At 63.7% G+C, this 47,077-nt stretch carries 48 protein-coding genes and 1 pseudogene; 22 read left to right on the top strand and 27 right to left on the bottom strand.

Annotation, left to right across the window (positions count from 1 at the left end):
• Positions 1 to 202 precede the first annotated feature (202 nt).
• Complete coding sequence (locus tag ACK41X_RS06475; RefSeq protein ID WP_409720451.1) at positions 203 to 517, top strand: hypothetical protein; 315 nt, start codon at positions 203 to 205, stop codon at positions 515 to 517.
• A 3-nt stretch (positions 518 to 520) separates the two neighbouring features.
• On the opposite strand, the gene ACK41X_RS06480 is transcribed toward ACK41X_RS06475, so the two are convergent.
• The 4 genes from ACK41X_RS06480 to ACK41X_RS06495 all read right to left on the bottom strand — a co-directional run bounded on the left by ACK41X_RS06480 (position 521) and on the right by ACK41X_RS06495 (position 3,936).
• Complete coding sequence (locus ACK41X_RS06480) at positions 521 to 904, bottom strand: septal ring lytic transglycosylase RlpA family protein (protein WP_409720453.1); 384 nt, start codon at positions 902 to 904, stop codon at positions 521 to 523.
• Positions 905 to 1,120: 216 nt separating this feature from the next.
• Positions 1,121 to 2,128 carry a hypothetical protein gene (locus tag ACK41X_RS06485; RefSeq protein ID WP_409720455.1) on the bottom strand — a complete coding sequence of 336 codons (1,008 nt, stop codon included), beginning with the start codon at positions 2,126 to 2,128 and terminating at the stop codon, positions 1,121 to 1,123.
• 154 nt (positions 2,129 to 2,282) lie between these two features.
• Positions 2,283 to 2,867, bottom strand: a complete 585-nt coding sequence (locus tag ACK41X_RS06490; protein WP_409720457.1) for a protein-S-isoprenylcysteine O-methyltransferase — start codon at positions 2,865 to 2,867, stop codon at positions 2,283 to 2,285.
• A 7-nt stretch (positions 2,868 to 2,874) separates the two neighbouring features.
• Positions 2,875 to 3,936, bottom strand: coding sequence for a hypothetical protein (locus ACK41X_RS06495; protein ID WP_409720459.1), 1,062 nt, complete (start codon positions 3,934 to 3,936; stop codon positions 2,875 to 2,877).
• Between the two features lie 368 nt (positions 3,937 to 4,304).
• Here ACK41X_RS06495 and ACK41X_RS06500 point away from each other — a divergent pair, with 368 nt between their 5' ends.
• From ACK41X_RS06500 to ACK41X_RS06530, 7 genes are all read left to right on the top strand, one after another.
• Positions 4,305 to 4,589 (top strand): acyl carrier protein, encoded by a 285-nt coding sequence (locus ACK41X_RS06500; protein WP_409720460.1) that lies wholly within the window; start codon positions 4,305 to 4,307, stop codon positions 4,587 to 4,589.
• A gap of 63 nt (positions 4,590 to 4,652) precedes the next feature.
• Complete coding sequence (locus tag ACK41X_RS06505; protein WP_409720462.1) at positions 4,653 to 5,138, top strand: 3-hydroxyacyl-ACP dehydratase FabZ family protein; 486 nt, start codon at positions 4,653 to 4,655, stop codon at positions 5,136 to 5,138.
• A 4-nt stretch (positions 5,139 to 5,142) separates the two neighbouring features.
• On the top strand, positions 5,143 to 6,333 hold the full coding sequence (locus ACK41X_RS06510; RefSeq protein ID WP_409720464.1) for a beta-ketoacyl-ACP synthase: 1,191 nt from the start codon (positions 5,143 to 5,145) through the stop codon (positions 6,331 to 6,333).
• An 11-nt stretch (positions 6,334 to 6,344) separates the two neighbouring features.
• Positions 6,345 to 7,622, top strand: coding sequence for a beta-ketoacyl-ACP synthase (locus ACK41X_RS06515; protein ID WP_409720466.1), 1,278 nt, complete (start codon positions 6,345 to 6,347; stop codon positions 7,620 to 7,622).
• Between the two features lie 147 nt (positions 7,623 to 7,769).
• Positions 7,770 to 9,011: an MFS transporter gene (locus ACK41X_RS06520; RefSeq protein WP_409720468.1), complete on the top strand. Its 1,242-nt coding sequence runs from the start codon at positions 7,770 to 7,772 to the stop codon at positions 9,009 to 9,011.
• 71 nt (positions 9,012 to 9,082) lie between these two features.
• Positions 9,083 to 10,105 carry a zinc-binding dehydrogenase gene (locus ACK41X_RS06525; RefSeq protein WP_409720470.1) on the top strand — a complete coding sequence of 341 codons (1,023 nt, stop codon included), beginning with the start codon at positions 9,083 to 9,085 and terminating at the stop codon, positions 10,103 to 10,105.
• Between the two features lie 163 nt (positions 10,106 to 10,268).
• A complete protein-coding gene (locus ACK41X_RS06530; RefSeq protein ID WP_409720472.1) occupies positions 10,269 to 11,171 on the top strand; it encodes a lipid A biosynthesis lauroyl acyltransferase in 903 nt (300 codons plus the stop codon).
• 49 nt (positions 11,172 to 11,220) lie between these two features.
• On the opposite strand, the gene ACK41X_RS06535 is transcribed toward ACK41X_RS06530, so the two are convergent.
• The 5 genes from ACK41X_RS06535 to ACK41X_RS06555 all read right to left on the bottom strand — a co-directional run bounded on the left by ACK41X_RS06535 (position 11,221) and on the right by ACK41X_RS06555 (position 16,616).
• A complete protein-coding gene (locus ACK41X_RS06535; protein ID WP_409720474.1) occupies positions 11,221 to 12,333 on the bottom strand; it encodes a polyamine ABC transporter substrate-binding protein in 1,113 nt (370 codons plus the stop codon).
• 7 nt (positions 12,334 to 12,340) lie between these two features.
• Positions 12,341 to 12,682, bottom strand: a complete 342-nt coding sequence (locus ACK41X_RS06540; RefSeq protein ID WP_409720476.1) for a rhodanese-like domain-containing protein — start codon at positions 12,680 to 12,682, stop codon at positions 12,341 to 12,343.
• 223 nt (positions 12,683 to 12,905) lie between these two features.
• Entirely contained in the window at positions 12,906 to 14,858 is a 1,953-nt protein-coding gene (locus ACK41X_RS06545) for a potassium transporter Kup (RefSeq protein WP_409720478.1), read from the bottom strand.
• A 126-nt stretch (positions 14,859 to 14,984) separates the two neighbouring features.
• Entirely contained in the window at positions 14,985 to 15,815 is an 831-nt protein-coding gene (locus tag ACK41X_RS06550; RefSeq protein ID WP_409720480.1) for a flagellar motor protein MotB, read from the bottom strand.
• Positions 15,816 to 15,842: 27 nt separating this feature from the next.
• Positions 15,843 to 16,616 carry a motility protein A gene (locus tag ACK41X_RS06555; protein ID WP_409720482.1) on the bottom strand — a complete coding sequence of 258 codons (774 nt, stop codon included), beginning with the start codon at positions 16,614 to 16,616 and terminating at the stop codon, positions 15,843 to 15,845.
• Between the two features lie 226 nt (positions 16,617 to 16,842).
• On the opposite strand from ACK41X_RS06555, the gene ACK41X_RS06560 reads away from it, so the two are divergent.
• The 4 genes from ACK41X_RS06560 to ACK41X_RS06575 all read left to right on the top strand — a co-directional run bounded on the left by ACK41X_RS06560 (position 16,843) and on the right by ACK41X_RS06575 (position 19,782).
• On the top strand, positions 16,843 to 18,339 hold the full coding sequence (locus ACK41X_RS06560) for a CoA-acylating methylmalonate-semialdehyde dehydrogenase (RefSeq protein WP_409720484.1): 1,497 nt from the start codon (positions 16,843 to 16,845) through the stop codon (positions 18,337 to 18,339).
• Positions 18,340 to 18,431: 92 nt separating this feature from the next.
• Positions 18,432 to 19,073: a glutathione S-transferase family protein gene (locus ACK41X_RS06565; protein ID WP_409720486.1), complete on the top strand. Its 642-nt coding sequence runs from the start codon at positions 18,432 to 18,434 to the stop codon at positions 19,071 to 19,073.
• A 59-nt stretch (positions 19,074 to 19,132) separates the two neighbouring features.
• Positions 19,133 to 19,375, top strand: a complete 243-nt coding sequence (locus tag ACK41X_RS06570; RefSeq protein WP_409720488.1) for a FitA-like ribbon-helix-helix domain-containing protein — start codon at positions 19,133 to 19,135, stop codon at positions 19,373 to 19,375.
• Positions 19,372 to 19,782, top strand: coding sequence for a type II toxin-antitoxin system VapC family toxin (locus ACK41X_RS06575; protein ID WP_409720489.1), 411 nt, complete (start codon positions 19,372 to 19,374; stop codon positions 19,780 to 19,782). Before ACK41X_RS06570 ends, ACK41X_RS06575 begins: the two co-directional genes overlap by 4 nt.
• Before the next feature lie 8 nt (positions 19,783 to 19,790).
• On the opposite strand, the gene ACK41X_RS06580 is transcribed toward ACK41X_RS06575, so the two are convergent.
• Genes ACK41X_RS06580 through ACK41X_RS06600 form a run of 5 tightly spaced genes read right to left on the bottom strand, consistent with a single transcriptional unit; the run spans position 19,791 to position 24,995 of the window.
• The gene (locus tag ACK41X_RS06580) at positions 19,791 to 20,837 is read right to left on the bottom strand and encodes a TRAP transporter substrate-binding protein (protein ID WP_409720491.1); all 1,047 of its coding nucleotides are present in this window, start codon (positions 20,835 to 20,837) and stop codon (positions 19,791 to 19,793) included.
• 34 nt (positions 20,838 to 20,871) lie between these two features.
• Positions 20,872 to 21,327 carry an urease accessory protein UreE gene (locus tag ACK41X_RS06585; RefSeq protein ID WP_409720493.1) on the bottom strand — a complete coding sequence of 152 codons (456 nt, stop codon included), beginning with the start codon at positions 21,325 to 21,327 and terminating at the stop codon, positions 20,872 to 20,874.
• Positions 21,328 to 21,338: 11 nt separating this feature from the next.
• Positions 21,339 to 22,265, bottom strand: coding sequence for a CDP-diacylglycerol--serine O-phosphatidyltransferase (pssA, locus tag ACK41X_RS06590; RefSeq protein ID WP_409720495.1), 927 nt, complete (start codon positions 22,263 to 22,265; stop codon positions 21,339 to 21,341).
• Positions 22,266 to 22,319: 54 nt separating this feature from the next.
• Positions 22,320 to 23,018, bottom strand: a complete 699-nt coding sequence (locus tag ACK41X_RS06595; protein ID WP_409720497.1) for a phosphatidylserine decarboxylase — start codon at positions 23,016 to 23,018, stop codon at positions 22,320 to 22,322.
• Positions 23,019 to 23,021: 3 nt separating this feature from the next.
• Positions 23,022 to 24,995, bottom strand: coding sequence for an ABCB family ABC transporter ATP-binding protein/permease (locus tag ACK41X_RS06600; RefSeq protein ID WP_409720499.1), 1,974 nt, complete (start codon positions 24,993 to 24,995; stop codon positions 23,022 to 23,024).
• 153 nt (positions 24,996 to 25,148) lie between these two features.
• Here ACK41X_RS06600 and ACK41X_RS06605 point away from each other — a divergent pair, with 153 nt between their 5' ends.
• The gene (locus ACK41X_RS06605) at positions 25,149 to 25,754 is read left to right on the top strand and encodes a TIGR00730 family Rossman fold protein (RefSeq protein ID WP_409720501.1); all 606 of its coding nucleotides are present in this window, start codon (positions 25,149 to 25,151) and stop codon (positions 25,752 to 25,754) included.
• Positions 25,755 to 25,761: 7 nt separating this feature from the next.
• Here ACK41X_RS06605 and cimA read toward each other — a convergent pair whose 3' ends face one another.
• From cimA to cysS, 3 genes are all read right to left on the bottom strand, one after another.
• Positions 25,762 to 27,357: a citramalate synthase gene (gene cimA, locus ACK41X_RS06610; RefSeq protein ID WP_409720537.1), complete on the bottom strand. Its 1,596-nt coding sequence runs from the start codon at positions 27,355 to 27,357 to the stop codon at positions 25,762 to 25,764.
• 220 nt (positions 27,358 to 27,577) lie between these two features.
• The gene (locus ACK41X_RS06615) at positions 27,578 to 28,090 is read right to left on the bottom strand and encodes a GNAT family N-acetyltransferase (RefSeq protein ID WP_409720503.1); all 513 of its coding nucleotides are present in this window, start codon (positions 28,088 to 28,090) and stop codon (positions 27,578 to 27,580) included.
• Positions 28,087 to 29,439, bottom strand: a complete 1,353-nt coding sequence (cysS, locus tag ACK41X_RS06620; protein ID WP_409720505.1) for a cysteine--tRNA ligase — start codon at positions 29,437 to 29,439, stop codon at positions 28,087 to 28,089. The genes ACK41X_RS06615 and cysS overlap by 4 nt, the downstream gene beginning before the upstream one ends.
• A 257-nt stretch (positions 29,440 to 29,696) precedes the next feature.
• Between cysS and ACK41X_RS06625 the strand changes: the two genes are divergently transcribed.
• The gene (locus tag ACK41X_RS06625) at positions 29,697 to 30,005 is read left to right on the top strand and encodes a hypothetical protein (RefSeq protein WP_409720506.1); all 309 of its coding nucleotides are present in this window, start codon (positions 29,697 to 29,699) and stop codon (positions 30,003 to 30,005) included.
• A gap of 114 nt (positions 30,006 to 30,119) precedes the next feature.
• Positions 30,120 to 32,396, top strand: coding sequence for an ATP-binding protein (locus ACK41X_RS06630; protein WP_409720508.1), 2,277 nt, complete (start codon positions 30,120 to 30,122; stop codon positions 32,394 to 32,396).
• Between the two features lie 57 nt (positions 32,397 to 32,453).
• Here the strand turns inward: ACK41X_RS06630 and ACK41X_RS06635 are convergent, their stop codons facing one another.
• The 3 genes from ACK41X_RS06635 to ACK41X_RS06645 are packed head-to-tail and all read right to left on the bottom strand — an operon-like array spanning position 32,454 to position 34,838.
• On the bottom strand, positions 32,454 to 32,798 hold the full coding sequence (locus tag ACK41X_RS06635) for an ATPase inhibitor subunit zeta (RefSeq protein WP_409720510.1): 345 nt from the start codon (positions 32,796 to 32,798) through the stop codon (positions 32,454 to 32,456).
• Positions 32,795 to 33,859 carry a TerC family protein gene (locus tag ACK41X_RS06640; RefSeq protein ID WP_409720512.1) on the bottom strand — a complete coding sequence of 355 codons (1,065 nt, stop codon included), beginning with the start codon at positions 33,857 to 33,859 and terminating at the stop codon, positions 32,795 to 32,797. The genes ACK41X_RS06635 and ACK41X_RS06640 overlap by 4 nt, the downstream gene beginning before the upstream one ends.
• A gap of 49 nt (positions 33,860 to 33,908) precedes the next feature.
• A complete protein-coding gene (locus tag ACK41X_RS06645) occupies positions 33,909 to 34,838 on the bottom strand; it encodes a universal stress protein (RefSeq protein WP_409720514.1) in 930 nt (309 codons plus the stop codon).
• A 121-nt stretch (positions 34,839 to 34,959) separates the two neighbouring features.
• Between ACK41X_RS06645 and nhaR the strand changes: the two genes are divergently transcribed.
• The gene (nhaR, locus tag ACK41X_RS06650) at positions 34,960 to 35,874 is read left to right on the top strand and encodes a transcriptional activator NhaR (protein WP_409720516.1); all 915 of its coding nucleotides are present in this window, start codon (positions 34,960 to 34,962) and stop codon (positions 35,872 to 35,874) included.
• Positions 35,875 to 35,913: 39 nt separating this feature from the next.
• Here nhaR and ACK41X_RS06655 read toward each other — a convergent pair whose 3' ends face one another.
• The 6 genes from ACK41X_RS06655 to hmgA all read right to left on the bottom strand — a co-directional run bounded on the left by ACK41X_RS06655 (position 35,914) and on the right by hmgA (position 41,608).
• The gene (locus tag ACK41X_RS06655; RefSeq protein ID WP_409720518.1) at positions 35,914 to 36,114 is read right to left on the bottom strand and encodes a DUF2783 domain-containing protein; all 201 of its coding nucleotides are present in this window, start codon (positions 36,112 to 36,114) and stop codon (positions 35,914 to 35,916) included.
• A 123-nt stretch (positions 36,115 to 36,237) separates the two neighbouring features.
• Complete coding sequence (locus ACK41X_RS06660; RefSeq protein WP_409720520.1) at positions 36,238 to 36,624, bottom strand: hypothetical protein; 387 nt, start codon at positions 36,622 to 36,624, stop codon at positions 36,238 to 36,240.
• A 54-nt stretch (positions 36,625 to 36,678) separates the two neighbouring features.
• Positions 36,679 to 38,280 (bottom strand): FAD-dependent oxidoreductase, encoded by a 1,602-nt coding sequence (locus ACK41X_RS06665; protein ID WP_409720522.1) that lies wholly within the window; start codon positions 38,278 to 38,280, stop codon positions 36,679 to 36,681.
• A gap of 19 nt (positions 38,281 to 38,299) precedes the next feature.
• Positions 38,300 to 39,250: an MBL fold metallo-hydrolase gene (locus tag ACK41X_RS06670; RefSeq protein ID WP_409720524.1), complete on the bottom strand. Its 951-nt coding sequence runs from the start codon at positions 39,248 to 39,250 to the stop codon at positions 38,300 to 38,302.
• 41 nt (positions 39,251 to 39,291) lie between these two features.
• Positions 39,292 to 40,311, bottom strand: a complete 1,020-nt coding sequence (locus ACK41X_RS06675) for a fumarylacetoacetate hydrolase family protein (RefSeq protein ID WP_409720525.1) — start codon at positions 40,309 to 40,311, stop codon at positions 39,292 to 39,294.
• Position 40,312: 1 nt separating this feature from the next.
• Positions 40,313 to 41,608: a homogentisate 1,2-dioxygenase gene (hmgA, locus tag ACK41X_RS06680; RefSeq protein WP_409720539.1), complete on the bottom strand. Its 1,296-nt coding sequence runs from the start codon at positions 41,606 to 41,608 to the stop codon at positions 40,313 to 40,315.
• Between the two features lie 504 nt (positions 41,609 to 42,112).
• On the opposite strand from hmgA, the gene ACK41X_RS06685 reads away from it, so the two are divergent.
• Positions 42,113 to 43,588 (top strand): DEAD/DEAH box helicase, encoded by a 1,476-nt coding sequence (locus tag ACK41X_RS06685; RefSeq protein WP_409720527.1) that lies wholly within the window; start codon positions 42,113 to 42,115, stop codon positions 43,586 to 43,588.
• A 22-nt stretch (positions 43,589 to 43,610) separates the two neighbouring features.
• Positions 43,611 to 43,883 carry a translation initiation factor IF-1 gene (infA, locus tag ACK41X_RS06690; protein WP_325710017.1) on the top strand — a complete coding sequence of 91 codons (273 nt, stop codon included), beginning with the start codon at positions 43,611 to 43,613 and terminating at the stop codon, positions 43,881 to 43,883.
• Between the two features lie 9 nt (positions 43,884 to 43,892).
• Here the strand turns inward: infA and ACK41X_RS06695 are convergent, their stop codons facing one another.
• Entirely contained in the window at positions 43,893 to 44,162 is a 270-nt protein-coding gene (locus tag ACK41X_RS06695; protein WP_409720529.1) for a hypothetical protein, read from the bottom strand.
• 46 nt (positions 44,163 to 44,208) lie between these two features.
• Here ACK41X_RS06695 and ACK41X_RS06700 point away from each other — a divergent pair, with 46 nt between their 5' ends.
• From ACK41X_RS06700 to ACK41X_RS06715, 4 genes and pseudogenes are all read left to right on the top strand, one after another.
• A complete protein-coding gene (locus tag ACK41X_RS06700; protein WP_409720531.1) occupies positions 44,209 to 44,727 on the top strand; it encodes a MarR family winged helix-turn-helix transcriptional regulator in 519 nt (172 codons plus the stop codon).
• Positions 44,728 to 44,887: 160 nt separating this feature from the next.
• Positions 44,888 to 45,520: a maleylacetoacetate isomerase gene (gene maiA, locus ACK41X_RS06705; RefSeq protein WP_409720533.1), complete on the top strand. Its 633-nt coding sequence runs from the start codon at positions 44,888 to 44,890 to the stop codon at positions 45,518 to 45,520.
• Between the two features lie 36 nt (positions 45,521 to 45,556).
• On the top strand, positions 45,557 to 46,468 hold the full coding sequence (locus ACK41X_RS06710) for a DMT family transporter (RefSeq protein WP_409720535.1): 912 nt from the start codon (positions 45,557 to 45,559) through the stop codon (positions 46,466 to 46,468).
• A gap of 123 nt (positions 46,469 to 46,591) precedes the next feature.
• Positions 46,592 to 47,077, top strand: a pseudogene (locus ACK41X_RS06715) (hypothetical protein); the annotation flags it as partial.

The following is a 47,077-nucleotide window of genomic DNA, read 5'->3' on the forward strand; positions in this document are numbered from 1 at the left end:
AGTTTGTCGGCATCCTCGGCTATTACACGCTGGTCGCGATGACGCTGAATGTCTTCCGCGTACCGTTGCCGGACGGCGAGGTCTACCCCTTTTCGGAGCCGAAAACGGCCTGAGCCGACTCCATGCGGAACCCGCTGCAAACCACCGCGTTGGCCCGGGGCCCGCTGATCGTGCTAAAAGGTCTGGTGAACGAGAGCGCGTGATGCCGGATCACCCGTCATCCACAACAGACGGCCGGGTCGTCGATTTCCGCACCCGGCGCGCCTTCCGGCCCACCGGCGGCCGCCCCGAGGGCGTGCCTGCCGACGACCTCGATCGCTATGCGCGTGGCGGAGAGCCTGACGACTTCCGCCACCGCATGAAAGTGAACGCCGCAGCGTTCATATTCGTGGTGGCGCTTGTGCTTGCGGGCATCTGGCTGGCCGACACCATGGCCACCATGCGCAAGACCCAGGACTGTGTCCTGACGGGCCAGCGCGGTTGCGCGCCGGTCGAGGCGCCGGCGCCCGTGCGCTGAAGCTCAGTTTGAGGCGACGCGGTCGCCTTTTCCGACCAGAGACAGGGAAACCGGCGCGAGCCCGGAAAAGCCGAGCGCCGAAGCGGCCCTGGGGCTCAGATCGATGACCCTGCCGCGAATGAAGGGACCCCGGTCATTGATTCGTACCACCACCGAGCGTCCGTTCCTTTTATGGGTTACCCGTACCATGGTGCCGAACGGCAGGCTGCGGTGCGCGGCGGTCATCGCCCCCGGATTCATGCGCTCGCCGCTTGCGGTCTTCGCACCGGCATATCTGTCGCCCTTGGTGCCGTAAACGGACGCAATCCCGTTCATGTTGCTGGCCTGAGCCGGCATGGTGGCCACCGCAAAACCAAACAGCAATCCGCTGATCGTACGACCGATCATTCATGTCCCTCATCGATATGTGGATGATGGGACGCGCGTTAAGAACGGAATCGTACCTCACGCGGGCGTGATCGTGGAATGTTTGCGATCATTGCAGGGCGAGTGCTGCCGCAATTCTTGACGGCCAGATCCAAGCAAAGGAGTTCGCGCGGATTATTTTACCGGACGCCATGCAACGGCATGGCCGCGGGCGACTGGCCACCTCAGGCGTCCGGTTCAGAAACGAAGGGCGGGCTTTTCGCTGGTGGCCCTTGAAGCGGCTGGAGCGGGCCGCGCAGCCGGCTCGGCCGGCGCCGGGCGGGCACCGGATCCAGCGGCGCCATCGGTACTCGCAGCCGTGGGCTGGGCCGGTTTTGCGGCAACAGGTTCGGCCGAAGTGGGCTTGGCGGCGGGCAAGGCAGCTGCGGCGGACGCGCGCGCCGACGGCGCCGCCTCTGCCTCTGGCTTGGCGGGCGCCGATGCCGGAACCGTCCCGGTCGAAGCCGGAGCGTCGGACGAAGCGGGCGTTGCGGACGCAGGCGTTGCCGCTGCCGCCGGTGCGGGACGCGGCCGCGCCGGCTCATCGGTTGCTACCGCCGGCGCGCCACGGGTCCGAATCACGGTCTGGATACGGCCAAGCACCAGCGCGTGAAGACGCGGCGACTTGTCGATATCGATATGGCCGTAGCCCTGTCCGCTGACATCGACATTCTCCAGCTTTCCGCGGAAGCCCGGACCGCGCCGCATGTGTGCATAGTCGCGCTGCGTCAAATTGTAGACCTGCCTGACATTGCTGGAAGCGGCAAATGAGCCGGTTCCGTCGAACGGCACCACGAGCGCAACCGGCACGCCCTTCTTTCCGAGATACTCGGCCATGAACATGACCGCATCGGCGCCGAGCGAATGACCGACGAGAACGATCGGCCCATGCTGGCGCGCCTTGTGCTTGGCAACGATGCCGTCGGCCAGAGTCTGCCATTCGGAGTGGTTGTGGACGCTGGCGCTAATGCCGCGGGCCCGCACCTTCGAGGCGAGATCGTCCATGCCGAGCGAGAAAATGTTGAGAAGGCCACGCAGCAGATAGACGTGGCCGTTGATCTCGGGCGCGGCGGTCCGCGACGGCGTGGGCTTGGAGCGGGCCGCCACCCGCTCGGTCGAAGCGGTCTGCGCCATGGCCGGCAGGGTCAACGCCACCACCGACAGCGCAACCGGCACGAGCAACAAGCTGCGTCTGATCCCTTTCATCGGACCCGATGCTCCACGTCTTTTTCTATTTCGGGCCCAGTGAATCGCCCGCCGGACCACCTCATTTACAACGCCATACCCTTCAATGGCCACAACGCAGGAATATCCTGAATGTGAACATTCATCTGTGTTGCCAGGATGCCACGGCAGCGCTCTAGTAAATGCCTGGAATCAGCCTCGCGGTCCGTTTCATGTAACTGCGATAGTCCTCGCCGAAATTGTCCAGCATCAGCTGCTCCTCCCGCCCAACCCTGAATAGAAACAGCGTACCAAAGCCGATAAGCCCCGCAGGACCTGCGATCCAGTTCGGCAGCAGAAGCAGCTGAGCGACCGCCCACAGAAAAAACGCCGTGTACATCGGGTGCCGGACATAGCGATACAGCCCCTCGGTCACCAGCACGTGCTGTTCCCGCACTTCCAGCGAATCGGACCAGTTGCTGCCGAGTTCCTTGTGCACGCGATAGAACAGCCACAGCGCCACGGCGAACACTGCGGTTCCGAGCCAGGCCAGGGCTGGCTGGAACGGATAATTGGCAAAGCGCGGTTCCCCGGACAGCACATAAATGAACGGGATGATACCAAGCCCGGTGAACGAGCAGGTCAGCAGCACCTTTTCAAGCGTGGTGCGGCGATCGACGCGGGTCTTTGTCTTCCAGGACCGCTTCTGATGCGGCAGCCGGATGACGAACCACGCCACTGCACCGATCACGAGCAGCGTCTTGGCGATATCGGGGGTCATGCTGGTCTCATCCTTCTGACACGCGAGCGGTTTCGACGCCGGCCGGCTCGATCAGGCTGCCGTCTTGCGCAAAGCTCGGCACAACGATGTCCGGCTTGAAGACGCGGGTTTCGAGCCGCAGCGGACCGCAGCAGATCATGTAATAGTCGTAAAAATAGCGCTTTTCGTTGCCCATCACGAGCTGGCGGTGGAGCCGGAAGAAATTCGCCTTGAATCGCCTGTACGTGGCCGCCTCCAGCACATCGCGGATATGCACCCTTCGGATAATCGGCTGACCGGTCGCAGGCAGCTTCAGCGCCGCGATCGGATCGACCTTATAAAAGCTGATCGGGTCGGCCATCGTCTGGTACTCGATCCAGAAGATCGAAGGATGCGCGGACACCCGCGCCACCATCTCCCGCAACCAGCCTGCCTTGGGATGAAACGCGATCTTGAGCAGCGACGAGCCGGTCGACAGCAGCGACAGCTTTTCGCCGTTCTTGCCGAAGTCCGGGACGAGCTGTAACGCGCGATCCACCACCGCAATCTTCAGGGCGCAGCCAAGACTATGGGCGCCGAACACCACTTCGTCGGCGCCACCGCGGCGCAGCACATCCGCGAGCGCCTGCGCAAAGCCCTCCAGACGCTCGTCGAAGCCCGGCCGCAAACGATGGACCAACTGGTATCCGAAAATCCAGTCGTCGATCATGTAGTCCAGCATCAGGAAGCGGCCCGGCCCGGCCATCAGGGCAGCGAAGACGGCGAGCGCCACAAGCGGAACCGTGAGGTAGGGCAACGGCATCCCGAAACCGGGAACGAAAGACGCCACGTAGATCGAGAGCGCGGCGAACGACAAAAGCAGCAGCACCGGATAGGCAAAAAACAGCCCGTAGCGCCAGTTCACCCGGAAATACCGGAGAGCGGTGCCCGTCAGGATGAAGTCGCCGAAGGCTCGCACACCGAGCAGAACCCGCCTCCAGCCGGGACGGGCGAAGTCCGACAGCACGACGTCGTGCCACAGCAGCGAATGATAGGCGGCCTCGGTCGACCAGTTCGGGCCGCCGGCCGCAATCCGCCAGATGCCGGTCATCCGCTGCTTGTCGATTTCAAGCGGGGAAACCTCGGTTTTGACACCCCAGACCCGGGCCGACCGGGCCAGCTCTCGAATATACCGTTCGCGCTGCCGCTCGGGGGGAATCGGCTCATAGCCCCCGAGGAAAAAGACGCTGCGCTGTCTGACTATGGGCTCGCTCATCGTCCACCAGAGAAGGGGGTCGCGGGGTGGTGGTTAGGGAATTGGCGGCCCCTGCACAAGGCCGAACCGGGAGGGTCCCTGCCGTTGAACTTGGCCCCCGCCTTCGCTATAGCCTTGCGAAACCCCGAAAGCGGCAGACTTCCGCCGTCCCTCCCCGTAGCCTTGGGCTGTTTGCCGCACGCCCGTGATCCTTGAGAGCACCGATGTCCACTACTTTCGATAAAGTCGCCGATATCATTGCCGAGACGTGCGACATTCCTCGCGACACGATCACGCCGGAGAGCCACGCCATCGACGATCTGAAGATCGACAGCCTCGATTTTCTGGACATTGCCTTCGCGATCGACAAGGCATTCGGGATCAAGCTGCCGCTGGAACAATGGACCCAGCAGATCAACGACGGTCAGGCGACCACAGACCAGTATTTCGTCCTCAAGAATCTCTGTGCCCGCATCGACGAACTGATCGCGGCCAAGAGCACCGCCTGAGACGTTGCCGGATGAGAGCGCCGGGCCGTTTCCTCACGCCGTCCCGATCGCGCGCGGTGATCCATGCGGCTTGAATATTTTCAGATGCTGGACCGCTTCGTCGAGGTGAAAGCCGACGAGCGCTGGATCCGCACCGAGAGCACGGTGCCAAACGAGAGCCCGGTCTTCGAGGGTCATTTCCCGGGCTATCCGCTGATGCCGGGGGTATTGCTGATCGAGAATATGGCGCAAACCTGTGGCTGGCTGGTCAGTGCGATCACCGGTTTTACCGGGCTGCCGGTGCTCGCCGGCGTCAAGGAAGCCAAGGTGCGCGGCGCGGTGTTTCCCGGCATGCAGCTCTCCACGGAAGGCAGGATCGTGCATGACGGCTCCGGCTTTGCGATTGCGGATGGCAAGATCACCTCGGGCGGCAACGCGATTGCCGATGCGCGGCTGACCTATCGGCTGATCCCCTATCCGAGCCCGGAATTCCAGAACACGATGGTGACCTGGGCCAAGCAGCTGGACTTCCCGCTCGAGCAATTCCGCAAGCCCGGCGCTGAGGGGTGAAGGCGTGAGCGCGCGTCAGGAAGTCTGGATCACCGGCGTCGGACTGGTTTCCGCGCTTGGCGAAGGGCTGGATCAGCATTGGGACAAGCTCATGGCCGGCGGTCCGCCGCCTTATGACGCGACCACCTTCGCGCCCTACATCACCTTTCCGGTGCCGCCGATCAATTTCGACAGCCAGATTCCGAAGAAGGGCGACCAGCGTCAGATGGAAGCCTGGCAGCGGATCGGTGTCTATGCCGCAGGCCTCGCCCTGACCGATGCCGGCATTGCCAAGAACACCGACATTCTCGACAAGACCGATATGATTGTCGCCGCCGGCGGTGGCGAACGGGATGTCGCGGTCGACGCCGCGATCCTTACCGACCTGCGCAAGGTCGAGAAGCGCGACGCCTTCGTCAACGAACGGCTGATGAGCGACCTGCGCCCGACGCTGTTTCTCGCGCAATTGCCGAACCTGCTCGCGGGCAATATCTCGCTGGTCCATGGCGTGGTCGGTTCCTCGCGCACTTTCATGGGCGAGGAAGCGTCCGGCGCCGATGCGCTGCGCGTCGCGCATGCACGGATCGCCGCCGGACAGAGCGACATCAGCCTCGTTGGCGGGGCCTATAATGGCACCCGCTGGGATCTGGTTCTGCTGTTTCGGCTCGGCACGCCGCTGCTCGAGCCTCCATTCCGGCCGGTCTGGGATCGCGGTCCGCAGGGTGCGCTGGCGCTTGCCGCGATGGGCGCCTTTGTCGTGATCGAGAGCCGCGCGCATGCCGAAAAGCGCGGCGCCACGCCGATCGCGCGCCTTTCCGACGTGCAGTCGAACCGCAATCCGCGGAAAGCTGGAGACACCACCGCGACGCTCCTGCAGGAGTGGGACGCGATCGCCGGCGGCGTCGACCGCACCGGCGCGGTGGTGATTTCCGGTGCCTCCGGCGTGGAGCCTGCAACCGCCGAGGAACACCAGGCGCTTGCCAGGATCGGGCTCCCGGTCCGGGCCACGGCCACTTATATCGGCAACGGAATGGAGGCGCAGTTCCTCGCCAATATCGCGATCGGCTGCCAGGCGGTGCGCAAGGGTCAGTTGTTTCCGCCTTGCGGTACCGGCGACTTTGGCGACACCCCGCCCGGCGGCATTCGTCAGGCCGTGGTGACCAATGTCGGCCACTGGCGTGGCGAGGGACTGGCGCTGATCGAACGCGTCGACTGAGGAGGCTCGCAATGTCCATGCTGCGCGATTGGAAGGGCCGCCCGGTTGTGGTCGTGACCGGCATGGGAATCGTCTCGCCGCTTGGCTCCGGCAAGGAGGACAACTGGAAGCGCCTGACCGCGGGCGAATCCGGCATCCGCTCGATCACGCGCTTTCCGACCGAAGGCCTGCGGACCACGATTTCGGGCGCTGTCGACCACGTCTACGAAGAGGGCATGGTGTCGTCGGAACTGTCCGAAAAGCTCGCCCGGCTCGCCGGCAACGAGGCGATCGAGCAATCCGGTCTGAGGATGGGGGATTTTCCCGGACCCTTCTTTCTCGCCTTCCCGCCGATCGAGATCGAATGGCCGCAGCGTTATGCGCTCGCCGAAGCCTCCGGCGCCAACGAGACGATCGAATATGCCGATCTGGTGCGCGCCGCCGCGCAGCCGAAATTCCGGCCCTTCTACGAGGAATCGAAATACGGCGTGGTCCCGGAGCGTCTCGCCGAGCATTTCGGCACCAAAGGTTCGCCGATCTCGCTGACCACGGCCTGCGCTTCGGGCGCCACCGCAATCCAGCTCGGGGTCGAGGCGATCCAGCGCGGCGAATGCGAGGCGGCGCTCGCGATTGGCGCGGACGGATCGATCACCGCCGAGTCGGTGGTGCGCTTTTCGCTGCTCTCGGCGCTGTCGACCAACAACGCGGCGCCCGCCGGGGCATCGCGTCCGTTTTCCAAGAACCGCGACGGCTTCGTGCTGGCCGAAGGCGCGGGCGCGGTGGTGCTGGAAAGCTACGATCACGCGGTGGCGCGCGGCGCGAAGATCCTCGCCGTCGTCGAGGGCTGCGGCGAGAAGGCCGACAATTTCCACCGCACCCGTTCGAGCCCGGACGGCAAGCCGGTCATCTCCTGCATGCGCAATGCGCTGGCCGATGCCGGCGTCACGCCCGCCGATGTCGACTACATCAACGCACACGGCACGTCGACGCCGGAAAACGACAAAATGGAATATCTCGGCGTCTCGACCGTGTTCGGCGAACGGCTCAAGGACATTCCGATCTCGTCCAACAAGTCGATGATCGGCCACACGCTGACCGCCGCGGGCGCTATCGAGGCGGTGGTGTCGGCGCTCACCATCCTCAACCAGCGCATTCCGCCGACCATCAACTATCAGGTGCCCGATCCGGCGATCCCGCTCGACGTGGTGCCGAATGTCGCGCGCGATGCGAAGGTACATCGCGTGATCTCCAACTCGTTCGGCTTCGGCGGGCAGAATACCTGCCTCGTCATCACCGGCGAGCCGGCGTGAACATCTGACGCAGCCACAATTCGTCCCGGTGCGATTGCGCAAAGCCCCCGCGCGTCGTAACCGCGGAATGCAATTGCTCGCGTTGGGCATGACCGCGATGCCGGTTTGATGCGTTGGCGGTGAACGGGGATCCAGCAGGAAGTCCAGATGCCGGCGCAATCGATCCGGGCCCAGATCGGCACACTCATCATTGCCACCAGCCTGGTTCAGCTCGCCATCGGCTTCTTTGGCACCTTCTTCGCCCTGCGGGTGGCGCTTGCCGATTTCAGCGCGTTCCGGTCCGGCCTGGTGCTCTCAAGCTATTTCGCCGGCTTCACCGTGGGCGCCTATTTCGGCAACCGCATCATCGAGCGCTTCGGCCATATCCGGGTTTATGCGGCCTTCGCGGGAATCGTGGTCGCCGCAACCTCCGCGATGACGCTGACCATGGAGCCGCCGTGGTGGGTGATCCTGCGCGCGATCATCGGCTTTGGCTGCGCCGGCCTGTTCGTCACCACGGAAAGCTGGCTGAATGCCAAGGCCGCCGCCGAAGACCGCGGCCGCGTCTTCTCGATCTATATGGTCGGTTGCTTTGCAGCGCTCGCGCTGGGCCAGCTCCTGATCGGCCAGGTCAGCATCGAGGGCGCAGCTCCCTTCAATCTGGTGATCGTATTGTTCGCGGTGGCGCTTGTGCTGGTCAGTATGACGCGCGCCGAGGCCCCGCAAATCGTTGCCGCCAAGTCCCTCCCGTTCGGCTTGCTGTCACGCGAAGCGCCGGTTGCGGTGGCGGGCGCATTGCTCAGCGGATTTATCACCGGCGCCTTTTACGCGCTGGTCCCGGCCTGGATGCAGGATGCGGAAATCGATCCGCAGACCATCGGTCTGTTCATGCTGACCGCGGTGCTGGGCGGGCTCGCGTTCCAGGTTCCGGTCGGGCGGCTCTCGGACCGTTTCGACCGGCGGCTGGTGATCGCGGTGCTGGCCGGCTGTCTCATCGTCACCGCCATCGGGATCCTGCAATTGCCGCAGACCCTCGCGGCAATCCTGCCGGCTGCGGCTGTGTTCGGCGGGCTGATTTCCACCATCTACCCGGTCAGCGTCGCCCATGCCCATGACCGCATGCCTGCCGACTCTGTCGTCGCTGTCAGCGGCCGCCTGATCCTCGCCAGCGGCTTCGGCTCGGTTCTTGGCCCGCTGATCGGCGCCAATCTGATCGCCTGGTACAGTATTGACGGCGTCTTTTACATGATGGCTGCGGCGGCGGTGCTGCTCGTCGCCATAACCGTCGGCCGGATCGTGATCGTGGCGCCGCCGGAGCGGCAGGAGCGGACCTTCGACATTCTGGCCCCGCAGGCGGCCCCGCTCGCTCATGAGGCGGCCGGGTCGGCCGAGCAGGCCGCCCAGACATGAGGTTGACGCCCATGGCGCGCGGGCGATAGGCAGAGCGCCGCCCTCCCCTGACGACCGGAGAACACGCGCCGATGCGAGCGCTCGCCCTGATTGCCGACCGCAAGCTCGACCTTGTCGACCTGCCCGCGCCCCCGCCGCCCGGTCCGGGCGAGGTGCAAATCCGCGTGCGCGCGGTCGGCCTGAACCACCTCGACCTGTGGGGCTATCGCGGCATGGCCTTCGCCAAGCGTGCCTTTCCGGTGGTGGTCGGCGTCGAGGCCGCCGGCGAGGTGGTATCGACCGGGAACGGCGTAACCAAGTTCAAGGCTGGCGATCCGGTGGTGATGTACGGCGCGCTGACCTGCGGCACCTGCAAGGCCTGCCGCGAGGGCCGCGACAATCTCTGCGAAAATGTCGGCGGCGTGATGGGCTTCCATGTCGACGGCTTCGCCCGCGAATTCCTCAACATGCCGGAACGCCTCGTGATCCCGGTGCCCAACGGCGTGTCGATGCGCGATGCCGCCTGCGCACCGGTCGCATTCTCGACGGTGCAGCACATGCTGTTCGACAATGCCAAGCTGCAGCCAGGCGAAACCATCCTGGTCCATGCAGCCGGTTCCGGGATCGGCTCGACCGCGATCCTGATGGCGAAGGCGATCGGCTGCACCGTCATCACGACGGCCGGCGACGATGCCAAGCTGGAAAAAGCCAAGGCGCTCGGCGCCGATCACGGCATCAACTATCGGAAAGACCGGTTCGAGACCATCACGCGCAGGCTGACGCAGAAGAAGGGTGTCGACGTGGTGTTCGAGCATGTCGGCGGCGAAGGCTTCAACGGTTCGCTCTTGGTGCTCAAGCGCGGCGGGCGTCTCGTCACCTGCGGCTCGACCGCCGGCCCGACCGTCCAGATGAATCTGATGCAGCTGTTTCAGCAGCAATACAAGATTTTCGGTTCGTTCGGTGCGACCATGAAGAACATTCGCGAAAGTCTCGACAAGATGGCCGGCGGCATGCATCCGGTGATCGATATGGAGGTGCCGCTTGAACAGTTCGAGAAGGGGCTCGAACGGCTCGAGACGCGGCAGGTGTTCGGCAAGGTGATCGTCACGCTGTGATGGGCTATGCTCTCTCCCGGTCGTCCCCGCGCAGGCGGGGACCGATAACCACCGAATTGACGGATTGCAAAAAGCCGTTGCCAATTCCAACTCGTTCTCTTCGAACCATGGGCGCTGCGGCATATGGGTCCCCGCTTTCGCGGGGACGACTGGTTATTGTGTAATGCGCATCCGCATTCCGAACGCCGTCCGCGATGCCGTCGTCGGCAATGCCGCGGTCGGCCTGATCAAGATGGTGCGCTGGACCGACCCGCATCGCATGTCGGATTTCGCGGCAAAAGTGATGCGCAAAATCGGGCCGATGCTGCGCGAGCACAAGATCGGGCGCGCCAATCTGCGCATGGCCTTCCCGGAAAAGTCGGATGCCGAGATCGAGGAGATCCTGCTCGGGGTCTGGGACAATCTCGGGCGGCTCGGCATCGAGTTCGCGCATCTCGACCATATTTGGGACCATGATCCCGACAATCGCGGTGCGAGCCATATCGATTTCGATCCGGCGTCCGAGGAGCGCTTCATCCAGCTCCGGGACGACGGCAAGCCGGCGCTGGTCTTTGCCGCGCATCTCGCCAACTGGGAGATGCCCGCCCTGCCCGGCCCGGCCCATAACCTGCCGAGTGCCGCAGTCTATCGGGCGCCCAATATCGGCAAGGTCGCCGACATGGTGATGGCGACCCGCGGGGTGAATATGGGCCGGCTGATCAAGACCGGCCTCGACGGCGCGGTGAAGGCCGGCGAAGCCCTGCGGGAGGGCCTGCATGTCGGCATGCTGGTCGATCAGTATTATGTGCGCGGCGTCCCGGTGACGTTTTTCGGACGGCAGACCAATGCCAATCCGCTCCTTGCCCGATTGGCGCGGCAGGTCGAATGCCCGATCCATGGCGTGCGCGTGGTGCGAAAGCCGAACCACCGCTTCTTCATCGAATTGACGCCGGAAGTCGCGCCGGTACGCGATGCTGACGGCAAGATCGACGTGCAGGGCACGATGCAGAAGATCACGACCATCGTCGAGGGCTGGATACGCGAGCACCCCGAGCAATGGCTTTGGCTGCACCGCAGGTGGCGGTAGCTGTCATTCCGGGGCGCTTGCAAAGCAAGCGAACCCGGAATGACCGTCGCTATCGTCCCGTCTTCACACGAGTCCACAGGCGGTTGATCGCCCGCTGCGTCTTCGGATCGCGCGCCGTGACGACATAGAGGCTCTTCATCGTCGCCTCATCCGGATAGACGGTCTTGTCGTTCAGGATCGCCGGATCGATCAGCTTCTGGCTGGCGAGATTGCCGTTCGGGAATGCAACAAGGTTTGTGTTCTTAGCCGCCACCTCAGGCCGCAGCATGAAATTGATGAATTCATGCGCCTCCTCGACATTGCGCGCATCCCTGGGGATCGCGAAATTGTCGAAAAACATCTGCGCGCCGGTTTTCGGGATCGCATAGCCGATTTCGACGTCTGCTTTCGCTTCCGCCGCACGCTTCTGCGCCTGCTTGATGTCGCCCGACCAGCCGACCACCAGGCAGATTTCGCCGGTGGCGAGCGCGGTCAGATATTCAGAGGAATGAAATTTGCGCACCGAGGGCCGCACCTTGGCCAGCAAATCCGCGGCCTTTTCCAGATCCGCCTGCGCGGTCGAATTCGGGTCGAGGCCGAGATAATGCAGCGCCGCCGGCATGATGTCGTCGGCGGAATCCAGCATCATCACGCCGCAATCCTTGAACTTCGCCAGATTTTCCGGCTTGAACACGATGTCCCAGGAATCCGGCACGGCGCCGTCAAGAATTTCCTTCGCCTTCTTGACGTTGTAGCCGATGCCGGTGGTGCCCCACATATAGTTGACGGCATGTGCGTTTCCGGGATCGTAGGCGGAAAGCCGCTGCGCAATTTCGGGCCAGACATTGCTCAGGTTCGGCAACTTGCTTTTGTCGAGCTTCTGGAACAGCCCCGCCTTGATCTGACGTTCCAGAAAATACGCCGTCGGCACCACAACATCATAGCCTGACTTCCCGGCGAGCAGCCTGGCCTCCAGCGTATCGTTGGAATCGAAGGTGTCGTAGCGCAGCTTGATGCCGGTCTCCTTTGTGAAGTCCTGCAGCACCTGCGGATCGACATAGTCCGACCAGTTATAGACGTTGAGCACCCTTTGCTTCTGCGCAGCCGCGGGCGCTGCGGACAGACAGGCGGCGGCAATGGCGGCGAGCGCCGCGACGGCGCGGCATTTTGAAAGCCCGATCATGGTTGCCCTATCCGGTTTTGGTCGGCAGTCCGGCCTGTTTCCAGGCCAGGATGCCGCCTGCAAGGTGTGAATCGTGCGGCAGGCCGGCCTCCTGCGCGGCGAGCGAAGCGGTGACCGACCGGCGGCCGGACCGGCAGGCGAACACCACCTGCTTGAAGCCCGGGTCGGGGATTTGCGACACATCGAAGGTCGAGAGCGGCACCACCACAGCGTCGGGATAGGCTTCGACCGCGACCTCGTTCGGCTCGCGCACGTCGACCAGTAAGATGCGGCCCTCGGCGATGCCGCGCGCCACATCCTGCGGGCTCAGATCGTGCACCACCGGCTGCTTGCGGCTGAACCAGCCCATCGGCCTCTCCCGTTTAACGGCCGAGAGGAACCATCCTGCGCCGCCAACGTCAACTGCGACGAAAGCTTTCGACGCAGGCGCGATGCCTCAAGAGCGCCGGAGGCCGTTCGCGCCTCCGCCGGTTGCGTCAGGCCATCGCGGATGGGTACGAAAGCCGCCGTGCGGGACATCGTCGGCCGCCGGCCGCTCATCCGAACCCTAGACCATCTCCCGGAACCGTAACCTAAACCGTCACCTGGGTTCCGATCTCCACCACCCGGCCGGTCGGTATCTGGAAGAAGTCGGTCGCGTCGCTCGCGCTTCGCGCCAGCCGGATGAACAGCCGGTCCTGCCAGACCGGCATGCCGGACGACACGGACGGCTTCAACGAACGCCGCGACAGGAAGAACGACGTCGACATGATGTCGTAGGTCCAGCCCAGTTTGCGTGCGATCGCGAGCGCCTTCGGCACGTTGGGCTGTTCCATAAAGCCGAAGGTCATGGTGACGGCCGAGAAATGCGGGCTGATCTGGCTGATCGACACGCGGTCCTCGTCCGGCACACGGGGCGTATCGGCGCTGACCACCGTGAGGATGACATTATGCTCGTGCAGCACCTTGTTGTGCTTGAGGTTGTGCATGAGGGCGGTCGGCGCAAAGGCCGGATCGCTGGTCAGGAACACGGCGGTGCCCTGCACGATATGCGGCGGCTTGCGCTCCAGCGAATTGACCAGAGTGTCGAGCGGGATTTCGAGCTTGCGAGTCTTCTGTACGAGGAGTTGCGTCCCGCGCCGCCAGGTCAGCATGATCAGGACCACCGCAGCACCGAACAGCACCGGCACCCAGGCGCCCTCGGCAAGCTTCATCAGCGAAGCGACCAGGAAGGCGGAATCGACCAGGATGAACGGCGTCATCAGCAGCGTGACCGCCCACGGCCGCCAGCCCCACAATTTCCAGATCACGACGAAGCCGAGCAGCGTCGCCATCAGGCTCGTTGCCGCGACCGCAAGCACGTAGGCATGAGCGAGTTCGCTGGAGGTGCGGAACATGAACACCAGCAGCAGAACGCCGATCAGCAGCGTCGTATTGACGCGCGGCATGTAGATTTGGCCGTAATGCGTCGCCGACGTATGGCGGATTTCAAAGCGCGGCAGGAGGCCAAGTTGGATAGCCTGCTGGGTGATCGAATATGCGCCGGTAATCACCGCCTGACTGGCGATGGCGGTCGCCGCGGTTGCCAGGACGACCATTGGCACCAGCATCGAATCCGGAATCAACCGGTAGAACGGATCGGCAATGGCGGTCGGATCGGCGAGCACCAGAGCGCCCTGGCCAAAATAATTGATCAGGAGCGCGGGGAGGACGAGAAAGATCCAGGCGGTCTGAATCGGCTTGCGTCCGAAATGTCCGAGATCGGCGTAGAGCGCCTCGCTGCCGGTGACGACCAGAAAAACCGCCCCGAGCGTGATCAATCCAATCCAGCCGTTATTCGCGAGGAAAATCGCGGCGTAATAAGGGTTGAGGGCGTGGAACACGCCCGGATAATCCATGATATGCATGCCGCCTGCGATCGCGATCACGATAAACCAGATTGTCGTGATCGGTCCGAACAGCGCGGCGACCCGGCCGGTGCCGCGCGACTGCACTGCGAATAAGCAGACCAGGATGAGCACTGTCAGCGGCAGGACAAAAGGCGCGAAGGCGGCGTTGCGGGTTTTCAACCCCTCGATCGCCGACATCACCGACAGCGCCGGGGTGATCAGCGACGACCCATAGAACATCGCGGCGCCAACGATGCCGAGCAGCAAAACAAGCCTGGTGCGGTGCCCGAGCGCACGAAACGCCAGCGCGGTGAGCGACAGCGTTCCGCCCTCGCCGTTATTGTCGGCGCGCAGCAGGATGACGATATATTTCAGCGTCACGACGATGATCAGCGACCACACGATCATCGACAGCACGCCGAGCACCACGGACTGCGTCGCCATCGCCTCGCCACTGGCCGCGGTGACCGCCTCGCGAAAGGCGTAGAGAGGGCTGGTGCCGATGTCGCCGTACACGACGCCGACGCTGCCGAGCGTGAGTTTCCAGAAATGCGAGCGGCCATGCGAAACGTGGCCGGAACCGGCTTTTGCAGTCGCGTCGTCGGACCCGGTTTGCGCGCCGGCTTCCGCCCGCGGAGCGTCGGTTTTCGGGCTCATCGTCCCCTGGCTTTCATGGCTGCCGCAAGGCAGCGCGGGGATTATCGCACACACCGAGATGCCGCAAGTGTGCCGCAGATGAAGCGGTGAATTGCTGCGAGACGATGAGACAACGTACTGAGTATTCTACGGTTTCAGATTTGCAGGAACCGGCGGCGCCTCGCGCATCAGGGTGATGGTCACGCGGCGGTTGGCGGCCAAATAGGGGTCGTCGGGAAACAGCGGCTGGGTATCGGCACGGCCGCCCACCATAAAGAAGTGCGACGCCGGCACCCCGGACTCTTCCAGAATCTGGCGGATCGCGTTGGCGCGGTCGGCGGACAGATCCCAGGGGCCGTAGCCGGGACGCGGCGGGGTCCGCGGCGCCGAGGTGTGCCCCACGATCGACAACCGGTACGGCATGGCCTTGAAGCGGCTCGCCAGCGCCTCCACAACGCGCCGGGTGCGCTCATAGGGATTTTTCGAGCCGTCCGGGAACATCGCCCGCCCATCCTGATCGACAATCTCGATATTCAAACCGTCCGCGGTCTCCTCCATCATGATGTTCTTGGAGACTTCCGCAATCTCGGGCATGTCCTGCAGCGCCTGCCGGAGCGACGCGGACGCAAGCGCAAAACCGGAATCCGTCTTCAGGCGGGTGCCTTGGGCGTTGCTGTGATCCTTTTCATCGGGCGACGGCGTCGCCGACGATTCGGACGGCGGGATCTTCGCGACATTCTTTATTTTGGGCCGCGTCGGCAGCCCGTCGACTTCGATGATACCCGAATAGCGCACATTTTGCTGCACGCCGAACGCGTCGCGCATCGAGCCCGCGACAATCTGCAGCTTGGCGTTGTCCTGCGTCGAGAACGCGACCAGCATCACGAAGAACGACACCAGAAGCGCCATGAGGTCGGCGAAGGTCACGAACCAGCCGTGACCGCCGCCATGCGCTTCACCCCGCTTCTTTTTGGCCATGGTCCGGCTCCCTGCGCGTGATCGGGATCAGGCCGGCGCGAGTTCTTGAGCTTCGTGACGATGTTTTTCCGGCAGATAGGCGAGCAGCATTTCGCGCACCAGCGTCGGCGACTTGGATTCGCGCATCATCAATACGCCGTCGATGATCAGGGATCGGTTGATCTCCTCGTCCACCAGCTTCAGGTGCAGCTTGTCGGCGATCGGAAGGCACAACAGGTTGGCGAGCGCGGCTCCGTAGAATGTGGCGAGCAGGGCGATCGCCATGAACGGACCCAGCTTCGAAGGGTCGCTCATATTGGCGAACATCTGCACCATGCCGATGAGGGTCGCGACCATGCCGAAGGCCGGCGCGCAATCGCCGATCGAGCGATAGATTTTCTGGCCCTCGTCGAGATGGGTCAGGAAGTTGTCGCGATCGCGCTCGAGATTGTCGCGGATGAAATCGGCGTCGTAGCCGTCGGCGACATAACGAACGCCTTTTGCGAGAAAAGTGTCCGAGATTTCAACCTTTTCCAGCCCCATCGGGCCCTGTTTTCTGGCAATTTCCGCGAGGTTGGCGATTTCGTCGATCAGCTCGCGCTGGCTCACACGGCGCATTGTGAAGACGAATCGCATCCCGAGCGGAACGCCATGGAAGATCGAGGACAAAGGGAAGCGGATCAATGTCGCCGCAAAGGCACCGCCGAAAATTGCGATAAAGGCGTGCGAGTCCAGGAACATGCTGAGCTCGCCACCCATCAAAATCAGGGTGATCAGCACGCCCATGCCGGCAAAAAGGCCTAAACCAGTCGCGATATCCATTACGCTACCTCACGCGGACGCCTTCTGCACCCGGACCAACAATGTCCGGCAGATTAGGCGGATCGGCTTTACGTTCGGTAAAGGCTAACGGACCGTGAGCGGCCAATGTGACCGGCCTTTGCAGTTGCATTCCCGCTGCGCTATCTGGACGCCGGACATGCGGCAGCGGGCCGCGATCGCCGGCTGACCAGGACAAAAGCCGAGCAAATTCAACACGGAGAACGTCATGCGCGAGATCGGACATTTCATCGGCGGAAAGACGCTCGCCGGGACGTCCGGCCGTTTCGGCGACGTCTTCAACCCCAATACCGGCGAGGTACAGGCCAGGGTTGCGCTGGCCAGCACGGCGGAAGTCGAGTCTGCGATCCAGAATGCGCAAAACGCGCAGCCGGCCTGGGCCGCAACCAATCCGCAACGCCGCGCGCGCGTGATGTTCAAGTTTCTGGAGCTGATCGCGAAGGAGACCGATGCGCTGGCGGCGCTGCTCTCCTCCGAACATGGCAAGACGCTTGCCGATGCCAAAGGCGACATCCAGCGCGGCGTCGAAGTCGTGGAGTTTGCCTGCGGCGTGCCGCATCTCATGAAGGGCGAATATAGCGGCGGCGCGGGTCCGGGCATCGACCTCTATTCCATCCGCCAGCCGCTCGGCGTCGTCGCCGGCATTACCCCGTTCAACTTCCCGGCAATGATCCCGCTGTGGAAAGCGGCGCCGGCGATCGCCTGCGGCAATGCTTTCATCCTCAAGCCCTCCGAGCGCGATCCGTCGGTGCCGATGCGCATCGCCGAATTGTTCATGGAGGCGGGTCTGCCGGCAGGCATCCTCAACGTCGTCAACGGCGACAAGGAAGCGGTCGACACGATCCTGACCGATCCGCGCATCATGGCGGTCGGTTTCGTCGGCTCGACGCCGATCGCGCAATACATTTATGCGACCGGCTGCGCGCACGGGAAGCGCGTGCAATGCTTCGGCGGCGCCAAGAACCACATGATCGTGATGCCGGATGCCGATCTCGACCAGGCGGTCGATGCGCTGGTCGGCGCGGGCTACGGCTCCGCGGGCGAGCGCTGCATGGCGGTTTCGGTTGCGGTGCCGGTCGGACAGAAGACCGCCGACGCGCTGGTGCAGAAGCTGATTCCGCGGGTGGAGAGCCTGAAGGTCGGCCCCTCCAACGATCCGCAGGCCGATTACGGTCCGCTGGTCACCAAGGCGCATCTCAACAAGGTACGCGACTATGTCGATCTGGGCGTCAAGGAGGGCGCAAAGCTCGTGGTGGACGGCCGCGGCTTCAAGCTGCAGGGCTATGAGAACGGAAATTTCATGGGTGGCTGCCTGTTCGACGAGGTGACGCCGGACATGACGATCTACAAGGAGGAGATTTTCGGCCCGGTTCTGTCGATCGTGCGCGCCAGGGATTACGAGGAGGCGGTGCGGCTGCCCTCCGAGCACGAATACGGCAACGGCGTCTCGATCTTCACCCGTGACGGCGACACCGCCCGCGACTTCACCGACCGCGTGAATGTCGGCATGGTGGGTGTGAATTTCGCCATTCCCGTCCCCCTCGCCTACCACACTTTCGGCGGCTGGAAGAAGTCCGGCTTCGGCGATCTCAACCAGCACGGACCGGATTCGATCCGGTTCTACACCAAGACCAAGACGGTCACGGCGCGTTGGCCTTCGGGGACAAAAGAAGGGGCCGAGTTCGTCATCCCGACGATGCGGTAGCGCTCAGAGGGAGCCGGTACGCGCCCGGCGCGGAGCTCTGCATCGTCGCTCGACAGGCGGCGCGTCCGGACTAAACTTTGAAAGTCCACCCCATGCCCGAATACACGCTCCACTGTTTCGCCCAGTCCGGTAACGCCTACCGCGTCGCACTGATGCTCAATCTGATTGGCGCCGACTGGCAGCCGCAATTCGTCGATTTCTTCGGCAAGGGTCTGCCGCGCTCGCCGGAATGGCGCGCCGATGTCAACGAAATGGGCGAAGTCCCGGTGCTCGATCATAACGGCAAGCGGCTGACGCAATCCGGCGTGATCCTGACCTATCTCGCCGACAAGACCGGGACGTTCGCGCCGCGGGGCGAAGACGAGCGGCTGGAAGCTTTGCGCTGGATCATCTTCGATAACCAGAAGCTGAACGGCTATCTCGGCCCCTACCGCTTCCTGCGCAATTTCGCCAAGCCTGCGGGCGACCCGGCGGCGATGGCGTTCCTGAAGGGGCGGATCGACAACTCGCTCGGCATTCTGGAGAAGCGGCTCGCGCGCGCGCCTTTCGTCCTCGGCGATCGTCCGACCATCGCCGACATTTCGCTGGTCGGCTACCTGTACTATCCGGCGGAGGAATTCGGCTTCGACATTCCGGCGACTTATCCGAATATCGCGGCCTGGCTTGAACGAATGAAAGCGCTGCCCGGCTGGGCGCATCCCTACGACCTGATGCCGGGGCATCCGATCGCGTGAGCGGCCTTGAAGCGCCGCACCTTCGTTGCTATCATAAATGATAGCATCAGGAGTCCGCGATGGGACAAGTCTTGGTCCGCAACCTCGATGACGCCGTCATCGAGAACCTGAAGTTCAAGGCCGAAATGAAAGGGCGTTCGCTCGAGCAGGAATTGCGCGAGTTGTTGACGGCTGCCGCCCCGCTGACCGCGGAAGAGAAAATCGCCTTGATCCGAAAAATCCGGATCGAATCGCCAAAGCTGAAGGATTTCGATGTGTCGGCCGCGATCCGGGCGGGCCGCGACGATGAGTTCCTGGAGTGATCGCGATCGTTGACGCCAGCGTCGTTGTCCGGTGGCTGCTGAAATTGCCAGGATCGGAGCGCTCAGAGATAATGGTCACAAGCGCCGACGTGATCCTTGCGCCCGACATCGTCATCAGCGAAACGGCGAGCGCACTTTGGAAGGCCGTGGTATTCGCCGGGCTCGAAGTCGACCGCGCAACTTTTGCGCTCCGAAGCATCGATCGCCTTTTCGACGAACTCGTCCCCAGCCTAACGCTTCGGATGCACGCATTTTCAATCGCGACCAAGCTCAGACACCCGGTTTACGATTGCTTCTATATCGCGCTCGCAGAGGAACGTTCCGGCCGGGTATTCACCGCAGACCAGCGGCTCATCCGAAGATGTGAGGGGACGGATTTTGCAAGCCTAGTTGGCGACCTTTCTTAGGTGCGAGCCTAAGCCCCGCCGAATTTCGCGAGCAGCGCCTTGGCGTCCGCAAGCAGCTTTTCGCCGCCGATCGTCTTCGATGCCTTCAGCCAGGCATCGACCACCGGCTGCGTCGCCTTCTGCCAGCGCTCGGCTTCAGCCCTGTCGATCTGGGTAATGGTGTTGCCGCGATCCCTGACTGACGACGCCACGGATACCGCGAGATCGTCCCATTTTTTTCCAGCGGCGCGCGCCGCAGCCTGACCCGAATTGGCATCGATCACGGCCTTGAGATCGGCCGGCAGCGCGTCGTAGCGGCGCTTGTTCATCGCGACAATGAAGGTCGCAGTGTAGAGCGCGGGCGACGCAGCGAATTCGGCGTGATATTTCGTATAATCGCCGACCTTGATCACGGGTACCAGTTCCCACGGCACCAGACATCCATCGATCACCTTCAGCGACAGCGCGTCGGGCACCTGCATGACCGGCATCGTGATGCCATTGGCGCCGAGCGCTTTCAGCGCCTCCGCGGAGAGCCGTGTCGGCGCCCGCAGCCGCAAGCCCTTCAGGTCGGGCAGCGCGCCGACGGGCTTTGTCGTATGCAGCACGCCCTGATCGTGCGCGAACACGCCGAGCGGATGGACCTCCCTGAACTCGTCGCGCAAATGCGATTCGTAGAACGCCTGTACCGCCTGCGCATTCGCAAGCGCCGAACGATTGGCGACGAATGGCAGTTCGAATACCTCGATCTTGGGAAAGCGGCCGGGTGTTAGCCCCGGCAACGTCCAGACGATATCGGCAATGCCGTCGCGCACCTGGTCGTAAAGCTGCGCGGCGGTACCGCCAAGCTGCATGTTGGGATAGAGCTCGATGCGAATTCGCCCGCCGGATTCGCGCTCGATCTTGCGCGCCCACGGCGTCAGAAAGCGCACCTGTGCATTCGATGTCGGGGCCAGAAAATGATGCAGCTTGAATACGACCTCGGCGGATTGCGCCCCTGCCATACGCGAAAGCGCAGGCGCTGCCAGAACGGCAGTGGCCGAGGTCAGAAAGCTGCGGCGGCCGATACGGCTCATCATTCTCCAGCACAACGCAGAATGCGCATAACCGTCAAGCGGTGACGGGCATTTCGTGTAGATAGGCGCCGCCTTCCGGCTCGAACGGCGCCTCGATCTCCCGCACGGTGACCGCCAGCGTGGCCAACAGATTGCCCGTCTCGGCGGTCTGCAAGACGCGCACATAACGCGGATGAATTTCGGCCGGAATGTGATGGTCGCCGAGCAGCCAGGCGGCGCGGGCCAGATTGGCGAGATCGGGCGCCCTCACCTCCAGGAGCCTTTCCGGCCGTGCGACGATTTCGACAGCGCTTCCGTCATCGAGGACCACGCGGTCGTCATGCATCAGCCGCGTGCCGGCCGGCAGGGCGAACCGGATTTTCGTTCCGCGCAGACCGGTATGCAGGGCGCTCGGTTCGCGCCGCTCGCGATGGTCCAGCATGACGGTATCGCGGACGGCTATCCGCTCGACGTCGCGTGACATCACCGAGACCGCCCGAACCACCGCCATGGCGTGAGGGCCTAGTTCAAGCGATCGGGCCGCTCTCTGCCCTCTGGCTGGGCGAGCCCGGGGCGCGCCGGAGACGCATCGCCCTTTTCGGGGCCCGCCGCGGCCTGTGCGCTGCCATGCGCGGCAGGCTGGGCCGCGGCTGTCTTCGCTGCGGCAGTCTCGGCATCCTTGCGTTGATACTGCCGGTAAGCCAGCCAGCCGAAAGGCAGCGACGCCACGTAGAGCACCGATCCGGTGGTGAGGACCTGCCACGGATAGCTGACCAGCAATGCGACGAACAGCACCACCAGCAGGAAGACCGGCAGCACCATATGCGGCGGGACCCGGTTGCCGAGCTTCTTGCCGGAAAAGACCGGCAGCGTCGATACCAGAAGGAAGGCGATCGCCAGCGTATAGATGCAGGCCAGCGCCGTCAGCCGCGGCATGCCGAGCAGATTCACATAGATCGGCAGCAGCACGATGATCGCGCCCGCAGGCGCCGGCACGCCGGTGAAGAAATTGCCCGCCCAGGCCGGCCGGTTCGGATCGTCGGCCATCACATTGAAACGCGCCAGCCGCAAGCTCATGCAGATCGCAAAGACCAGCGCCGCGATCCAGCCGATGGCGCCGAGTTCGTTCAGGCCCCAGAAATACAGGATCAGCCCCGGCACCACGCCGAAATTGACGAAGTCGGCGAGGCTGTCGAGTTCGGCGCCGAACTTCGACTGGCCCTTTAACAGCCGCGCGACCCGGCCATCGACGCCGTCGAGCACCGCTGCGAACACGATGGCGCCGAGCGCCCATTCGATCCTGCCCTCCAGTGCCAGACGGATCGCGGTAAGCCCTGCGCAGAGCGACAGGAGCGTGATCATGTTCGGGAGCAGAACGCGGATCGGGATGGCGCGGAAGCGCCGTCTTCGCGGTTCTCCTGCCTGCGGGTCGACGGGTGAAAAAATCATGGGCGAACCCTATCAGTTTCCCGCGCGCAGTGCCATCAGGCGGCCGTCAGCGCCTTAACCGACCTTGAAATTGCGCGGGCCTTCGCCCCCCCTGAGGTCGGCCAGAACGGTTTCCCCGGCGATCGCGGTCTGCCCTTCCGCCACCAGCGGACGCGCGCCATCCGGCAGATAGATGTCGAGCCGCGAGCCGAACCGGATCATGCCGAAGCGGTCGCCGACGCCGATCGGTTCGCCCTCGCGCACGAAACACAGGATGCGCCGCGCGACGAGGCCGGCGATTTGCACCACGCCGACCCGGCCGTTCGGCGTCGCGATCACCACTGCGTTGCGCTCGTTCTCCTCGCTCGCCTTGTCGAGATCGGCATTCAGGAACGAGCCGGCCTTGTAAACGATGCGTTCTACCCGGCCCCCGGCCGGGGCCCGGTTCACGTGACAATCGAACACGCTCATGAAGACCGATATGCGCGGCAGCGGCCGGTCGCCGAGATCGAGTTCGCGCGGCGGCACCGCATTGACCACAAGACTGACTCGGCCATCGGCCGGCGATACGACAAGACCGTCCCGCACCGGGGTGACCCGCGGCGGATCGCGGAAAAAATAGGCGCACCACATCGTAAGGATGGTCCCGATCCAGCCGAGCGGCGACCAGAACCAGAACAACACCAGGCTCGCCAGCGCAAAGGCGCCGATGAACGGCATGCCCTGCGGATGGATCGGTACAATCTGCGAAGAGATCGATCGGATGACCGACATTCCCTACTCCAATAGATCGGCCGGCGCGCGGCGATCCGGCGCGCTGGCGGCTTTCACAATTTCGTCCTCGACCGGCGGCGGGTTGCGGTTCGGGGCCACATCCTCGTCCGCGGCGGCCAGCTTCTCGCGCGCCTCGTCGGCCTCGCGCTGCCGGTTCCACATGCTGGCATAAAGCCCTCCGCGCGCCAGCAGCTGAGAATGCGTACCGCGCTCGGCAATCTGCCCTGCCTCAAGCACGATGATCTCGTCGGCATTGATGATCGTCGACAGCCGATGCGCGATCACGAGCGTGGTGCGGTTTTGCGAAACCCGGTCGAGCGCGTCCTGTATTTCCTTTTCGGTATGGCTGTCGAGCGCCGAGGTCGCCTCGTCGAGCACCAGGATCGGCGGCGCTTTCAGGATGGTGCGGGCGATCGCCACCCGCTGCTTTTCGCCGCCCGACAATTTCAGCCCACGCTCGCCGACCTCGGTCTCGTAGCCCTTCGGGCTCATCCTGATGAAGTTGTCGATCTGCGCGAGGCTCGCCGCCTCCTCGACCTCGGCATCGGTCGCGTCCCAGCGCCCGTAGCGGATGTTATAGCGCAGCGTATCGTTGAACAGCACGGTGTCCTGCGGCACCATGCCGATAGCCGACCGCAACGAGAGCTGCGTTACCTCGCGGATGTCCTGCCCGTCGATCAGGATGCGGCCGCCGGTGATGTCGTAGAAGCGAAACAGCAGCCGCGAGATCGTCGACTTGCCCGCGCCCGATGGCCCGACGATGGCGACGGTGCGGCCGGCCGGCACACTGAAGCTGATCCCTTTGAGGATCGGTCTCGACGCTTCATAGGCGAAGCTCACATTGTCGAATTGGATGGCGGCCTTGCCGACATGTAGCGCCGGCGCACCGGGCTTGTCCCTGATTTCCGGATCGCGCGCCAGGATACCGAACATGGTCTCGATGTCGGTGACCGCCTGCTTGATCTCGCGATAGACCATGCCCATGAAATTCAGCGGCTGGTACAGCTGGATCATCATGGCGTTGATCATGACGAAATCGCCGACCGTGTTGGTGCCGGCCTGGATGCCGCGCGCGCACATCACCATCACCGCCGCGAGCCCGACGCTGAAAATCGCCGCCTGCCCGGCATTGAGCACGGCAAGCGAGGTATAAGTCTGCACGCTCGCCTTTTCGTAGCGCTCCATCGAGCGGTCGTAGCGCTTGGCCTCGCGCTCCTCGGCGGTGAAGTATTTCACCGTCTCGTAGTTCAGCAGAGAGTCGATGGCCTTGGTATTGGCCTCGGTATCGCTCTCGTTCATCCGCTTGCGGATCGCAATCCGCCACTCCGTCGCGTAATAGGTGAAGACCATGTAGGTGACGACGGTGGCGAGGATCACGGCGACATAGCGCCAGTCGAACTGCCAGAGCAGCACGCCGGCGATCAGCACGACTTCCAGGATGGTGGGCACCAGTTGCAAAATTACCATCCGGACGATGGTCTCGATGCCGTTGCGGCCGCGCTCAAGGACGCGCGTCAGCCCGCCGGTCTTGCGCTCCAGATGAAAGCGCAACGACAACTGATGCATGTGCTCGAAGGTCAGAAGCGCAAGCCTTCGCACCGCATGCATCGCCACCTTGGCGAAGACGCCGTCACGCATCTGCGTCAGCAAGGCCATGACGACGCGCATGCCGCCATAAGCCAGCGTCATGGCGATCGGCGCCGCGACCGCCCAGGTCATCCAGGACGAGGCGAAGATCGGAGCGCTCGGCTGGCCGGCCAGCGCATCGGTCGCCCATTTGAAGGTGAAGGGAACTGCAATGGTGGCGAGCTTGGCGAGCAGCAGCAGCACCACCGCGAAGGCCACCCGCATCTTGAGGTCGCTGCGGTCTCCCGGCCAGATATAGGGCCAGAGCGCGAACAGGGTCCGGAACAGGCCCTTCTGCGCGGCGCCCCGCGGCTTCTGGGCATCGCTGGCCGGGGCGTTGGTATCGGTCATCGGCAGATGGGGCGCCTGATCAATTCGGGTCCGCGCGACATATAGGCTGCCGCCGGCTGCATTGTTAGCACGCTTGGCATAGGCTCATCGGCCGCATACATCAACCGGGCCTGCCCCTTTACGGCCTTTCCACCCCGATGCGACAGTGAATGCATGAGCACGATTCGTAACATCTGCGTCTATTGCGGCTCCGGCGCCGGGACCGACCCCCGCTTCGTCAAGGCGGCGCATGCCTTTGGCGGCCTGCTCGCCGACAACAATATTGGCCTCGTCTATGGCGGCGGCTCGGTCGGGCTGATGGGCGCGGTGGCGGCCGCTGCCATTGCTCGCGGCGGCCGGGTCACCGGGATCATCCCGGAATTTCTGTCGAGCAAGGAGCGGCCCTTTACCGAGGCGCAGGAACTCATCGTCACCCGCGACATGCATGAGCGCAAGCGGATCATGTTCGAGCGCTCGGACGCCTTCGTGGCGCTGCCCGGCGGGGTCGGCACGCTGGAGGAACTGGTCGAGCAGCTGACCTGGGCTCAGCTCGGCCGCCACAAGAAGCCGATCCTCGCCGCCAATATCGGCGGCTTCTGGGATCCGCTCTGTGCGCTGCTCGAACACATGCGCGCGCTCGCCTTCATCCGCAACGGCCTGTCGGTCAACCTCCTGGTCGCCGACCGGGTCGAGGATATCCTGCCGAAGCTGCAGGAGGCTGCGCGTCCGGTGGCGGAAGCCGAAAAGCTGATGGAAGCGGGCACCGCGGAACGGCTGTAGTCGCGCTCTACGCCTTCGCGCCAGAGCGCACCAGCTTGTAGACGATCGAGTCCATCAGCGCCTGGAACGAGGCATCGATGATATTCGGCGAGACGCCGACGGTCGACCACCGCGCGCCTTCCTCGTCCTCGCTTTCGATCAAAACGCGCGTGACCGCCTCGGTCCCGGCATTGAGGATACGCACGCGATAATCGATCAGGTTCAGCCTGCCGATATACTTCTGATACTTGCCGAGATCCTTGCGCAAGGCGACGTCGAGCGCATTGACGGGGCCGTTGCCCTCGCCCGCCGAAATCAGGGTCTCGCCGTCGACCTTCACCTTCACCACCGCCATCGCCACGGTGACGCGTTTTCCGAGCGCGTTGTAACGCTGCTCGACATTCACATCGAACTGCTCGACATCGAAATAATCCGGGACGGTGCCAAGAACGCGCCGCGCCAAGAGCTCGAAGGAGGCATCCGCGCCTTCATATGCATAGCCATGCGCTTCGCGTTCCTTCACCTCGTCAAGGAGGCGCGCGATGCGCGGATCGTTCCGGTCCACGACCATCCCGATCCGCTCCAGTTCGGCCAGCAGGTTGGAGCGCCCGCCTTGGTCGGAGACCAGCACGCGACGGCGGTTGCCGACCGATTCCGGGGGCACATGCTCGTAGGTCTGCGGCTCCTTCAGAAGCGCCGAGGCGTGAATGCCGGCCTTGGTGGCGAAGGCGCTATCGCCGACATAGGGCGCATGCCGGTTCGGCGGACGGTTCAGCATCTCGTCGAGCTTGCGCGAGGCCGGCGCCAGCGCTTTCAGCTGATCGTCGGAAATATTGATGTCGAATTTCTCGGCGAAATCCTTCTTCAGCTTCAGCGTCGGGATGATCGAGACCAGATTGGCGTTGCCGCAGCGCTCGCCGATGCCGTTCAGCGTGCCCTGGATCTGCCGCGCGCCGGCGCGCACCGCGGCGAGCGAGTTGGCGACCGCCTGTTCCGTATCGTTATGCGCGTGGATGCCAACATGGTCGCCCGGGATGATCTTCACCACCGCGCCAACAATCTCTTCCACCTCATGTGGCATCGTCCCACCATTGGTGTCGCACAGCACCACCCAGCGCGCGCCGGAATCGTAGGCGGCCTTGGCGCAGGCCAGTGCGTAATCCGGATTGGCCTTGTAGCCGTCGAAGAAATGCTCGCAATCGACCAGTACTTCGCGGCCCTTGGCCTTCGCCGCGGCCACGCTGTCGCGGATCGAGGCGAGGTTTTCCTCGTTGGTGGTCTCGAGCGCGACCCGGACGTGATAGTCCCACGATTTTGCGACAAAGCAGATCGCGTCGGCCTTGGCATCAAGCAGCGCAGCCAGCCCCGGATCGTTGGAGGTCGAGCGGCCGGGCCGCCGCGTCATGCCGAAGGCGGTGAAGGTCGTCTTCAGGCCGTGATCCTCGGCAAACAAATCGGTGTCGGTGGGATTGGCGCCCGGATAGCCGCCCTCGACATAGTCGATGCCGAGATCGGCGAGCATCTTCGCGATGACCACCTTGTCGTTGAGCGTGAAGTCGACGCCATTGGTCTGCGCCCCGTCGCGCAGCGTCGTGTCGAAGAGGTAAAGCCGTTCGCGCGCCATGGTCATGACCTTCTCACGTCACCACAGCCCGTAGAGCTTCAGCGCAATCGCCACAGCCGCCGCGATCAGCACGATCTTCAGCGCGATGTAGTAGAGCCAATGGCGCGGGAATGGCGTATCCGGGCGCTTCATCGCGCTCACCATAAATAGTAGTTCGCAGCCAGAGCGAAGGCGACGACGATGGCGACCACGCCGACGATGAAATGATGCTTCTGAAGGTTCATTGCAGTGTCGTCCCCGCAGGCGGGGCGGTCTCGCCCAGCGCCTTTTCCATCGTGGTATTGGCAAGCCATTCATCGCCGCGCAACACCGTGTTGCGGCTCTTCGCCGTATAGCCGCGGCGCCGGAAGAAGTCCTCCGCGGTGTCGCTCGCCTCGACGGAAAGCTTTTGCGCGCCGCGGGCGCCGGCGAGTTTCTCCAGCGCCTCGACCAGCATCGTCGCTGCGCCCTGCCCGGCCGTCGCCGGATGGACGTAGAGCATGTCGATGACGTCCGCACCCTTCAGCGAAGCGAAACCGACCGGCTGTCCGTCAAGGGTTGCAAGCAGCGTGAGCTGTCCGGTCAGGCGCTTGGCGAACGCCGCCTCGTCATCCGCAGCCGCGACCCAGGCCTCGATCTGTGCATCGGAATAATCCTCGACCGCCAGTTCCTCGACGCTGGCGCGGAAGATTTCGGCAAGCAGCGGAACGTCGTCCGGCAGCATCGGCCGCAGCGCGAAGGGCAGCGTGGTCATCGCGCGACCTCCCAGGTGGTGCCGTCCTTGGAATCGGTGAGCTTGATGCCCATGGCGGCGAGTTCGTCGCGGATGCGATCGGACTCCGCCCAGTTCTTGGCGGCGCGGGCGGCGTTGCGCGCCGCGATGCGGCTCTCGATGTCGGCCGGCTCCACAGCAAGCGCGGGGGCATGCTGATATTGCCACGCCTTGAATTCGGCCTCGCGGAATCCGAAAAAGCCGAGGCTGCCGGCGAGCGCCTTGCGCCCGGCATTGTTTTTCAGCGCATGCATCTCGGCAAGTGCTTTCGGCGTATTCAGATCGTCGCGCAGCGCGTCGAGCACGCCCGGTGCGGGCTTCGCATCGGCTTCACCCGCAGTCACATCGAAAAACCCCGACAGCGCCTTTTCCGCTTCCTGCAAGCCCTTCACGGTCCAGTTGATCGGCTGGCGGTATTGCGTCGCAAGCATGGCGAGCCGCACCACGTCGCCCGGCCAGTCATTCAGCACCTCGCGGATCGTGACGAAATTGCCGAGGCTCTTCGACATTTTCTCGCCTTCGACCTGGAGGAAGCCGTTATGCATCCAGAAATTCGCCATGACCGGCGTATGGAAGGCACAGCGCGATTGCGCGATTTCATTCTCGTGGTGCGGAAACACCAGATCGATACCGCCGCCATGGATGTCGAAGGTCTCGCCGAGATGCTTCCACGACATCGCCGAACATTCGATATGCCATCCGGGGCGGCCCGGCGTTGCGATACCGCAAGGCGACGGCCAGCCGGGTTCGCCCGCCTTCGATGGCTTCCACAGCACAAAATCCATCGGATCGCGCTTGTAGGGCGCCACATCGACCCGCGCACCGGCGATCATCTCGTCGAGCGGACGCTTCGACAGCCTGCCGTAATCGGGCATCGAGGGCACCGAGAACAGCACATGGTCCTCGGCGACATAGGCGTGACCGGAAGCGACGAGGCGTCCGATCAGCGTCTTCATTTCCTCGATATGGTCGGTCGCGCGCGGCTCGACGGTCGGCGGAAGGCAGCCGAGTGCTGCGACATCGGCCTTGAAATTGGCGTAAGTGCTCTCGGTCAGCTCGCGGATCGAGATGCCCTGCTCCGCCGCGCGCGCGTTGATCTTGTCGTCGACGTCAGTGATGTTGCGGACATAGGTGACGTGGTCCGCGCCGTAGAGATGGCGCAGCAGCCGGTACAGCAGGTCGAAGACGATGACCGGGCGCGCATTGCCGATATGGGCGAAGTCATAGACCGTCGGCCCGCACACATACATGCGCACATTGGCCGGATCGAGCGGCCGGAACACCCGCTTCTCGCGCGAGAGCGTATCGTAGAGCTTCAGCTCCATCGTCAATAAGTCCTCAGGCCCCTGCTGGCCCGGGCGTTCTGTTTATCGCGATGGACAAAAGACAGCCGCAGCCAGCGTTCGGGCGCTAGCGAATAATCTCCCGGCAAATGCCGAAAAGGGGGTTGCGGACGGTCATCGCCGGGAAAATGTGGGAAAATCGTCGTGGCGTCAAGAGGATAGCGCGGCACAAAAACCGGTTAACAAAGCCTTAGCGATTTAGGCGCAAATTGAACCGGTCCTCGCCGAATGCTACGAGCCCCGCAATGCGATTCCTGCTGGCCCTCATCCTCGCCGCCATCACCCTGCCCGCCTCCGGGGCCAACGCCCCGGCGGAGCAGCGGATCTTTATCATCGCCAACAGCCCCGACGGCTATGGGGTTGATCGCTGCCTTGCGGACGGCGCGACATGCGGCGCCGCGGCGGCGGCCGCTTACTGCCAGTCGAAAGAATTCTCCACCGCCACGTCCTACCGCAAGATCGAACGCGAGGAGATCACCGGCGCGGTGCCGACCAGCAATCAATGCGGGCGCAACGGCTGCGAAGAATTCGTCGCCATCGAATGCCGGCGCTGATTCTCAGCGGAGTTCCGCTGCATAGCTGAACGCCGCAGCTGACCCGTCCGCGCGCTTGGAATGATTTGCTGCCGCCGGTAGGATGGCGCTTCGTTCGCCAGACTCGCGGGGCCGATGATCGAAATTCCAAAGTCGAAAGCGGCGGCCGCAAGGGATGAGCAGACGGCCAAGGCGGAGCTGACGTCTGCATTGCGCCCCCTGCGGCTTCTGGTGGCCGCGTCAATCATTCTCCCGGTCGCGATTTTCCTTGCCGCAAGCTGGGTGTCCTATCACCAGCATCTGGCGGAAGCGCGCGACCGCGTGCAGCGCAATCTGAACACGATCTACGAACATGCGCTGAAGGTGTTCGAGACCTTCGAGTTGACCGCCCGCTATCTCGACGAACTCGCCGATGGCGTGAGCGAAGCGGAATTTCGCCGGCGCGAACCTGAGTTCAACGCGCGGCTGCGGTCGCTCACGCAAGCACTGCCGCAATTGCGCGACCTGTGGATCATTGCGCCATCCGGCGCCCCGATCGTGTCTGGCACCGTCTATCCGATGCCGAAAATGGACCTGTCGGACCGCGAATATTTCCGCGTGCAGAAAGACAACGCCAATGCCGGCACCTATGTCAGCGAAGTCCTGAAGGCGCGCGCGGCCGATACGACATTCTTCACCCTCAGCCGCCGGATCAGCCGGCCGGGCCAACCCTTTGCCGGCGTCGCCACCATCTCGATCGCTCCGGAATATTTCATCCGGTTTTATGAGAAGCTTCCGCCACCCGGCGTCTTCGCCCTCATTCGCGACGACGGCTCAATCCTCGCGCGATACCCGGACCTGTCGCAGCAGCTGCAGCGCCTGCCCCCGGATTCGGCGGTGATGCGGAGCATCGCCCTACAGCCCGATGAAGGTTTCGTCACCGGCACGTCCAATTTCGACGGTCACACGCGGCTGTTCGCCTACCGCAAGATGCCGCGCTACAACATCTACGTCGTGTCCGGGATCGAATCCGAGGTGGTGATGCGCGACTGGCTGAAAAACATGGCCGGTCATCTCCTCTTCGGACTGCCGGCGACTGCGGCAATGATCGGGCTCGGCTTCGTGGCGCTGCGACGCACAAGGCGCGAGGCCGAAGCCCACAACCAGCTGCAGCAAGAGGTGGCGCGCCGCGAACGCACCGAACTGGCCCTGCAGCAGGCGCTGAAGATGGAGGCGGTCGGCCGGCTCACCGGCGGCGTGGCGCACGACTTCAACAATCTTTTGACCGCGATACTCGGCAATGTCGACCTGGCGCTCCGCCGTGTGCCGGAAAGCGACGAACGTCTGCGGCGTTCGCTCACCGCTGCCCGGCAGGCATCGGAACGCGCCGCAAGCCTCGTGCAACGCCTGCTCGCCTTCTCGCGTCAGCATCCGCTCGAGGAAAAGGCGGTCGATCTGAACCGGCTGGTCCAGGGCATGTCGGAATTGCTGCGCCGGACCATTGGCGAAACCATCACGGTCGAGACTGTGCTGGCGGGCGGGTTGTGGAAAACCGCGGTGGATCCGAACCAGCTGGAAAACGCGCTGCTCAATCTTGCCGTCAATGCCCGCGACGCCATGCCCGAGGGTGGGCGCCTGACCATCGAGACCGCCAATACCTATCTGGACGAGGGCTATATCGCCGCCAATGCCGCGGACATGACGCCCGGCCAGTATGTCCTGGTCGCCGTCAGCGATACCGGAACCGGCATGACGCGGGACGTGGTGGAGCGCGCCTTTGAGCCCTTCTTCACCACCAAGCCGACAGGCTCCGGCACCGGGCTCGGCCTCAGCATGGTCTATGGCTTCGTGAAACAGTCCCGCGGCCATATCAAGATCTACAGCGAGCTGGGAGAAGGCACATCGATCAAGATTTATCTGCCGCGCCTGACCAATGAGGAAGACGTTGCGCCTTGGTCTCCCAGCGAACCGCCGCGCAGCGTCGAGGCCGAGAAGCGGCGGCCCGAGCAGGTTCTGCTGGTCGAAGACGACGAGCAGGTGAACCGCTTTTCCTCCGAGGTATTGCGTGACGAGGGCTATCACGTGATTTCGACGCACGAAGGCGCGAGCGGCCTTCGCCTGCTCGACGCCAATCCGGATATCCGGCTGCTGTTCACCGACGTGGTTCTGCCCGGCGGCATGAACGGACGGCAGCTGGCCGACGAGGCGCGGCGCAGGCGGCCGGACCTCAAGGTTTTGTTCACGACAGGCTATACGCGCAACGCCATCATTCACCACGGACGGCTCGACGCCGATGTCGAACTTCTGACCAAGCCGTTCACATCCGAGGCGCTCGCCAAGAAAGTTCGGCAGCTTCTCGATCTCGATTCCGACGACCCCGCCGCGCGGATCGATGCCGTGGTCGACAGCCTGAAGTCGAAGGCGAAGGAATAACCCTGACGAAGCAGCCGGCCATCTGCGGTTTCGAGACGCGGGATTATCCGGGCAAGCTTAATCGGTCTCGCGCGTCTGCATGATTGCCTCGCGATAGAACTCACGGAGCTTGCCGCGGACCTGCTCGCGGGTGATGCCCACACCGCTCCGGTTAAGGTCGCCCCAAAGCTTTTCAATCACGTCCTCGTCCCCCGGCTCGCTAAAATCGACCTGGTGAACCGCTGCCGCGTAGCCTTCGAGCGAGGGACTGGGCAGCTGCATCAGACGGCCCGCCCACAGCGCCGCCAGCACATTGCGACGCGCCAGCACATTGTCCCGCGTGTCGGCATCGCTGCACCAGTCCCTGGCGCCACGGGAAGAAACGCTACGCGCACCGGAACGGGACGCAACATCGACGGTCATCGGCTCTCTCCAACTGGCGGGGCAATGGCTTTTTTCGCGTCGGATGCAGCAAGCGCAGCGCCAAGGCCGCCATGCCCAACCGGGTCTCCTGCAGCGGCGCGGGTCTTCCACAGCGAAAACAGGATCCCTCCGCCGATCAGCGACAGCGTCACGGCAAGCGAAATCGCCGGGTCGAGCTTGCCGACAAGCTGGTTCCAGAAAATCTTGCCGCCAATGAAGACCAGAACGGCGGCGAGCGCATATTTCAGATATTCGAAGCGGTGGATCATGGCCGCCAGAGCGAAATAGAGCGCGCGCAAACCGAGGATGGCCATGATATTGGCCGTGAACACAATGTAGGTGTCCGTCGTGATGGCAAAAATCGCGGGCACCGAGTCGACGGCGAACACGAGATCGGCGATGTTGATGACGATCAGCGCCAGGAACAGAGGCGTGGCGAAGCGGACCATCTTTCCGGTTTGCGGATCCGGTTTGTGGACGAAGAACTTCGAGCCGTGCAACTCGGCCGAAAGCCGCATCCGCTTCGACAGGAAGCGCACGATCGGATTCTTCGAGACGTCGTTGTCGCCCTCGCCCACCACCAGGATCTTGATGCCCGTGGCGATCAGGAACGCTCCGAAGATATAGAGGACCCATTCATATTGCTGAACGAGAGCGGCGCCGAACCCGATCATGATGCCGCGCAGAACAAGAACCGCAATGATCCCCCAAAGCAGCGCGCGATACTGGTATTTCGCAGGGATGGCGAAATAGCTGAAGATCAGCGAAATAACAAAGACGTTGTCGATCGAAAGCGCCTTCTCCAGCGCATAGCCGGTAAAGTATTCCATGCCCGAGGTCGGCCCCATCGACCACCAGAGCCACGCACCGAATACAAGAGCGATGGCGATGTAGAAAGCCGACAAAACGAGGCTTTCGACGACACCAAGTTCCTTGTCGTGCTTATGAAGGACGCCGAGGTCGAAGGCGAGCAGTGCGCCGACAATGCCAAGGAAGGCAAGCCAAAGCCAAATGGCCTTTCCAAGAAAATTGGCTGTCAAGACGTCGATGATCAGTTCCACGGTCAAACCTTCTGGGAAAATCCCGCCAAGCGCGCGCCCTTCGGCGTCGTCAGTGAGACATGAGGACCGGCAAGGGTGGATTGGCGATGATGGACTTTGTCGCGCCGCCGAGGATGAAGTCGCGCAAGCGCGAGTGCCCGTAGGCTCCCATCACCAGGAGGTCGAGATCGCGGGCCGTTGCATAGTCCTCAAGAGACTGTCCGATCGTCCGTCCCGCGGCGTCCTGTTTTTCAAGCACGGCCTCGATGCCGTGGCAGGCCAGATGCTTTTTCAGCCAGTTGTCCGAACGTCTGGTGTCGATCTGCTTTTCCTGCGTAATGGTCACAACGCGGACGGACTTTGCGCGCCTTAGAATTGGCAGCGCATCGGCCAGAGCGCGTGCGGCCGGCCGGCTGAAATCCCAGGCTATTCCGACAGTGTCGAAGGTGGAGGGTCTGCGCCGCCCGGTGTCTTGCGGAATCACAATCACCGGGCGCCCGGAACCGAATACAACGCTCTCCGCAACATAATGCTGAAGCGCTGTGTGCTCAGCGAGCGGGATGATCGTTATGTCGTGCAACCTCGCATGCTCGGTTGCAACCATCGCGATCTGGGACGTCGCACAGGATTCGACGATCTGCTCATGCCGGACGCCGTGCATCGCCGCCACGTCGCCGAACACGTCGAGAATGGCTTGAACATTGGCTGCACTTTTCTGCCGCTCGGTTGCGACCATTCCGGGGATGTCGAGCAGCGCATTTGCAAGGGCATTACCGGCGCTCGGGATCGCGACCTTGAACGTCAGCGCCGAGATGCCCGCCCCCCAGGCCTCGGCCATCAGCACCGCCTGCTCGATCACGGCCGCCGATGTCGGCTCGGGATAGCTGCTCACCTGGAGCAGGACGTCCTTGAAGGACTCGCCGGTATCCGGGTCACGATGCGTCTGCGGCAGCGAAACCGCGCCGTCCCGTGCGATCTGGTCGAAATTATATGCCGTCATGTGTGAAACCGAGCGAATTGTCCTGACGTCCAGCCGGACTGCGATCTAGCCTTGCCCAATCATCAAAAAAAGCAGATAATTATGCAGGAAAAGATCGAAAAAATCTGCGAATACGAATGCCATGCTCAACTACAAGCAACTGCATTATTTCTGGCGGGTCGCGAAAACAGGCAGCATCGCGCGCGCCGCAGAGCAGTTGCGCCTGGCGCCGCAAACAATCAGCAGCCAGATCGGCACCCTTGAGCAAGCGCTCGGCACCGAGCTGTTCCGGCGTGCCGGACGGCGGCTGGAGCTGACCGCCGCAGGCGAATTGGCGGTTTCGTACGCCGACGAAATTTTCCAGATCGGGCGGGAATTGGAAGAAACCGTCCGGAACCGTCCAGCGCGGGGGGATATCCTGTTTCGCGTCGGGGTGGCGGATGTCGTGCCGAAGTCGATGGCCTATCATCTCCTGGCTCCGGCCTTGGGCAGCGCCGACCGCGTGCGCCTGATATGTCGCGAGGACAAGCTGGAACGGCTCTTCGCGGAGCTCGCGATCCACAAGATCGATCTCGTGATCGCCGACCGGCCGCTGCCTTCCCAGTTGGGCGTAAAAGGCTACAGTCATACGCTCGGACGCGCGCTGATCGCGTTCTATGCCGTGCGCAAGCTTGCCCAGACTTCCCGCAAGGGATTCCCGCAATCGTTGCACGGCGCACCCATGCTGCTCCCCGGCGATGGCGCGGCGATGCGCGGCGCCCTCACGCGATGGCTCGGCGAGCACCAGGTCGAGCCGCAAATCGTCGGAGAGTTCGACGACAGCGCCTTGATGAAGGCATTTGGCAAAGCTGGAACTGGCATTTTCCCGGCGCCGGTCATCTTGGCCGACGAGATCCGCAGCCAGTACGATGCCGAGATCATCGGCCGCGCCGACGGCGTGTTCGCAACGTATTTCGCAATTTCGGTCGAACGCAAACTCATGCACCCGGCTGTCGTTGCGATCAGCAACGCGGCAAAGTCGGAGCTGTTCATCGCCGACAACGCCACGGCCGGTTGACCGCCCAACGCTCCGATCGATGTCGCAAGTCTTTCGCGGTCAGCGATCCGGGGCCGCCGACTTGGCCAGTGCGATCGCTTCGCGCAGCACCTCGATATCGCCGATGTGATTGGCCAGGATCAGAACCAGCCGGGCATCGAGTGCGGCGGCGTCCTTCTCCGGCAGCCCTCGCCTCGCCTCGATCAGCGTGACAAAAGCTTCATCGGGCTCTGGAAAGCGCGAGGCGGTGGTCAGCGGCATGGTCGAGCCTCCATGGCAGGCACAGGGTTCCGGGTGCCGGAACTTTCAGGAGAAGCCGGCCGATGCAGAGAGTGCCGCACCGGGGAACCTACCGGCGCGTGCAGTGTTGTTTGCCACGCGCAGTCAATAAGGAAGGGCCACATGTCCGCCGTTGCCGTCCGATCCATGTTCCAATCTCACCCGGAGCAGCCGAGCCATGCCGACGCCCTCAGCGGCTGCATCGAGGCCTGTTTCGACTGCGTGGAAATCTGCACGGCCTGCGCCGATGCGTGCCTTGCGGAGAAACATGTCGACCGCATGATCGTGTGCATCCGGCTCAACCAGGATTGCGCGGCGGTTTGCGCCGCGACCGGAAGCATCCTGTCGCGCGCCAACAAGGTCGGGCACCGTCAGCTTCTGGAAGCCCAGCTCACGACCTGCATCGCGTTCGCGCGCGCCTGCGCCGTAGAATGCAAGCGTCATGCTGCCGCGCACAAACATTGCGAAGTATGCGCGAAAGCCTGTCAGCATTGCGTGGACGCCTGCACCGACATGCTGTCCTCGATGCGCATGCCAACCTAAGCCTCAGCGCGCCAGCGCGCGGTCGCGTGCGGCTGCGATCTTTTCCGCGGTTGGCCTGCGCCAGCGTGCGCAAAGATGCTGATCGGGGCGCAGCAGATAGCCGGTGCCGGGAACCGCATCGAAGCGCCGCGCAAAATCGCCCCGTGCATCGATAATATCCTGGCCGATCACCGTTGCTTTGATGCCGCCCGGCACGACCGGCACAGCACCGTCGTCCACGTACAGCAGTTCGAACCCGTCGGATAAAGTCTCGACAAGGTGGCAGGCGGTGCCGTCCGCCATCGTCATTGCGGCATCGATCGCCGGACCGCCGAGCTTCGCCGGCCCGCCGAAATCGTCCTCGTCCGGCGTCGATAGCGGCGTGTCGTAGATGCTGGCGACCGAGAGCCGTCCGGAATTCACCATGCGCCGCGCGAAGTCGGCATGCGGCGCAAGCGACAGCACGGCGTTGCGTAGCGTGCGTTCTGCCGGCGAGCGCGGCGCAATGAAATCGGTCGAACGCGTCGAGTGGGCGATATTCTCGTCGGCGGCCTGGATGCGTTCGTGATCGTAGCTGTCGATGAGGCGCTGGTCGGCCTCGCCGCGCAACACCGCAACCAGTTTCCAGGCGAGGTTTTCGGCATCCTCCACGCCCGAATTCGCACCGCGCGCGCCGAATGGCGAGACCTGATGCGCGGCATCGCCCACAAACACCACGCGGTCATGAACAAAGCGGTCGATGCGCCGGCAATTGAACCGGTAGATCGATACCCAGTCGACCTGAAAGTCGCGATCGCCCAGCATCTTGCGGATGCGAGGCGTATAGTTTTCCGGCTTCAGCTCGTCTTCGATATTGGCGTCAGGCCCGAGTTGCAGATCGACGCGCCAGGATTCGTCCGGCTGACGATGCATGAGCGCCGACTGGCCGGAATGAAACGGCGGATCGAACCAGAACCGCCGTTCCGTGGGGATGTCGTCGGCCGGCATGCGCAGATCGGCGATCAGGAATTTCTCCTCGAAGGTATGGCCCCTGAATTCGAGGCCGAGCAGATCGCGCATCGTCGAGCGCGCGCCGTCGGCCGCGATCGCCCATTGCGCGTCGAGTTTGTAGGGTCCGTCCGGCGTCTCGACCGTCAAGGTCACGCCGTCATTGCGCCGCGCGATGCCGCTGACGCGGTTACGCCAGCGAAGATCGATCTGCGGCAGTTCCTGGACGCGGTCGACCAGCGCCTTTTCGAGGTAATATTGCTGCAGGTTGATGAAGGCCGGCATCTTGTGGCCGTCCTCCGGCAAAAGGTCGAAGGAATAGACCAGCCGGTTGCCGAGAAACACCTTGCCAAGCTTCCAGGTCACGCCCATGGCGACCAGCTTCTCGCCCACCCCGAGCCGGTCGAGAATTTCGAGCGTGCGTTTGGAATAGCAAAGCCCGCGCGAGCCCTCGCCGATCCGGTCGGCATCGTCCAGCAACACCGAGGGCACGCCGCGCTGCGCCAGATCGATCGCCATCGAGAGGCCGACCGGGCCCGCGCCGACGATCACGACGCCATGCTGTGCCGGCTTTGCCGAATCCTGATCCGGCGAGCGCCGGTAGCCGAAATGAAACAGAGCCTTGCGTTCATTGGCCACGGCCCGTGCTCCCGTTTGTCTATCCCTGCAAGGCCGCCCACATCTCGCGGTCGCGCTCGGCGGTCCAGATCACCGGATGGTCGATGCCCTTGGCCTCGTCATAGGCGCGCGCGACATTGAACGGCATGCAATGTTCGTAGATCGCGTAGTCGGAGAATTTCGGGTCCATGGCCTCGCGCGCAGCCGCAAAGGCGTCCTTTAGCGACAGCCCCTTGGCCACGCTCTGCTGCGCCGAACCGTACAAGGTCGCCAGGAAGTCGCGGGTCCCCTCGATCCCGGCCCGCACCTTGTCGGGCGTGGCAAGCGCCGCGCCGCGTCCCGGCACCAGCGCATTGGCCTTGAATTCGCTGAGGCGGTCGAGCGTTTTCGGCCAATCGGAGAGATGCGCATCGCCGCAATAGCAGGCCGAGCGATATTCGACGAGATCGCCGGAGAAAACGACATTGGCGTCGGGCACCCAGGCGATCACGTCACCCGCAGTATGCCCGCGCCCGATATGCATGATCCGCACCTCGCGCTTGCCGAGCCACACCGACATCTGCCGCGGAAAGGTGATGGTCGGCCAGGTCAGGCCGGGAATGGATTCCACCGCGCGGAACAGCCGCGGGAAACGGCCGATCTCGGAATCCTTGTCCTGCTGGCCGCGCTCCACAATCAGCTCGCGGGTGGCGTCGGAGGCGAGGATCTCGGCGCCCGCATAAGCCGATGCGCCAAGCACGCGCACGGCATGATAATGACTGAGCAGCACATATTTGATCGGCTTGTCGGTGATCTTGCGCACCCGCTCGATCACTTCCAGCGCCATCACCGGAGTGGCCTGCGCGTCCACCACCATGACGCCGTCGTCGCCCACAATGATACCGGAATTCGGATCGCCCTCGGCGGTGAAGGCATAGAGATCGCGCCCGATCTCGTCGAATGAAATGGTCTTGTCGGCGGTATCGCCGGTCGAAGCAAATCCCTTGGCCATCCTGGTTCTTCCACCCTGTGCCGCGGTTATGCGGCCTTTTGTCAGATCGGCGGCGTATAGCGCACCACCTCCTGCTCGATCGCACCGAAGATCGAGCGGCCATCCGCATCGTTCATTTCGATCCGGACCCGATCGCCGTAGCGCAGGAACGGCGTCGACGGTTTGCCGTGGAGGATGGTTTCGACGGTGCGGATCTCTGCGATGCAGGAATAGCCGAGACCGCCCTCGGAGATCGGCTTGCCGGGACCGCCGCTTGCGTCGCGGTTTGACACCGTGCCGGCGCCGAGAATTGTGCCGGCTCCCAGAGGACGGGTCTTCGCCGCATGCGCGATCAGCGTCGGGAAGTCGAAGGTCATGTCGACCGCGCAGTTCGGCTTTCCGAAGGGCTGGCCGTTGATGAAGCTGAGCAGCGGCAGGTCGACCTTGGCGCCGTCCCACGCCTTGCCGAGTTCGTCAGGCGTCACCGCGACCGGCGTGAAGGCGGACGGCGGCTTCGATTGAACAAAGCCGAACCCCTTTGCGAGTTCCGGCGCAGTGATATTGCGCAGCGTGACATCGTTGACCAGCATGATCAGGCGGATCGCCTTTGCCGCCTGCGCGCGCGTGACACCCATCGGCACGTCGCCGAGGATCACCACCACCTCGGCTTCGAGATCGGCGCCGAAGGCTTCGTCCTCCAGCGGGATAGGATCGCGCGGCGCCATCACGATGTCGGAGATGCCCTGATACATCAATGGATCGGTCCAGAACGATCCGGGCACCTCGACGCCACGGGCCTTGCGCACCAGCGCGACGTGATTCACATAGGCGGAACCGTCGAGCCACTGATAGGCGCGCGGCAACGGAGACGCCGCCTTCGCCGGATCGAACGGCATATGCGCAATCCGGCCTGCCTCAAGCGCATCGGCAATCTCGGTGAGCCGCGGGATCACAGCATCCCAGTCATCGAGCGCAGCCTGCATGGTCGGCGCAACCGCCGATGCGTCGGCACAGCGCGACAGATCACGCGAAACGACGACAAGGCGGCCGTCCCGGCCACTCTTCAGGGAAGCAAGTTTCATGTCAGCGCGGCTCGCGGCGGTTCGGATCGAAATGCTTCTTCAGACCCTTCCAGCAGTCGGCGTAATCGTCCTGCCGTGAGGGAAGGTCGGCTGCATATTTCGTCACACGCTGGCGGAACCGTGTCTCGAACATGAAAGCGAGCGTGTTCGAGAGCTTCACCGGCTTCAGTTCGACATTGCTGGCATGCTCGAAGGCGTCGACGTCGGGTCCATGCGGCAGCATGGTGTTGTGCAGCGAGAAGCCGCCCGGCACGAAGCCTTCGGGTTTTGCGTCATACACGCCGTAAACCAGCCCCATGAATTCCGACATGATGTTGCGGTGATACCAGGGCGGCCGGAAGGTATTCTCGGCCACACCCCAGCGTTCGGGGAAGATCACGAAGTCGATATTGGCGGTGCCCGGCGTTTCCGACGGCGAGGTCATCACCGTGAAGATCGACGGATCGGGATGGTCGAACAGCACCGCGCCGACAGGCGAGAAATGCCGGAGATTGTATTTATAGGGCGCGTAATTGCCGTGCCACGCCACAACGTCGAGCGGCGAATGCGGCAATCTGGTTTCGAACAATTCGCCGCCCCACTTCACGGTGAGGATGCACGGCTCCTCGACATCCTCGAAGCAGGCGACCGGGGTGAGGAAGTCGCGCGGATTGGCGAGGCAGTTCGCGCCGATCGGGCCGCGGTCCGGCAGCGTGAAGGCGCCGCCGTAATTCTCGCAGACATAGGCGCGGGCCGGGCCGTCCACGAGTTCGACCCGGAAGATCACCCCGCGCGGGATCACGCAGATTTCGCCGGGCGCGATCTCGATCAGCCCGAACTCGGTGCGGAAGCGCAGATGGCCGTGCTGGGCGACGATCAGCATCTCGCCGTCGGCATTGAAGAAATGCTCGCGCACCATCGATTGGGTGACGAGCAGCACGTGGGCGGCCATGCCGCTCATCGACTCGCAATCGCCCGCAACGGTGATGGTGCGAAGGCCTGTGACGAAGGTGAGCTTTTCGTCCGGAATTGGCGTCGGGCTCCAGCGCATCTGTCCGAGCGAAAGGTCGGATTGCTCGCGCTCGGGCGCGGTGCGGATCAGACCGCGGTCGATCTTCGTGAAGCGGCCGGTATGGCGCACGGTCGGCCGGATCCGATAGAGCCAGGAGCGCTGATTGGTTGCCTGCGGCGCGGTGAAGGGTGAGCCGGACAATTGTTCGGCATACAGCCCGTAATTGACCTTCTGCGGCGAATTGCGCCCGATCGGCAAGGCGCCGGGCAAGGCCTCGGTCTCGAACGAATTGCCGAAGCCGGACATATACTCCGCCGCATCGACCAGCGGCGCGGTGCGAATGCGGTCGGTGACTGCTGCAGGGGAAGCCTGACGCTTGACCCGCGGCGCGGTGTCGATCTCGGCCATCACGTATCCTCCCTGAATGCGATCGCCGTTGGACGGGGACGGTCGGTTGTTATTTTTCAGTCGTCCAATAATAGTTTCATTCGTAACTATTGTCAATGATGCCGGCCTGTTCGTTGACCGGGCTTGAAACCGGCGCAATTACAGTCCATATCGACGCCATCGAGAGCCGATTCAGACTTTTCCGGGTCGCTCGCGGGCCGCGTGAACGAAAATCAGATTGCAGCGCTTGCACTTGTGGTGTCTGCAACGGCTTTCGGCCCGCCAACACCTTCCTCAAATCCGGCAGCCCTGACCACGCGGGATGTCCTTTGAATCCCGCGTTTGCGCGCGTGATCCATGGGATCCTGTCTATGGATCGTATCATGGACCGGCGCGGCATGCGCTGCATGAAAGACCGTATCATTGAACGCCTTTTTTGAACTGGGGCTCGCCGAGCCCATCACCCGCGCCCTCGTTGAGGAGCGCTACGAAACGCCCACCCCGATTCAGGCTCAGACCATTCCGCAGGTGCTTGCGGGACGCGACGTTGTCGGCATCGCGCAAACCGGCACCGGCAAGACCGCGGCCTTCGCGTTGCCGATCCTCAATCATCTTGCCAATAGCCGCGAGCGGCCGGAGCGCAGGAGCTGCCGCGTCCTCGTGCTCAGTCCGACCCGCGAATTGTCGGGTCAGATCATGGACAGCTTCAAGACCTATGGGCGCCACATGCGCGTCTCGGTGACGCTCGCCATCGGCGGCGTGCCGATCGGCAAGCAGATCAGAGCCATGGCCAATGGCGTCGATGTGCTGGTCGCAACGCCCGGGCGCCTGCTCGATCTGATGGGCGAGCGCGCCGTGACCCTCGACAAGGTGGAAATTCTGGTCCTCGACGAGGCCGACCGCATGCTCGACATGGGCTTCATCCATGACATCCGCCGCGTCGTCGCCAAATGCCCGGCACAGCGCCAGACCCTGTTCTTCTCCGCCACCATGGCGCGGGAGACCGAGGATCTCGGCCGCATGATGCTGCGCGATCCGGCCCGCGTCGCGGTCACGCCGCAGGCGTCGACCGCCGAGCGCGTATCGCAGCGCGTCGTGCATATCGACAAGTCCGGCAAGGCCAACCTTCTCGCCGATCTGCTGAGGAGCGAGCCCATCGACCGCGCCATCGTCTTCACCCGTACCAAGCACGGCGCCGACCGCGTGGTGCGCCAGCTCGGCCAGCAGGGTCTCGCCGCCGAGGCGATCCATGGCAACAAGTCGCAGGGCCAGCGCGAACGTGCGCTTGCCGCCTTCCGCAACGGCAAGATCAAGACCCTGATCGCGACCGACATCGCCGCACGCGGCATCGATGTCGACGGTGTCAGCCATGTCTTCAATTTCGACCTGCCGAACGTGCCGGAGAGCTATGTCCACCGCATCGGCCGCACCGCGCGCGCCGGCGCCGAGGGTGTTGCGATCTCGTTCTGCGACCGGGAGGAGCGCGCCTATTTACGCGATATCGAAAAACTGATCCGCATGACCTTGCCCGCGAGCGACGGACGCACCGGCGAGCCGGTCGAAGCGGCAGCGCAGCGTGCGGCGCGGTCCGGCAAGCCCGACAAGCGGCCGGCGCGCCCGAGCCGATCGCAAGGTCAAGCGGCGGAGAGCACACCGGACGAACGCAAGCCGCGCAACCGTGCCGGACAAAGACGCCGTCGGCGCGAACGCGAAGCACAGGCCGCGCAAGTGCATGGAAATCCGCAACCGAGCCGGCAGGACAGGTCACAGGAATCCCGTCAGGCTGCGCCGAAAGCCGATGGCGGAGCCGCCGACCTTGCGTTATCTTCCCTCGGATTCATGCAGGACCGCCGTCCCACGCCCCGCGACACGCGGCGCGACGCGCAGGCCCCGCGCTGACCGATCTTAGAAGGACCACTGGATGTCGAAAGAAGAGATGCTCGAATTCGACGGCACCGTGACCGAGGTGCTGCCGGACGGGAATTTCCGCGTGAAGCTCGACAACGATCACGAGATCCTCGCCTATACGGCCGGCAAGATGCGCAAGTTCCGAATCCGCACCGGTGTCGGCGACCGGGTGATCGTGGAGATGTCGCCCTACGATCTGTCGCGCGGGCGCATCAGCTTCCGGCATCGCGGCAACGCCATGGCGGCGCCGCCGACCCGGCGTCAGACCTTCGTGCGCAAACGCTGAGGCGTCGGCTCACCCGCGCCGCCTGACCATGACGGCACGCGTCAGATCGTCGAACGGATATTGATACGGTCGCGCCTTCAGCGCCGTCTCCGTTGCAGCGTAGAAGCGATCGGCCAGCGCATCGGCGCCGGCCTTTCCGTATCCGAACAGGCCCTGGCCCAGGCCGGTTTCGCTGAAGGCGCGCGTGAAGGCGGTGTCGCTCCGCGCGAAGGCCGCAACGGTGCCGGCTTTGTCAATGGATATCGCGCTGCCGTTGCGCCCCTTGCCAACTTGCGCCATGGTCGTTCCGTTGTGCTTCGGCTGCCGGGTAACGAAGACTGCGACCATGACGACCCAGACCAAGGGATCAGCCGCGGGCGAAAAGCGGTCAGGCCGCGACGCAACGCTGCGGCTCGACGACTTCCTGCCCTATCAGCTCAATGTCGCATCCAGCCTCGTGTCGCAGGCGCTGTCCCGCCTCTACGCCGAACGCTACGGCATCGGCGTGCCGGAATGGCGGGTACTGGTCACGCTCGGCGAATTCGAATCCATGACCGGCAAGGCGATCGGCGAGCACACCCATATGCACAAGACCAAGGTGTCGCGTGCGGTGGCGCTTCTTGAAAAGCGCCAGTTGATTGTGCGGCGCGTCAACCGGTCGGACTTGCGGGAATCGTTTCTGTCGCTGACGCCGGAAGGCCGGGCGATCTACGACGATCTGGCCCCGGGCGCCACCGCCTTTGCCCGCCACCTGAGCGAGGCGATTGACCCGGCCGACCGGGAGGCCTTTACCCGCGGGCTCAAACGCCTGATCGAACAGGCGGGCCCGCTGGCGGCTCAAGCGCCCGACGACCCGGACCGCTAATCAGACCATTGGCGCATGCGAGCCATTGCCCGGCCGGGGCTGGACAAGCCGTGCGGCTTGGCGTTTGGTCGGCTCATCGTTGAGCCTCGGGCGCTCGCAAACGGGACAGCCCGGAAGCCAGACGTCTGCAACAACGGACAATGTCGAGGGGACGCCTTCCGTGACACTGTACGGCTATTTCCGTTCATCCGCGGCCTATCGGGTCCGCATCGCGCTCAATCTGAAGGATCAGCCCTATGAAACGGTGTCGATCCATCTGACGCGGGACGGCGGCCGGCACAAGACCCCGGAATACCGCGCGGTCAATCCGCAGATGCGCGTGCCGGCGCTGACGCTGTCTGGCGGCGACACGCTGATCCAGTCGCTCGCGATCATCGAATATCTGGAAGAGGTCTATCCGGAACCGGCGCTCCTGCCGGTCGATGCGCTCGAACGCGCGCATGTGCGCGCGATTTGCGACATCATCGCCTGCGACATCCATCCGCTCAACAATCTCGTCACCCTCAACGCGCTGAAGACGCTCGGTCACGACCAGGCGACCGTCGATGACTGGTACCGCTCCTGGGTGATCGCCGGCTTCGAGGCGATCGAGCCGCTGCTCAAGCCGGGACCTTACGCCTTCGGATCGCGCGTCAGCATGGCCGACGTGTTCCTGGTGCCGCAGGTCTTCAACGCCCGCCGGTTCAAGACGCCGCTCGACGCATTCCCGAACATCGTGGCGGTAGACGCCGCATGTGCGAAACTTCCCGCCTTCGACAAGGCGCGCCCAGAAAACCAGCCGGACGCCGAATAGGCGCCCTCCTCCCGCGCAGCATCGAGCAAGCCCAACGTGCAGTCCCAGAACATCCTGCGCGTCGTTCTGTGGATGACCGGCACCTTGCTGTCATTCTCGGTCATGGCGGTGTCGATCCGGCTGCTCGCGGGCACGTTGTCGGTCTTCGAAATTCTCACGGTGCGCAGCTTCGGCGCGCTGTTGATCCTGTTCTCGCTGCTTGCGCTCAATCCGGGGCTCCGGCCCGCCGCGCGGACCAAGCGCATCCCCATGCATTTCTTCCGCTCGGCAATTCATTTCGCCGGGCAATATAGCTGGGCGACCGCGCTCACCTTGCTGCCATTCGCAACGGTATTCGCACTGGAATTCACGCTGCCGGTCTGGGTGCTGATTCTGGCGGTCGCGGTGCTCGGCGAAAAGCTCACCTCTGGCCGCATCGTGGTGATCGTGCTCGGTTTTATCGGGTGTCTCGTGATCCTGCGGCCCGGGCTGATCGCCTTCCAGCCGGCCTCGATCCTGGTGCTGCTGTGTTCGTTCTTCTATGCGGTCTTCAACGTCGCGACCAAGCAGATGACCGCAACCGAGACCACCTTCGGCATCGTGTTCTGGATGAACCTGCTGCAATTTCCGCTTGCCGCGGCGGGCAGCGACCCGCTCTTTGTGACGCGGTTGGAGCCGTGGCAATTCGCCCCGATCGCGGGCGTCGGCGTTGCCGGCCTCTCGGCCCATTATTGTATGGCACGGGCCTTCCGCTACGGCGATGCGAGTCTTGTGATCCCGCTCGACTTCCTGCGGGTGCCGCTGATCGCGCTGGTCGGCTGGCTGTTTTTCGGCGAATCCGTGGACGCGCTGGTCTTTGTCGGCGCCGGGATCATCCTTGCCGGAATCCTGTGGAACCTGCGCCTGGAGGCCCGGGATGCGAAGATGGTCGCCCTGCCGGAGGACGAAGGCACCCCCGAGCGTTCCTGAGGGTTTTTTGCCACATCGGATGTTTTGCACGCCACCGCGCGCTTTGCGCGTGCTTCCGCCATTTGATAACCATGGCTCCGCCGCATTCCCGATGCACAGGGCGTTCGATCTCGCGGGGAGCACATGACACGAATCGGCCGTATCGGGAATCTTGCGGCGCTGGCGCTTGCCGGCGGCATCGGCTCGGCTCTAGCCCAACAACCGCTCCCGCCGCCTGCCTACCCGCCATCCGGGGTGACGATCAGCGCCCGCGAGCAGGTCTGCCAGCGGCTGGAGGCGCAACTCGCCTCCATCGGCGGTGGCGGCGATGCCGCGCGCGCCGAGCAGATCCGCCGGATCGAGGACCGGATCGGCCGGCAGCAGGCTGAGCTCGACCGCACCCAGGCGCAGGCGCGCCGGCAGGGTTGCGAGGCGTCCGGCTTCCTGCAGCTGTTCGGCGGGCTCAACCGGTCGGAGAAATGTGCGCCCCTGAACAACCAGATTCAGAAAATCCGCGCGGATCTCGCACGCGCGCAGGGCGACCTGCAGCAATTGCAGGGCGGTTCGGGCATGGAGCGCGACGGCCAGCGCCGCGCCGTGCTGAACGCGCTCGCGCAGAACGATTGCGGT

Origin of the sequence: Pseudorhodoplanes sp., from assembly GCF_046289595.1 — a bacterium.
Lineage (GTDB): Bacteria > Pseudomonadota > Alphaproteobacteria > Rhizobiales > Xanthobacteraceae > Pseudorhodoplanes.

What these genes read in the sequence shown, in the direction of transcription:
- ACK41X_RS06605 (WP_409720501.1), top strand. Translation starts at nt 25,149, where the DNA reads ATGAGCACGATTCGTAACATCTGCGTCTATTGCGGCTCCGGCGCCGGG.
- nhaR (WP_409720516.1), top strand. Translation starts at nt 34,960, where the DNA reads ATGCTCAACTACAAGCAACTGCATTATTTCTGGCGGGTCGCGAAAACA.
- ACK41X_RS06565 (WP_409720486.1), top strand. Translation starts at nt 18,432, where the DNA reads ATGCCCGAATACACGCTCCACTGTTTCGCCCAGTCCGGTAACGCCTAC.
- ACK41X_RS06600 (WP_409720499.1), bottom strand. Translation starts at nt 24,995, where the DNA reads ATGACCGATACCAACGCCCCGGCCAGCGATGCCCAGAAGCCGCGGGGC.
- ACK41X_RS06625 (WP_409720506.1), top strand. Translation starts at nt 29,697, where the DNA reads ATGCGATTCCTGCTGGCCCTCATCCTCGCCGCCATCACCCTGCCCGCC.
- ACK41X_RS06660 (WP_409720520.1), bottom strand. Translation starts at nt 36,624, where the DNA reads ATGCTGACAGGCTTTCGCGCATACTTCGCAATGTTTGTGCGCGGCAGC.
- ACK41X_RS06630 (WP_409720508.1), top strand. Translation starts at nt 30,120, where the DNA reads ATGATCGAAATTCCAAAGTCGAAAGCGGCGGCCGCAAGGGATGAGCAG.
- ACK41X_RS06615 (WP_409720503.1), bottom strand. Translation starts at nt 28,090, where the DNA reads ATGACCACGCTGCCCTTCGCGCTGCGGCCGATGCTGCCGGACGACGTT.
- ACK41X_RS06530 (WP_409720472.1), top strand. Translation starts at nt 10,269, where the DNA reads ATGCGCATCCGCATTCCGAACGCCGTCCGCGATGCCGTCGTCGGCAAT.
- ACK41X_RS06560 (WP_409720484.1), top strand. Translation starts at nt 16,843, where the DNA reads ATGCGCGAGATCGGACATTTCATCGGCGGAAAGACGCTCGCCGGGACG.
- ACK41X_RS06670 (WP_409720524.1), bottom strand. Translation starts at nt 39,250, where the DNA reads ATGGCCAAGGGATTTGCTTCGACCGGCGATACCGCCGACAAGACCATT.
- ACK41X_RS06635 (WP_409720510.1), bottom strand. Translation starts at nt 32,798, where the DNA reads ATGACCGTCGATGTTGCGTCCCGTTCCGGTGCGCGTAGCGTTTCTTCC.
- ACK41X_RS06645 (WP_409720514.1), bottom strand. Translation starts at nt 34,838, where the DNA reads ATGACGGCATATAATTTCGACCAGATCGCACGGGACGGCGCGGTTTCG.
- pssA (WP_409720495.1), bottom strand. Translation starts at nt 22,265, where the DNA reads ATGATTTTTTCACCCGTCGACCCGCAGGCAGGAGAACCGCGAAGACGG.
- infA (WP_325710017.1), top strand. Translation starts at nt 43,611, where the DNA reads ATGTCGAAAGAAGAGATGCTCGAATTCGACGGCACCGTGACCGAGGTG.
- ACK41X_RS06595 (WP_409720497.1), bottom strand. Translation starts at nt 23,018, where the DNA reads ATGTCGGTCATCCGATCGATCTCTTCGCAGATTGTACCGATCCATCCG.
- ACK41X_RS06545 (WP_409720478.1), bottom strand. Translation starts at nt 14,858, where the DNA reads ATGAGCCCGAAAACCGACGCTCCGCGGGCGGAAGCCGGCGCGCAAACC.
- ACK41X_RS06550 (WP_409720480.1), bottom strand. Translation starts at nt 15,815, where the DNA reads ATGGCCAAAAAGAAGCGGGGTGAAGCGCATGGCGGCGGTCACGGCTGG.
- ACK41X_RS06555 (WP_409720482.1), bottom strand. Translation starts at nt 16,616, where the DNA reads ATGGATATCGCGACTGGTTTAGGCCTTTTTGCCGGCATGGGCGTGCTG.
- ACK41X_RS06580 (WP_409720491.1), bottom strand. Translation starts at nt 20,837, where the DNA reads ATGAGCCGTATCGGCCGCCGCAGCTTTCTGACCTCGGCCACTGCCGTT.
- ACK41X_RS06495 (WP_409720459.1), bottom strand. Translation starts at nt 3,936, where the DNA reads ATGACCGGCATCTGGCGGATTGCGGCCGGCGGCCCGAACTGGTCGACC.
- ACK41X_RS06535 (WP_409720474.1), bottom strand. Translation starts at nt 12,333, where the DNA reads ATGATCGGGCTTTCAAAATGCCGCGCCGTCGCGGCGCTCGCCGCCATT.
- ACK41X_RS06520 (WP_409720468.1), top strand. Translation starts at nt 7,770, where the DNA reads ATGCCGGCGCAATCGATCCGGGCCCAGATCGGCACACTCATCATTGCC.
- ACK41X_RS06700 (WP_409720531.1), top strand. Translation starts at nt 44,209, where the DNA reads ATGACGACCCAGACCAAGGGATCAGCCGCGGGCGAAAAGCGGTCAGGC.
- ACK41X_RS06540 (WP_409720476.1), bottom strand. Translation starts at nt 12,682, where the DNA reads ATGGGCTGGTTCAGCCGCAAGCAGCCGGTGGTGCACGATCTGAGCCCG.
- ACK41X_RS06480 (WP_409720453.1), bottom strand. Translation starts at nt 904, where the DNA reads ATGATCGGTCGTACGATCAGCGGATTGCTGTTTGGTTTTGCGGTGGCC.
- ACK41X_RS06515 (WP_409720466.1), top strand. Translation starts at nt 6,345, where the DNA reads ATGTCCATGCTGCGCGATTGGAAGGGCCGCCCGGTTGTGGTCGTGACC.
- hmgA (WP_409720539.1), bottom strand. Translation starts at nt 41,608, where the DNA reads ATGTCCGGCTTCGGCAATTCGTTCGAGACCGAGGCCTTGCCCGGCGCC.
- ACK41X_RS06695 (WP_409720529.1), bottom strand. Translation starts at nt 44,162, where the DNA reads ATGGCGCAAGTTGGCAAGGGGCGCAACGGCAGCGCGATATCCATTGAC.
- ACK41X_RS06475 (WP_409720451.1), top strand. Translation starts at nt 203, where the DNA reads ATGCCGGATCACCCGTCATCCACAACAGACGGCCGGGTCGTCGATTTC.
- ACK41X_RS06490 (WP_409720457.1), bottom strand. Translation starts at nt 2,867, where the DNA reads ATGACCCCCGATATCGCCAAGACGCTGCTCGTGATCGGTGCAGTGGCG.
- ACK41X_RS06500 (WP_409720460.1), top strand. Translation starts at nt 4,305, where the DNA reads ATGTCCACTACTTTCGATAAAGTCGCCGATATCATTGCCGAGACGTGC.
- ACK41X_RS06525 (WP_409720470.1), top strand. Translation starts at nt 9,083, where the DNA reads ATGCGAGCGCTCGCCCTGATTGCCGACCGCAAGCTCGACCTTGTCGAC.
- ACK41X_RS06655 (WP_409720518.1), bottom strand. Translation starts at nt 36,114, where the DNA reads ATGCCGCTGACCACCGCCTCGCGCTTTCCAGAGCCCGATGAAGCTTTT.
- ACK41X_RS06585 (WP_409720493.1), bottom strand. Translation starts at nt 21,327, where the DNA reads ATGGCGGTGGTTCGGGCGGTCTCGGTGATGTCACGCGACGTCGAGCGG.
- ACK41X_RS06570 (WP_409720488.1), top strand. Translation starts at nt 19,133, where the DNA reads ATGGGACAAGTCTTGGTCCGCAACCTCGATGACGCCGTCATCGAGAAC.
- ACK41X_RS06675 (WP_409720525.1), bottom strand. Translation starts at nt 40,311, where the DNA reads ATGAAACTTGCTTCCCTGAAGAGTGGCCGGGACGGCCGCCTTGTCGTC.
- ACK41X_RS06505 (WP_409720462.1), top strand. Translation starts at nt 4,653, where the DNA reads ATGCGGCTTGAATATTTTCAGATGCTGGACCGCTTCGTCGAGGTGAAA.
- ACK41X_RS06485 (WP_409720455.1), bottom strand. Translation starts at nt 2,128, where the DNA reads ATGAAAGGGATCAGACGCAGCTTGTTGCTCGTGCCGGTTGCGCTGTCG.
- cimA (WP_409720537.1), bottom strand. Translation starts at nt 27,357, where the DNA reads ATGGCGCGCGAACGGCTTTACCTCTTCGACACGACGCTGCGCGACGGG.